General features: G+C 48.3%; 55 protein-coding genes and 1 riboswitch (1 of these 56 running past the window's edge). Of the genes, 17 read left to right on the top strand and 38 right to left on the bottom strand.

The features are described 5' to 3' along the window. Positions 1 to 732, top strand: partial view of an alkyl hydroperoxide reductase subunit F gene (gene ahpF, locus ASG02_RS14500; RefSeq protein WP_053452001.1) — the 3' portion only. The gene continues 798 nt to the left of window position 1, outside the view; the window shows 732 of its 1530 coding nt (coding positions 799-1530); its start codon lies off the left edge, out of view; the stop codon is at positions 730 to 732. A gap of 50 nt (positions 733 to 782) precedes the next feature. Here ahpF and ASG02_RS14495 read toward each other — a convergent pair whose 3' ends face one another. Continuing rightward, positions 783 to 1352, bottom strand: a complete 570-nt coding sequence (locus tag ASG02_RS14495) for a hypothetical protein (RefSeq protein WP_056064689.1) — start codon at positions 1350 to 1352, stop codon at positions 783 to 785. Positions 1353 to 1602: 250 nt separating this feature from the next. Between ASG02_RS14495 and ASG02_RS14490 the strand changes: the two genes are divergently transcribed. Beyond that, positions 1603 to 2145 (top strand): ECF transporter S component, encoded by a 543-nt coding sequence (locus ASG02_RS14490; protein WP_035411781.1) that lies wholly within the window; start codon positions 1603 to 1605, stop codon positions 2143 to 2145. 43 nt (positions 2146 to 2188) lie between these two features. Here the strand turns inward: ASG02_RS14490 and ASG02_RS14485 are convergent, their stop codons facing one another. Further along, positions 2189 to 3682, bottom strand: a complete 1494-nt coding sequence (locus tag ASG02_RS14485) for a malate:quinone oxidoreductase (RefSeq protein WP_056064686.1) — start codon at positions 3680 to 3682, stop codon at positions 2189 to 2191. 245 nt (positions 3683 to 3927) lie between these two features. Here ASG02_RS14485 and ASG02_RS14480 point away from each other — a divergent pair, with 245 nt between their 5' ends. Next, positions 3928 to 5457 carry a cryptochrome/photolyase family protein gene (locus tag ASG02_RS14480; protein ID WP_056064684.1) on the top strand — a complete coding sequence of 510 codons (1530 nt, stop codon included), beginning with the start codon at positions 3928 to 3930 and terminating at the stop codon, positions 5455 to 5457. Positions 5458 to 5497: 40 nt separating this feature from the next. On the opposite strand, the gene ASG02_RS14475 is transcribed toward ASG02_RS14480, so the two are convergent. The 4 genes from ASG02_RS14475 to ASG02_RS14460 all read right to left on the bottom strand — a co-directional run bounded on the left by ASG02_RS14475 (position 5498) and on the right by ASG02_RS14460 (position 9929). Further along, positions 5498 to 6865, bottom strand: coding sequence for an amino acid permease (locus ASG02_RS14475; protein WP_056064681.1), 1368 nt, complete (start codon positions 6863 to 6865; stop codon positions 5498 to 5500). Between the two features lie 160 nt (positions 6866 to 7025). Further along, positions 7026 to 7103: riboswitch (glycine riboswitch) on the bottom strand. Between the two features lie 181 nt (positions 7104 to 7284). Beyond that, positions 7285 to 8601, bottom strand: a complete 1317-nt coding sequence (locus tag ASG02_RS14470; RefSeq protein WP_056064678.1) for a calcium-binding protein — start codon at positions 8599 to 8601, stop codon at positions 7285 to 7287. A 293-nt stretch (positions 8602 to 8894) separates the two neighbouring features. Next, positions 8895 to 9416 (bottom strand): NUDIX domain-containing protein, encoded by a 522-nt coding sequence (locus ASG02_RS14465; RefSeq protein WP_056064675.1) that lies wholly within the window; start codon positions 9414 to 9416, stop codon positions 8895 to 8897. A gap of 18 nt (positions 9417 to 9434) precedes the next feature. Continuing rightward, on the bottom strand, positions 9435 to 9929 hold the full coding sequence (locus tag ASG02_RS14460; RefSeq protein WP_056064672.1) for an LURP-one-related/scramblase family protein: 495 nt from the start codon (positions 9927 to 9929) through the stop codon (positions 9435 to 9437). Positions 9930 to 10082: 153 nt separating this feature from the next. Between ASG02_RS14460 and ASG02_RS14455 the strand changes: the two genes are divergently transcribed. Together ASG02_RS14455 and ASG02_RS14450 are read left to right on the top strand one after the other, a co-directional pair. After that, a complete protein-coding gene (locus ASG02_RS14455; RefSeq protein ID WP_056064669.1) occupies positions 10083 to 11690 on the top strand; it encodes an FMN-binding glutamate synthase family protein in 1608 nt (535 codons plus the stop codon). A 107-nt stretch (positions 11691 to 11797) separates the two neighbouring features. Beyond that, the gene (locus ASG02_RS14450; RefSeq protein WP_056064667.1) at positions 11798 to 12793 is read left to right on the top strand and encodes a tRNA-dihydrouridine synthase; all 996 of its coding nucleotides are present in this window, start codon (positions 11798 to 11800) and stop codon (positions 12791 to 12793) included. Positions 12794 to 12838: 45 nt separating this feature from the next. Here ASG02_RS14450 and ASG02_RS14445 read toward each other — a convergent pair whose 3' ends face one another. From ASG02_RS14445 to ASG02_RS14425, 5 genes are all read right to left on the bottom strand, one after another. Beyond that, entirely contained in the window at positions 12839 to 13351 is a 513-nt protein-coding gene (locus tag ASG02_RS14445) for a hypothetical protein (RefSeq protein ID WP_056064664.1), read from the bottom strand. Between the two features lie 31 nt (positions 13352 to 13382). Then, positions 13383 to 16142: a glycoside hydrolase family 3 C-terminal domain-containing protein gene (locus tag ASG02_RS14440; protein ID WP_056064661.1), complete on the bottom strand. Its 2760-nt coding sequence runs from the start codon at positions 16140 to 16142 to the stop codon at positions 13383 to 13385. Positions 16143 to 16157: 15 nt separating this feature from the next. Further along, positions 16158 to 17237: an alpha/beta hydrolase gene (locus ASG02_RS14435; protein WP_235514050.1), complete on the bottom strand. Its 1080-nt coding sequence runs from the start codon at positions 17235 to 17237 to the stop codon at positions 16158 to 16160. 175 nt (positions 17238 to 17412) lie between these two features. Beyond that, on the bottom strand, positions 17413 to 18600 hold the full coding sequence (locus ASG02_RS14430) for a DUF4317 domain-containing protein (protein WP_056064655.1): 1188 nt from the start codon (positions 18598 to 18600) through the stop codon (positions 17413 to 17415). Between the two features lie 96 nt (positions 18601 to 18696). After that, entirely contained in the window at positions 18697 to 18894 is a 198-nt protein-coding gene (locus ASG02_RS14425) for a hypothetical protein (protein ID WP_056064652.1), read from the bottom strand. Positions 18895 to 19087: 193 nt separating this feature from the next. Between ASG02_RS14425 and ASG02_RS14420 the strand changes: the two genes are divergently transcribed. From ASG02_RS14420 to ASG02_RS14410, 4 genes are all read left to right on the top strand, one after another. Continuing rightward, a complete protein-coding gene (locus ASG02_RS14420; RefSeq protein ID WP_369814227.1) occupies positions 19088 to 19708 on the top strand; it encodes an HNH endonuclease family protein in 621 nt (206 codons plus the stop codon). A gap of 15 nt (positions 19709 to 19723) precedes the next feature. Continuing rightward, positions 19724 to 19963 (top strand): hypothetical protein, encoded by a 240-nt coding sequence (locus tag ASG02_RS14415; protein WP_056064645.1) that lies wholly within the window; start codon positions 19724 to 19726, stop codon positions 19961 to 19963. A 156-nt stretch (positions 19964 to 20119) separates the two neighbouring features. Then, positions 20120 to 20272 carry a hypothetical protein gene (locus ASG02_RS15630; RefSeq protein ID WP_156359010.1) on the top strand — a complete coding sequence of 51 codons (153 nt, stop codon included), beginning with the start codon at positions 20120 to 20122 and terminating at the stop codon, positions 20270 to 20272. Positions 20273 to 20299: 27 nt separating this feature from the next. After that, positions 20300 to 20674: a hypothetical protein gene (locus tag ASG02_RS14410; RefSeq protein ID WP_056064643.1), complete on the top strand. Its 375-nt coding sequence runs from the start codon at positions 20300 to 20302 to the stop codon at positions 20672 to 20674. 1 nt (position 20675) lies between these two features. Here the strand turns inward: ASG02_RS14410 and ASG02_RS14405 are convergent, their stop codons facing one another. The 19 genes from ASG02_RS14405 to ASG02_RS14320 form a co-directional block, all read right to left on the bottom strand. Further along, positions 20676 to 21074 (bottom strand): GNAT family N-acetyltransferase, encoded by a 399-nt coding sequence (locus tag ASG02_RS14405; protein ID WP_369814225.1) that lies wholly within the window; start codon positions 21072 to 21074, stop codon positions 20676 to 20678. A 198-nt stretch (positions 21075 to 21272) separates the two neighbouring features. Beyond that, positions 21273 to 21752, bottom strand: a complete 480-nt coding sequence (rlmH, locus tag ASG02_RS14400; RefSeq protein WP_023469837.1) for a 23S rRNA (pseudouridine(1915)-N(3))-methyltransferase RlmH — start codon at positions 21750 to 21752, stop codon at positions 21273 to 21275. Between the two features lie 72 nt (positions 21753 to 21824). Next, positions 21825 to 21986 (bottom strand): CxxH/CxxC protein, encoded by a 162-nt coding sequence (locus ASG02_RS15455; RefSeq protein ID WP_069201504.1) that lies wholly within the window; start codon positions 21984 to 21986, stop codon positions 21825 to 21827. 143 nt (positions 21987 to 22129) lie between these two features. Beyond that, positions 22130 to 23419 carry a S1C family serine protease gene (locus tag ASG02_RS14395; protein ID WP_056064637.1) on the bottom strand — a complete coding sequence of 430 codons (1290 nt, stop codon included), beginning with the start codon at positions 23417 to 23419 and terminating at the stop codon, positions 22130 to 22132. A 106-nt stretch (positions 23420 to 23525) separates the two neighbouring features. After that, positions 23526 to 24317, bottom strand: coding sequence for an MBL fold metallo-hydrolase (locus tag ASG02_RS14390; protein ID WP_056064634.1), 792 nt, complete (start codon positions 24315 to 24317; stop codon positions 23526 to 23528). A 10-nt stretch (positions 24318 to 24327) separates the two neighbouring features. Continuing rightward, positions 24328 to 25164, bottom strand: coding sequence for a two-component system regulatory protein YycI (locus ASG02_RS14385; protein WP_056064631.1), 837 nt, complete (start codon positions 25162 to 25164; stop codon positions 24328 to 24330). A gap of 6 nt (positions 25165 to 25170) precedes the next feature. After that, positions 25171 to 26487 (bottom strand): two-component system activity regulator YycH, encoded by a 1317-nt coding sequence (gene yycH / locus ASG02_RS14380; RefSeq protein WP_035411747.1) that lies wholly within the window; start codon positions 26485 to 26487, stop codon positions 25171 to 25173. Then, positions 26484 to 28334 (bottom strand): cell wall metabolism sensor histidine kinase WalK, encoded by a 1851-nt coding sequence (gene walK, locus ASG02_RS14375; RefSeq protein ID WP_035411745.1) that lies wholly within the window; start codon positions 28332 to 28334, stop codon positions 26484 to 26486. Before walK ends, yycH begins: the two co-directional genes overlap by 4 nt. A gap of 2 nt (positions 28335 to 28336) precedes the next feature. Next, positions 28337 to 29044 (bottom strand): response regulator YycF, encoded by a 708-nt coding sequence (gene yycF / locus ASG02_RS14370; RefSeq protein WP_023469844.1) that lies wholly within the window; start codon positions 29042 to 29044, stop codon positions 28337 to 28339. Between the two features lie 225 nt (positions 29045 to 29269). Beyond that, on the bottom strand, positions 29270 to 30562 hold the full coding sequence (locus tag ASG02_RS14365; RefSeq protein WP_056064628.1) for an adenylosuccinate synthase: 1293 nt from the start codon (positions 30560 to 30562) through the stop codon (positions 29270 to 29272). A 211-nt stretch (positions 30563 to 30773) separates the two neighbouring features. After that, on the bottom strand, positions 30774 to 32126 hold the full coding sequence (dnaB, locus tag ASG02_RS14360; protein ID WP_023469846.1) for a replicative DNA helicase: 1353 nt from the start codon (positions 32124 to 32126) through the stop codon (positions 30774 to 30776). A gap of 19 nt (positions 32127 to 32145) precedes the next feature. Then, positions 32146 to 32589 (bottom strand): 50S ribosomal protein L9, encoded by a 444-nt coding sequence (gene rplI / locus ASG02_RS14355; protein WP_023469847.1) that lies wholly within the window; start codon positions 32587 to 32589, stop codon positions 32146 to 32148. Then, a complete protein-coding gene (locus ASG02_RS14350; RefSeq protein WP_056064625.1) occupies positions 32586 to 34571 on the bottom strand; it encodes a DHH family phosphoesterase in 1986 nt (661 codons plus the stop codon). The genes rplI and ASG02_RS14350 overlap by 4 nt, the downstream gene beginning before the upstream one ends. Positions 34572 to 34705: 134 nt before the next feature. Next, positions 34706 to 34936: a 30S ribosomal protein S18 gene (gene rpsR, locus ASG02_RS14345; RefSeq protein ID WP_023469849.1), complete on the bottom strand. Its 231-nt coding sequence runs from the start codon at positions 34934 to 34936 to the stop codon at positions 34706 to 34708. 44 nt (positions 34937 to 34980) lie between these two features. Further along, positions 34981 to 35499, bottom strand: coding sequence for a single-stranded DNA-binding protein (ssb, locus tag ASG02_RS14340; protein ID WP_023469850.1), 519 nt, complete (start codon positions 35497 to 35499; stop codon positions 34981 to 34983). Positions 35500 to 35522: 23 nt separating this feature from the next. After that, positions 35523 to 35810, bottom strand: a complete 288-nt coding sequence (gene rpsF, locus ASG02_RS14335; RefSeq protein ID WP_035411738.1) for a 30S ribosomal protein S6 — start codon at positions 35808 to 35810, stop codon at positions 35523 to 35525. A gap of 120 nt (positions 35811 to 35930) precedes the next feature. Then, positions 35931 to 37031, bottom strand: a complete 1101-nt coding sequence (gene ychF / locus ASG02_RS14330; protein WP_035411737.1) for a redox-regulated ATPase YchF — start codon at positions 37029 to 37031, stop codon at positions 35931 to 35933. 229 nt (positions 37032 to 37260) lie between these two features. Then, positions 37261 to 37449, bottom strand: a complete 189-nt coding sequence (locus ASG02_RS14325) for a DUF951 domain-containing protein (RefSeq protein ID WP_023469853.1) — start codon at positions 37447 to 37449, stop codon at positions 37261 to 37263. Further along, entirely contained in the window at positions 37421 to 38350 is a 930-nt protein-coding gene (locus tag ASG02_RS14320) for a mechanosensitive ion channel family protein (RefSeq protein WP_056064622.1), read from the bottom strand. Before ASG02_RS14320 ends, ASG02_RS14325 begins: the two co-directional genes overlap by 29 nt. A 182-nt stretch (positions 38351 to 38532) precedes the next feature. Between ASG02_RS14320 and yyaC the strand changes: the two genes are divergently transcribed. Beyond that, positions 38533 to 39150, top strand: coding sequence for a spore protease YyaC (gene yyaC, locus ASG02_RS14315; protein WP_035412220.1), 618 nt, complete (start codon positions 38533 to 38535; stop codon positions 39148 to 39150). 37 nt (positions 39151 to 39187) lie between these two features. Here yyaC and ASG02_RS14310 read toward each other — a convergent pair whose 3' ends face one another. The 8 genes from ASG02_RS14310 to rpmH form a co-directional block, all read right to left on the bottom strand. Continuing rightward, positions 39188 to 39952: a ParB/RepB/Spo0J family partition protein gene (locus ASG02_RS14310; protein WP_035411733.1), complete on the bottom strand. Its 765-nt coding sequence runs from the start codon at positions 39950 to 39952 to the stop codon at positions 39188 to 39190. 38 nt (positions 39953 to 39990) lie between these two features. Next, positions 39991 to 40824 carry a nucleoid occlusion protein gene (gene noc, locus ASG02_RS14305; protein ID WP_035411731.1) on the bottom strand — a complete coding sequence of 278 codons (834 nt, stop codon included), beginning with the start codon at positions 40822 to 40824 and terminating at the stop codon, positions 39991 to 39993. Positions 40825 to 40872: 48 nt separating this feature from the next. Next, the gene (gene rsmG, locus ASG02_RS14300; protein WP_056064620.1) at positions 40873 to 41589 is read right to left on the bottom strand and encodes a 16S rRNA (guanine(527)-N(7))-methyltransferase RsmG; all 717 of its coding nucleotides are present in this window, start codon (positions 41587 to 41589) and stop codon (positions 40873 to 40875) included. 5 nt (positions 41590 to 41594) lie between these two features. Continuing rightward, positions 41595 to 43484: a tRNA uridine-5-carboxymethylaminomethyl(34) synthesis enzyme MnmG gene (gene mnmG / locus ASG02_RS14295; RefSeq protein WP_056064617.1), complete on the bottom strand. Its 1890-nt coding sequence runs from the start codon at positions 43482 to 43484 to the stop codon at positions 41595 to 41597. 43 nt (positions 43485 to 43527) lie between these two features. After that, complete coding sequence (mnmE, locus tag ASG02_RS14290) at positions 43528 to 44910, bottom strand: tRNA uridine-5-carboxymethylaminomethyl(34) synthesis GTPase MnmE (protein WP_056064613.1); 1383 nt, start codon at positions 44908 to 44910, stop codon at positions 43528 to 43530. A gap of 147 nt (positions 44911 to 45057) precedes the next feature. Further along, the gene (gene yidC / locus ASG02_RS14285; protein ID WP_035411724.1) at positions 45058 to 45912 is read right to left on the bottom strand and encodes a membrane protein insertase YidC; all 855 of its coding nucleotides are present in this window, start codon (positions 45910 to 45912) and stop codon (positions 45058 to 45060) included. Positions 45913 to 46016: 104 nt separating this feature from the next. Next, positions 46017 to 46367, bottom strand: a complete 351-nt coding sequence (gene rnpA / locus ASG02_RS14280) for a ribonuclease P protein component (protein WP_023469862.1) — start codon at positions 46365 to 46367, stop codon at positions 46017 to 46019. A 166-nt stretch (positions 46368 to 46533) separates the two neighbouring features. Continuing rightward, complete coding sequence (gene rpmH / locus ASG02_RS14275) at positions 46534 to 46668, bottom strand: 50S ribosomal protein L34 (RefSeq protein WP_012371910.1); 135 nt, start codon at positions 46666 to 46668, stop codon at positions 46534 to 46536. A 735-nt stretch (positions 46669 to 47403) separates the two neighbouring features. Here rpmH and dnaA point away from each other — a divergent pair. The 7 genes from dnaA to ASG02_RS14235 all read left to right on the top strand — a co-directional run bounded on the left by dnaA (position 47404) and on the right by ASG02_RS14235 (position 57356). Beyond that, positions 47404 to 48795, top strand: a complete 1392-nt coding sequence (gene dnaA / locus ASG02_RS14265; protein ID WP_056064610.1) for a chromosomal replication initiator protein DnaA — start codon at positions 47404 to 47406, stop codon at positions 48793 to 48795. Between the two features lie 191 nt (positions 48796 to 48986). Next, a complete protein-coding gene (gene dnaN, locus ASG02_RS14260) occupies positions 48987 to 50120 on the top strand; it encodes a DNA polymerase III subunit beta (RefSeq protein ID WP_023469864.1) in 1134 nt (377 codons plus the stop codon). Between the two features lie 162 nt (positions 50121 to 50282). After that, on the top strand, positions 50283 to 50504 hold the full coding sequence (gene yaaA, locus ASG02_RS14255) for a S4 domain-containing protein YaaA (RefSeq protein WP_023469865.1): 222 nt from the start codon (positions 50283 to 50285) through the stop codon (positions 50502 to 50504). A gap of 1 nt (position 50505) precedes the next feature. Beyond that, on the top strand, positions 50506 to 51660 hold the full coding sequence (gene recF, locus ASG02_RS14250) for a DNA replication/repair protein RecF (RefSeq protein ID WP_056064608.1): 1155 nt from the start codon (positions 50506 to 50508) through the stop codon (positions 51658 to 51660). A 10-nt stretch (positions 51661 to 51670) separates the two neighbouring features. Further along, positions 51671 to 53584, top strand: a complete 1914-nt coding sequence (gyrB, locus tag ASG02_RS14245; RefSeq protein ID WP_200864062.1) for a DNA topoisomerase (ATP-hydrolyzing) subunit B — start codon at positions 51671 to 51673, stop codon at positions 53582 to 53584. Positions 53585 to 53611: 27 nt separating this feature from the next. Beyond that, complete coding sequence (gene gyrA / locus ASG02_RS14240) at positions 53612 to 56224, top strand: DNA gyrase subunit A (RefSeq protein WP_056064605.1); 2613 nt, start codon at positions 53612 to 53614, stop codon at positions 56222 to 56224. 88 nt (positions 56225 to 56312) lie between these two features. Further along, a complete protein-coding gene (locus ASG02_RS14235) occupies positions 56313 to 57356 on the top strand; it encodes an HD-GYP domain-containing protein (RefSeq protein WP_056064602.1) in 1044 nt (347 codons plus the stop codon). The last annotated feature ends 315 nt before the right edge of the window (positions 57357 to 57671 follow it).

The following is a 57671-nucleotide window of genomic DNA, read 5'->3' as shown; positions in this document are numbered from 1 at the left end:
GCAAGTCTTGAGGAGCACGTTAAGGAATATGGCATCGACGTCATGAACCTGCAACGAGCAACTCGTCTTGAGAAGAAGGACCTCCTTGAGCTTGAGCTCGAGAACGGTGCCGTCTTGAAGACGAAAAGTTTAATCCTTTCAACAGGTGCACGCTGGCGTAACGTTGGTGTCCCAGGCGAACTCGAATTCAAGAACAAAGGCGTCGCCTACTGCCCACACTGTGATGGTCCATTGTTCGAAGGAAAACGTGTCGCGGTCATCGGTGGCGGAAACTCAGGGATCGAAGCAGCCATCGATCTCGCGGGAATCGTCAAGCATGTCACGGTTCTTGAATTCGCACCGGAACTAAAAGCGGATGCTGTTCTTCAAGAACGCCTCGCTTCGCTTCCGAACGTCACGGTCGTCGTCAACGCACAGACGAAGGAAATCACAGGAACGGATAAAGTAAACGGGATCACATACATCGAACGCGAAACGAACGTCGAACGTCACGTCGAGCTCGAAGGTGTCTTCGTCCAAATCGGTCTCGTACCGAACACGGACTGGCTCGGTGAAACGGTGAGCCGTAACAAGTTCGGTGAAGTCCAAGTCGATCGCCACGGCGCAACGAACGTACCAGGCGTTTTCGCTGCAGGCGACTGCACGGATAGCGCGTATAAACAGATCATCATCTCGATGGGATCTGGTGCAACCGCTGCACTGGGTGCTTTCGATCACTTGATTCGGAATTAATACGAAAAGAGCGAAACTCGTCCGAGTTTCGCTCTTTTTCTATCTCAATCTCAATAATAGATTTCACCAACCGATGAACAATGAAATTCTTTCGTGATGTGATGTTTTGTTAAGATTCCTTGTTTCGCGTATGTACCGCTGACCGTTACGACCATCGTTTGTCCTGCATCGATTGGAGTACCAGAGAATCCGGTTTGCGTCCACTTTCCATCATCGACGGCAAGAGATGTCATCGAGAAGACATCGGATAATCGTTGTCGTTTACTCTGTTCCAAGAGTTCTGTCTCGAAATTTCCCATGATCCGGACTTCGTTTTCCCGTTGCGTACGTTCGAGCGTCCGTTCACTATCCCACTCTAGACTCGTTTGAACACGTAACGGCTTTAACCGTTTGACTGCCCGTTCCTGAAAACGTTTCGGCAAAACCCAGTCCTCGTCTGCGAATTGATCTGCTGCAAGCAACGTCATGTCCGCATTTTCATTCGTCCGATTTATTTTCTGTAAGATTTTCTCGTATGCTACGTAATAACGCTGATGTTGTGTCGTCTGCTCCTTTGCCTCCGTTGTGACTGGTAACAATGAATTAAGTATGACAATGGCTGTTGCGATCTGATATTTCATTGACTTCCCCTTCCCTTCTCTATTCATTGTATGAAAAAAATGACGGGTACATTGGAAAAGAGCGACTGTTTTATAGATTTTTTCATTCTGAACTGTATCAATAGATCGTATTCTTCTGGAATTAAAAACAGATGAGGATTTGTATTCAAATCTGACCCCTATAAATAGTTCAAAGTTGACACTTTTGACTAGTCCAGTCATCTGATAGATTGAAGATATCTTAAAATCTATCATAAAGAAGGTTAGCCACATGCAAAAAGCAGCACCGTATTCTAGCACTCGTACCCGTCAGCTCGTTATCACTGCGATGTCGATCGCACTTGTCCTTGTTGCGACACTGTTTATCAACATCAAATTGCCAATCGCTTCAAGTGGTGGTCTCGTTCATATGGGAACAGCGATGCTCTTTCTCATTGCGATTTTATTCGGTCCACGGACAGCACTGATTGCCGGAGCAATCGGCATGGGCTTGTTTGACCTTATCAGTGGATGGACACTCTGGGCTCCATTTACAATCGTAGCTCGAGGACTCCAAGGATATATTGTCGGACGTATCGCCTGGTCTTCGCGATACAAAGGAGACAATCCAGGCTTAAATATTTTTGCAATGATTGTTTCTGCTCCCGTTATGCTTGCTGTTTACTATGTTTGTGAAGGTATTCTCTACAGCAACTGGGTCGCACCAGCCGCTTCAATTCCAGGAAACATCACACAAAATGTCGTCGGAATCCTCGTTGCGATTCCAGTCGGGATTGCTCTAAAGAAAACACGTTTCTTCCGTAGCTTCCGCTAAACGAAAAACCGTCCGGCTCTCGTAGAGTCGGACGGTTTTTCGTTTAGCGAATCGGTTGACCTTGTTCAAGTTCAAGCGTTTTTGCTGTTTCTGCATGAATCTGCTCGAATAGTTCTGGATGTTCGACGAGCGAAATTCCGTAAGACGGAATCATCTCCTTGATTTTTGCTTCCCACGCCGGTAGTTCGGACGGAAAACATTTTCCGAGCACTTCGAGCATGACCGGAACCGCTGTTGAGGCACCTGGCGACGCCCCAAGTAAGGCCGCAACAGATCCGTCGGCTGCACTGACGACCTCTGTTCCGAATTGGAGTGTCCCTTTTCCTTGCGGTGTATCCTTGATGACTTGGACACGTTGACCAGCGACGACGACATCCCAGTCTTCCGTCTTCGCATTCGGGATGAACTCTCGTAATTCGTTCATCCGTTGCTCCGTCGACAAGAGGACTTGTTCGATCAGATACTTCGTCAATCCCATCTCTTTCGCTCCCGCAGCAAGCATCGTCAAGACGTTGTTCGGTTTGACAGACGCGATCAAATCAAGATTCGATCCTGTCTTAAGGAACTTTGGTGAGAAGCCAGCGAACGGTCCGAAAAGGAGTGATTTCTTCCCATCGATGTACCGTGTATCCAAGTGCGGTACTGACATCGGTGGTGCTCCGACTTTCGCTTTTCCGTAGACTTTCGCATGGTGCTGTTCGATGATTTCAGGATTTTTACAGACGAGGAATAAACCACTGACCGGGAAACCACCGATTTGCTTCGATTCCTCGATGCCTGTTTTTTGGAGCAACGGTAGACTACCGCCGCCACCCCCGATGAAGACGAACTGCGCCGTATGATGCTCAATCCGGTGATCCCGTTCATTCTTTACTTTGACTTCCCAACCCCCGTCAACACGCTTCAAGTCTTCGACACCGTGCTGGTAGTTGATCTCTACATCGTGCTGTGCGAGATATTCAAACAGGATTCGTGTCAACGCACCGAAGTTGACGTCCGTTCCTGAATCGATTTTTGTCGCGGCGATCGGCTCTGGTGACGTCCGCCCGTTCATGATGAGTGGAATCCACTCGGCTAATTTCGCTGGATCCTCTGAATATTCCATCCCTGCGAACAACGGATTCGCTGATAGCGCTTCCAATCGTTTTTTCAGGAATTCGACGTTTTCCGTTCCTTCGACCATGCTCATATGTGGAATCGGCATGATGAATTCTTTCGGATTCGGCAAGACACCTTCCTTGACGAGATGCGACCAGAATTGACGCGACAGTTGGAACTGTTCGTTTACTTTGATCGCTTTACTGATGTCGATCGAACCATCAGCATTTTCCGTCGTATAGTTCAGTTCGCATAGTGCGGCGTGACCTGTTCCTGCATTGTTCCACTCATTCGAGCTCTCTTCCCCGGCACTCGCGAGTTTCTCGAATACCTTGATGTTCATCTCAGGCGCGAGTTCTTTTAACAAGACCCCTAACGTCGCGCTCATGACTCCGGCACCAATTAAAATAACGTCTGTTTTTTTAGGCATACTGCTCATGATATCCTTCCTATCCCCGTTGATATTATGGACTACCTGTCATGAAAAACTTCCCCCTCATGACGACAACTTACCTTTCCATTATAACCCTATCATAGCTTGCACAGAAAGGAACTTCTTTTACATTCAGAAATGTGCAAAAGCGATGATTCAGAATAAGAAGATGTTCGTTAGCCGGCACACAATCAGGCATGACTTTGACGAAAAACGGTAATCATATAACGAAAGTAAAAGGAGGAACACTTATGGCGACACGCTGGATATTCGGCAATCAATTGAATCACGATCTCCCTTTATTACAGGAAGCAAACAAACAAGACGACGTCATCCTGATGGTCGAAGCGACCTCGCGCTCCAAGTGGAAGACGTACCATAAACAAAAGCTCGTCCTCGTCTTCTCAGCGATGCGACATTTTGCGGAAGAACTGCGCGAGAAGGGCTTCACTGTCGATTACCGGGAAGCCGATTCGTTCGATCAGGCATTCCAGGCGCACCGGAAAGATCATGATCCGGATCATGTATTTTATACAGCGATCACGGACGAACCGATGCGCAAGGCGATGCATAAGTGGCAAGACGCTTTACCGAAGAAAATCACGGTCGAGGTTTGTTCCGATGTGCCGTTGTTTTTACTGACACAGGAAGAAGCGGTCGAAGCAATTGGCGACAAGCCATACAAGATGGATCGGTTTTATCGCAAACTGCGCAAGGAACGAAACGTTCTCATGAACGGCTCTAAACCGATCGGTGGAAAGTGGTCGTTTGACGCCGATAACCGGAAACCGGCGAAGTCCGGGACGACGTTTCCGGATCCCGTTCAGTTTCGTCCTGACCACATCACAAGGGATGTCATCGATAAGGTCGAGCGTGATTTTTCCGATCATCCAGGAGCACTTGATTCCTTTCATTGGCCGGTTACGCGAAAGGAAGCGATGCAGGCTCTCCATCGTTTCATCGAAGAGCGGCTTGAGACGTTCGGGACGTATCAAGACGCCATGCTGACCGGGGAAGATACGTTATCGCATTCGCTCTTGTCAGCAGTAATCAATCTCGGCTTACTGACACCGGAAGAGGTCATTCGTCAAGTCGAGGCAGCACTTGAAGAACAGGATGCTCCGCTCAATGCGGTCGAAGGTTTCATACGCCAAATCCTCGGCTGGCGCGAATACATGCGTGCCGTCTATCTAGCCGAGATGCCAGACTACGCTTCCGTCAATGTGCTACGGCATGAAGCGGATCTACCGGACTTTTTCTGGACCGGGAAGACGAACATGAACTGTGTCGCTGAATCGTTACGTCCTGTCGTCGAGCATGCCCATAATCACCATATCCAGCGCTTGATGGTGCTCGGGAACTTCGCTAATCTGTTTGCGATCTCGCCGCAACAGACGGCAGATTGGTTCAACGAGATGTACATCGATGCCTATGACTGGGTCGTCTTACCGAACGTCCTCGGGATGGCGCTTCATGCCGACGGAGGAACATTATCGACTAAACCGTACATCGCTTCGGCGAATTACATCCATAAGATGAGTGATTATTGCAAGGGATGTCCGTTTCATCAAAAGGACATGCTCGGAGAGGATGCCTGTCCGTTTAACGCCTTGTACTGGGACTTCATCGACCGGCATGAAAAACGCTTCGCTGATAATCAGCGGATGTCGATGATGTATCGGCAATGGGGAAAGCGCGATGCGGACAGCAAACGCGATATTCGAAAGAAAGCTAAAGCACTTCGGAAACAACTACAGGATGGTGCTTTCGATACACCATGAAACAAGCCGGTCGGATTAGGTCCGACCGGCTTGTTTTGGCTTACGCACTTTTTTGATTAGCTGCTTGTTGTTTCTTTTTCCGGAGGTGATACAGTCCGAATAGTCCGAGGAACCAGACCGGTGTCAGCAACAAGGCTGGACGTGTGTCGTCAGCAAACAGCATGACGACGAGAATGACTGCAAACAATCCGAGCACGAGGTAATTGACGAATGGTGTCAATGGTGCTTTGAATGTCGATGCTGCATGTAATTCCGGATTTTGTTTCTTGTACCGGAGATGACAGACGAGGATGACACCCCAGACCCAGATGAAGCAGATTGCACTGATCGTCGTGACGATACTGAACGCTTGTCCCGGTAACAGCTTACTGAGCAAAGCACCGACTGAGACGACGATCGTCGAGACGAACAAGGCGTTTGCTGGAACATGATTTTTGTTCAACTTCGAGAACTTGTTCGACGCTTGCTGTTGATTTCCCAGGTTATACAGAATCCGGCTAGTCGAGAACATTCCGCTGTTACATGCAGAAGCAGCGGATGTCAGTACGACGAAGTTGATGATTCCTGCTGCGAGCGGAATCCCGATCAAACTGAACGTCTTCACGAACGGACTTTCTGTTGCACTTAATCCTGTCCATGGGTTGATCATCAAGAGAATCAGCAAGGCACCGACATAGAAGAACAGAATCCGGAGCGGAATCTTATTGATCGCGGACGGGATGTTCTTCTTCGGATCCGCTGTCTCCGCTGCGGATACCCCAACGAGCTCGACGCCGACATAGGCAAAGACGACCATTTGGAACGATAGCAGGAATCCAGAAATCCCGTTTGGCATCCATCCGCCATGCGACCAGAGATTCGAGACCGTCACGGGACCGGCGTCCGTTTTAAAACCGATTGCGAGCAAGACGATTCCGACACCAATCAAGGCAAGAATCGTCACGACTTTGATCAAGGCGAACCAAAACTCAAGTTCACCGAACAATTTAACGGTCAATAAGTTAAAGCCAAGTAAAATCAAGAGCGCGAGTACGGCTGGAATCCATTGCGGGATATCAAACCAATACTTGACGTACACACCGACAGCGATGATGTCCGCCATCGCTGTCATAATCCAACAGAACCAGTACGTCCAACCGGTCACGAATGCGGCACGTGGTCCGAGATAATCTTCTGCGATATCCGTAAGTGACTGATAACCTGCTTTTGACAATAACAATTCCCCAAGTGCCCGCATGACGAAGAAGATCGCGATCCCGACGAGTAAGTAGGCAAAAATGATCGATGGTCCGGCGAGTTGGATCGCTTTACCTGATCCTAAAAACAAACCCGTTCCGATCGTTCCACCAATGGCAATCAACTGTACATGACGATTCGATAAATCCCGTTTTAATCCTTGCTGTTCCAAACCTGAACTCCTCCTTGTGATGGTTTCTCTAAGCTTCAGACCGTTCTGTCGGTCCTGAAAAAGAAAAAAAGAGACTGGACGAATGTCCAATCTCAACAAAATCAAAGGAATAACCCATACACGCCACTACGACATTCCACGAATGCCCGTCGCTGCATCTGATTACTCTTCTGTCCGTTTGCCTGAGATTGTGAACCCTTCGGCGCCGTGTCGACACGGTCTCTCCAGAAGCTGCTCCTGCCATAGTGTGACCCATGACAATCATAGCTTTCTCTTTATTTGATTATCCGATGCGTCGCTGCATCGATGAATTGTTTCTAATTCTAGTAATCTCGACAGCATTTGTCAAATTAATTTTGATATTAATTTTAAGGGATTAATTTCAAAAAACATTGTATCCGCTTACTTATTTTAAATAATTATTGGATGACTAGATTAACTTTTTTAGACCATTTACCTTCAAATTCTCTAGAGATTTTCATTCCATAAATTTTCCCGCTTAATCGAATATCGTAGTCGTTACCTTCTAATACTTTTACTTTTTGGTCTTGGTTTGCCTGTGTTGTGAACGGTGGAATTGATAAATTATAATAACTATCCTTATCCCATGAAGAAGGAATCTGACGTTGACCACCGCTAACATAACTCGAATTCAATCCTGCTACTCTTTTTCCAGCAGCATTTTTCACACTAATTGTAGATTCAATGACGTCAGGTAATGTGATTGAAAAATCAGGCATATTTTTTATGATTTCAAGACTGAACATATTTCCACCTAAAGTGACATTTGACATACAATCCGGATTTTTTCCAGGATAGTCTGTATATCCACTCTCAAATAGTTTCCCAACCTGCCAGTTATAGTATTTTCCAGTAAAAGCATCAAATTCAAAATGACCGTTTTTATCGATTAAACCGGATGCAGCAGGCTCTTCCCCAATGAGACTGTTCATGAAAAAGTAGCAGCCTTTCAAGTCACTGTTATGAATAGTTCCTTTTACATGGACCACTAAATCACCTAGGTCTTTTAACAATTGGCAACTCGAGCTCTCACTATCTTCTTGATCTAGATAGCATGTATTACTACCTTGTCCTCCATCAATATGATCGTCGCCTTGATTGCCTTTCAAGATATCACTACCTTCTTTTCCGACGATTTCATCATTCCCTTTATTACCTTCGATTTTATCATTTCCAGCGAGTCCAACGAGCGTATTTTTATGATCGTTCCCTTGGATTTTATCGTTTCCTGTTCCGCCAGTTAAGTTTTCAACATCACTACTAATTAAATCCCTTTCGTTTTTTTCTCCATCATCTTTTTTATTGTTTAAGCTGACATTCAAATCTTTTTTCTTCTCGCTGTATGAAACGGTATCGATTCCTTCGTTCCCTTTAAAATAATCTGATCCACTTTCCCCTTTGAGTGTATCGTTTCCTGTTCCTCCATATAGCTTATCGTCTCCTGACCCCGCAACAATTGAATCATTACCACTTCCACCATCAATTGTATCGTTTCCTCCAAGACCCTGAATTTTATCATTTCCGCCTAAACCGCAAATTACATCAACTTTGTTAGTACCTTTTAAGGTATCGTTTCCTTTTGTACCGATAATCGTACATTTTTTCCCATCGCTTGCTTTTAAATTTTTTGTACTTGCTGTTACTAAATTTTCATTTACAACGAGTACTAAAATTGCAAGTAATAATCCAGTTATAAATGTTTTAGCTAATCCCATCTTTAATTCCCCTATCTAAAAAAAATTATTTGTGCATACCTTTATCGGTAAATTATTCAAAAATATTAACTAATTATGTAATTTATTAGTTTTTATAGATGCTCTTTTATTGTATTTTCTTATACTCACTATAAAAATTATGTATTTTACTTCCCTTCGAAACGGCTTTGTATCAAAAGTATTAATAATGAAGTTAAAAAGTTAAGTAGTTTTAGATTCATGTATGAAGCGGAACTTCGAAAATCTGCTTAATCAATCAACAAGCCCTTCCGGATCATCGGAAGGGCTTGTTTTTATACTTCATTATGTGCGCCATAGCTATGACGAAGGGCAAATAACAGTCGAATCAATGATTCATGATAACCGATGAACCAGCCTTCTTCGATCCCATTGACGATCGCTTCTTCTGTCATCCAAGCGACACGCTGAACTTCTTCTTCCTGCAGTGTCAAAGTCGTCAGATCCACTTCTTGTTCGACGAGATAATAATCATCAAAACCGATTTCAAACGGAATCGTCAGATGGGGACGGACACCCGTGAAATCAATATCGAGTCCAAGCTCTTCCGACAGTTCCCGTTGCGCTGCCATCTGACTCGTATCCCCGCTGATCGCACTGCCCCCGACCGTCAGATCCCACATGTTCGGCCAACCGGATTTGAACGGTTGCCGTTGTTGGACGAGCATCTCTCCCTTGGCGTTAAAGACACAGACGTGAATCGTCATATGATAATCGCCGGCTGTATGTGGCGTTCCCCGTGTCCAGAGCCGTCCTGTTTTCTTGCGATCTGCTGTGTATACATCCCACTGTTCCATCTTGCATCATTCCCCTTTTTAATTGATGAAAGACGAGTTATTCGAGCTTTCCTCCGCTTTGACGCAATCAATCGCGACGACGAGGGCGATCAATAATTCTTCCATCGCTTCATCTTCGACTTCGATCATGTACTGATCGGTCCAAGAAATCCACTTTTTCTGCACGCGACCAATCCGTTGTCCCTGTTGCAGGACTTCAAAATCGACATCCCACCAGTCGCCTGTGACTTCGAACTGATCCGAGTTGATTGTATAACGGTCCTTGAAGAACGTGAACTCTTTGATGATTTCAAACGATTGTCCTGCTGCTTCGACATAAAAGACTGGACGGAAACTAAACGTTTTTTTCTCGATTTCAGCGACGACTTCTCCATTTCGGTTCGTTACGGTGAAGGTCTTCGGTAATTTCATAAAACTACCCTCAATGTGATACGCATCGTGTCCTTCTTCGTCCTGAATCGCAAATCGCCCACGCAAACTGAAAGCTTTTTGTTTCATATAAAGTGTATGCATACCGGTCTCCTCCTTTAATGTATAGTCTTATTTACGACATTACTGACAGAAAAGATTCAAAATCTGGAAATAGCCAGTTGGTGCAGTTTGTAACAGAAGCTTCAGTGGTATCAACTTACATAACACGAAATCTACGGGAAAGAAGGAATTTTGATGTCTATCGATACGATTGTGCTCTTCATTTTACTCGCCATCGCCCTGTTGATCATCCTTGTCCCACCCCTCCTCCTTTGGCACGTCTGGCGCGCCGATCGTCGCCAGCAAGAACATGCGGTCCTGCGCAACTTCCCCGTCCTCGGAAAGATGCGCTATATCCTCGAAAACATGGGACCGGAACTCCGCCAATACTTATTTCTCAACAATAACGAAGGCAAACCCTTCTCCCGCAATGAATACAAGACAGCCGTCCTTTCTGGCAAATACCAAAGTCGGATTCTTGGTTTTGGCTCGGAACGTAATTTTGAAGAAGCTGGTTTTTATGTACAAAACGCCCTCTTTCCAACGAATCGACAGGAATTACGGATCGATCAATCAGAACGTGTCGATACGCACATTTATCAAATTGATCGCGATGAACTGTTTACGCGGAAAGAACATCTTGTTGCGAAGCAAATCTCACCGTATCTCTTGAAAGTGGAGGATGCACCAGTCATCGGGGCGACGACGTGTCGGCACCCTTATCAAATCCAAGGGCTGATCGGTCAATCAGCGATGAGTTTTGGTGCACTCGGTGACCGGGCCATCACCGCTCTATCGATTGGACTCGGTCGCGCTAAAGGAAGCTGGATGAATACTGGTGAAGGCGGGCTATCCGACTTTCATCTCAAAGGTGACGTCGACATCATCTGTCAGATTGGTCCCGGTCTGTTCGGTGTCCGGACGGAGGACGGCGACTTTTCGTTCGACGAGTTTCAGAAAAAAAGTGAGTTAACGCAAGTCAAAGCCTTCGAACTCAAACTTGCCCAAGGGGCTAAAACGCGTGGTGGACATTTAGAAGGCGCAAAGGTCACGGAAGAGATTGCCGCTGTCCGGAAGGTCAAAGTCGGTGTCGGCATCGATAGTCCGAACCGGTTTAACGAATTCACGACACCAGAGACGATGCTCAACTGGGTCGAACGTCTACGTGAGATTGGCGGAAAACCAGTCGGGATCAAAGTCGTCGTCGGTAATCTTGAAGACATGCGTCAGTTGATTGCTTATATGAAAGAATCCGGTCGTCATCCAGACTTCATGACGGTCGACGGTGGCGAAGGAGGGACAGGCGCGACGTTCCAAGAACTTGCGGATGCTGCCGGCCTACCACTCTTTTCCGCATTACCGTTCGCCCATCAACTTTTGACAGAAGCCGGTTTACGCGACAAGGTCAAAGTGTTCGCATCTGGTAAGCTGATCAGTGCTGATAAGATTGCGATCGCTCTCGCCCTCGGCGCTGACTTCGTCAACATCGCGCGTGGTTTAATGTTTAATGTCGGCTGTATTCAAGCCCAAGTCTGTCATACGAATCACTGTCCAGTCGGCGTCGCGACGACTGATCCGAAACTGCAGAAGGCGCTGATCGTCGACGAAAAAAGTTTCCGCGTGACGAACTACATCATCTCGTTACGAGAAGGACTCTACAATCTGACGGCGGCAGCAGGACTCGTCTCACCGACGGAACTTCGCCCAGAACACGTCATCTATAAGGACGAAGCCGGACACCTGATTCCGGGTCCGGACTGGATGAAGCAGCATATGGTACACCAATCTCTTTCCTCACGGTAACGAATAGCACTCACTTGCACTTTTTAACGAGAGCGCTTAAAGTGTATAGTTGATGAAATTCTTTAACCACACATGTGCATTACCTTAAGGAAAGGGTTTAATATACTATGAAAAAGAACTTTTGGCAGGACTTACCACGACCATTTTTCGTCTTAGCACCGATGGAAGACGTCACTGATGTTGTCTTCCGCCACGTCGTCGCAAAAGCGGCGCGTCCGGACGTCTTCTTCACGGAATTCACGAATACAGAAAGCTATTGTCATCCGAAAGGCAAGCAGAGCGTCCGCGGACGTCTCGAGTTCACGGAAGATGAACAACCCATGGTCGCTCACATTTGGGGCGACAAACCGGAATATTTCCGCGAAATGAGTATCGGTATGGCAGAGATGGGCTTTAGCGGGATCGACATCAATATGGGCTGTCCCGTCCATAACGTTGCTGTTAACGGAAAAGGCTCTGGCTTGATCAATCGTCCGGAAGTGGCGGCTGAACTGATCCAAGCTGCAAAAGCAGGCGGTCTCCCGGTCAGCGTCAAAACACGTCTCGGCTACACGAAGGTCGAAGAATGGCACGATTGGTTGCGTCACATCCTCGAACAAGATATCGCGAACCTCTCGATTCACCTCCGGACACGTAAAGAGATGAGTGCCGTTCCAGCGCACTTCGAATTGATTCCGGAAATCAAGAAGTTACGTGATGAGATCGCACCACAGACGTTACTGACGATCAATGGGGATATCAACGATCGCCAACACGGTCTTGAACTCGTCGAGAAATATGGTGTCGACGGCGTCATGATCGGTCGCGGGATCTTCCACAACCCGTTCGCGTTCGAAGTCGAGAAAAGAGACCATTCGAGCCAAGAACTCCTTGACTTGTTACGTCTACAACTCGATCTACACGATCATTACTCGGCTCAATTCGAGCCACGTCTCTTCAAGCCATTACGTCGGTTCTTCAAGATTTACGTCCGCGGATTCCGCGGCGCGAGTGAACTTCGGGTCAAATTGATGGAGACGAACTCAACGGACGAAGTCCGTGCTTTACTCGACGCCTTCGTTGAAGAAGAAGGCATTCACGAGGTCAACTCGTTTTCAATCTAACAGCAAAGCACGCCTCCTCGGCTTGAGGAAGCGTGCTTTTTCGTGTCACCAGCGTTCGACGGTTTGCCGCGTATCTGCACACCATTGTTCAAAATCAGACTGATGCGTCAGCGATAGGAAACGTCGTTTGCCGAGTCGCCGATCGAGCCGTGCGATACCACGGATGAAAGGATGTGGATGAACGAGTGCTTGTTCAAACGCAAGATTCGGATACTCTAACAAATCTTGTTGCATCTCATAGTTCTCTAGATACCCGTCTTGTTTGACTTGTCGTTCGATCTCAGCCGATAACGCATGCGACTGTTCCAACCAGTCGGACTGCCATAACGCTCCGTCAGGTTTTTCCGGTAACTGTGCAGCCCGTAACGCGTAACGCCGATCGACTTCCCGTTCGAAGCGAAAATCGTCTGCTCCAAGAATCTCTTCTCCGTCAAACGTCACCCAGACACGACTAGGACTGTCTTGAATCCGGTAGACAGCTGCATGAAAAGCAATCCGTCCCTGTAACGACGGGGAAAGCAGTTGCTCGACCCGTTTTTTGATGATAGAAAACTGCACACAATCCGTCCTTTCCGTCCGGCTAATCTAATCAGCCGTTCTTCATATGAAACGATTCCGCAAGCGTGAACGTCAACTCTTTTAACTCGAGACCACCGAGTGCAAAGTAGAGTTTTAAATAGTTGTGTGGGTTGAAGACGAAGACGTCCTTCGTCTGGCTGACCCACTCGCCGTTCGTTCCATTGAAGGTAAAGGTCGCGACCGGCTTGTTGTTCGCAAACAATATAACCGGCATCTGGGCCAGTTCTCCGGCGTTCGAACGTGCCATCAACGTGACCTGATACATCCCTGTCTCTTCTGCTGTGACGGCGAAGATGTGACTACTGCCTGTCGTCGTCGAAACATCTGTTAACGGGAACGCATCTCCACTGACGAGGCGTTGGTGCGAGACCGCTTGCTCTTCGAGTGTCTCTTCTTCGACCGGTGCCCCAAGGACATCAATCGATGTTGCTGTTCCCATCACACGGTCCATGACTGGTGAACGCAACAGGAACTGACAGATGTTCGCGGCACTCCGCAGTAATTCGGAACGTCGAAGTGTTCCATCGGCAAGAGCCGTCAACGTATCATCCTCGAATGGATTCGTTCCTGGTTCGCCGACGACCATGTAGAGATCGTTTTGCGAACGGACCATCGTCGCCGTTTGTTGACGGTTTGCTTCCAAACCTTCGGCGTTGATTTTCGCCCACCAGTCCGTCATGACGATTCCGTCAAAGCCCCACTCATCACGTAGGATCCGCGTGTTCTGATCATATAAGCCAGCAGTCCAGATACCATTGACGGCACCATAAGTCGTCATGATCGAGTACGCTTGCCCGTCCTTGACTGCCATCTCGAACCCTTTCAGGTACAACTCACGTAACGCGCGTTCAGACACGATTGAATCCAAATCATGCCGGTGGAACTCTTGGTTGTTGGCACTGAAGTGTTTCAACGTTCCCGTCACACCCACACGATGCATCCCGTCGAGCTGTGCCACGGCCATTTTTCCATTCAGATACGAATCTTCCGAGAAATACTCGAAGTTCCGTCCGTTGAGTGGATGACGATGGAGATTCATCCCAGGTCCAAGCAACGTATCAATCTCGTTCTTTCGTAACTCAAGACCTGTCATCTCAAATAGATCGGCAATCAACGTCGTGTTGAACGTCGAAGCCAGCAACGTTCCGTTCGGTAACGAGAAGGCCTTCGTTCCGATGTCCATCCGGATCCCGGACGGACCATCTGCGCAACAGCCTGCCGGAATACCGAGTGCTTCGAGTTCTGCCGTCACGCCACCGAAGGCACCCGCCGTTCCCGGTGTGACACGCGGTGAGTTCATCCCTTCCCCCCGAACGATTGCTGCAAGATCCGCATCCGTCAATTGATCGAGGAACGTCTCAAGTGTGACCCGTTCTTCTTTAACGTCGCGTAACTTCCAACCAGCGTCTTCCGTCTGCGTCCGGTCAACGGGACGCTCTTGTTGACGGCGCTGTTCCGGATCGATTGTCCGTAGTGGTGTCGCTTCATACGTCACCGTATATCCCGTTTCGGCCGCTTGTGGTTTGATACGTTCAAACGCCGTCACCGGTGCCATGTTTTCCGTTAAGACATCCGTGACGTCAAGCGTCTCAACGGAATGGCTTGCGACTAGAACCGCCGACCGGACGTCCGTCCCGAGATAGAGCTGATACGCGCCAGGTTCAATGACATAAGACGACTTATGCCCGGTAACGCCACTATCGTCATAACTCGCGAACGAGGCGAACGGTACGACGAGTGTGAGAGATTCTTGCTCGCCCGGTGCGAGTTCTTTTGTCTTGCCGAACGTCACGAGTTGACGCGTTGGGTTACCGAGTTGTCCTTGTGATTTCTCAAGGTATCCTTGTATGACTTCCTTCCCGCTCATCTGCCCGGTATTCGTCACTGTCGCTGTAATCGTCCAGGCATCAGCTGACGTCGTCACATCTGTCGCAAGGTTGAACGACGTATACGATAATCCGTAGCCGAACGGATACAAGACCGCTTCCGGTGCGAACGTCTCGAAATAACGGTATCCGACATAGATGTCTTCCTGATACAACGCGCGATCGGCATGACCGAAGTATGGTGTCGACGGATAATCATCGAGTGAACGGACGATCGTATCCGGTAGTTTCCCGGACGGTGAGACACGTCCGAGCAAAAGATCACTCAGCCCGGTTCCACCTTCCATCCCCCCTTGCCAGGCATAGAGGACAGCACTTGGCGCCGTCTCTTCGACCCAGCGCATATCGATGATGTTCCCGACATTCAACACGACGATAGTCTGCTTGAAGTGTGTAGTTACGAGACGAAGCATCTCCTGTTCCGTCTCCGTCAGGAAGTAACTCCCTGGATCCGCTGTGTTGTCGCGATCTTCCCCAGCCGTTCGACCGATCATGATCAAGGCAACATCGGAATCAAGCGCTGCTTGCTGAACGAGCGTCGCGTCAAGCGGCATCTCTTCTTGCGACCATGGCTCGGCTGCCCAGCCTTCACCTTGGTCAAACGGATGGTCTTCAAGCCATGTTTCGTACGCCTTGAGGACGTCCGTATTCAGTGTCACGTCTTCGCGCAACATGTCGAGTGGACTAACGAGGTTCGTGACGTTGACCATCCCGCCTGATCCTGTGCCACTTTTATAGTAGTTGAACTGGTTACGTCCAAAGACTGCGACCGTTGTTTCGGGTTGCAACGGGAGTACACCATCGTTTTGTAAGAGCACCGCTCCTTCAGCAACGGTCTGTCGTGCGAGCTGTGTATAGGCTTGCCAATCGAGCGTGTATGTCATCAGTCATCCACCTTTTTAATTAGTTTGAGAAAAGAGTCGTTTTAAATCCTTCGCGATTTCATCTAAGCTGTCTTCGGCTTGCGGATAAAGACCGAGTTTATCGAGAAAAGCATGTTCCATTCCGCGGTACTGGAGATAGCGTGTTTTGACGCCGGCACGCGCGAGTTTTTTCGCATATGCTTCTCCTTCAAGACGTAAGTAATCAAACTCCCCTGTAATGACGAGTGCCTCTGGTAAATCGGTGAGCGTCGCGAACAACGGCGAGATCCGTGGATCCTTCGAATCACTTGCTTGGACATACCATTGCTCGAGAACACCTTCTTCATCTTGTAGCGAAAAAATGATCCGTTCGAGTAGCTCAGGTTCCGTTTGTCGGTCATATGCTTCAAGTGTCCAGTCATATTCCGAATTCGGATGTTCACCGACATTAACGACCGGATAATATAAGACTTGATAGCGAATATACGGCGTCGGACGCTCGCGGTCGAGTAGACAACAGACCGTCGCTAAGTTCCCACCGGCACTATCGCCGGCAACCGCGATTGCGCCTGGATCAATCCCGAGTCGATCGGCATGTTCAACTGCCCAATCAATCGATGCATGACAATCTTCAAGCCCTGTCGGAAACGGATGCTCTGGCGCCAATCGGTAGCCGACCGACAAGACAGCGACGTTCCCTTTATCTGCTAATGCCTTACATGGATTCTCGACCGTCTCGAGCGTGCCACCGAAAAATCCACCGCCGTGGAAATAGACGACGAGCGGGAGCGGACGCGCTGCTTCTGGACGATACAGCCGTGCTTCGATCGTGGTATCGGGTCTTGGAATCGAGAGGACGTCCGTTGAAATCTGCCGTGTCGTCATATCTTCATTGTCCCAGCCCATTCCGGCACGCGCCAGTTCGACTGGCGACGCACCTTCCGGAATCGAGACCGATGGACGTTGCGTGAGGATGACCTCACGGACACGCGGATCGAGTGTTCCTGGAGTCGAGACGTCGGGAATCGGCTTATCGACGATTTCAAGACCGTCTTGATGAATCGATGAACGATTTCGTAACGTTTGCAGTAAATCTTGCATTGATGTGGTAGACAATTGAATTGCTCCTTTCCTAGTCAAACAATTATCGAAAGCGCTTTCGATAACGGTTAAAAAAATTTCGAACGCCTCTTTTAAAAAAAGATACCGCTTACATCACAATATACCTGTCTTTGACAGGAGAAGCAAATGTTTCACCCAAAAAAATCAGCGCAGTTGCCTGCGCTGATCTTCATCGTAATTGTTCTTGCGAAACGATCGTAAAGCCATCGATGACCGTGTCTTCCTCGACCTCAATCAACAGGCATCGTTTACCTTGATAGTTGACTTGTTTGACGTACTTCAAGTCTTGCGGACTGATCGCGATGTTTGCGACCTTCGTATTGATTTTAATCGATTTCGCTTCATAGTTCGGAACGATGTTACTCGCCTTCATCTCATACGTTGGATCGTCGACAACCGTCTTGAACGCTCGTTCGACCTGCTCCGTGCTGACGTCTTCGACACCACTCGCCTTGAGGACACGCTCAACTTCCTGAACGTCGAGCATCGGTACGTCTTCCTCATCTTGATCCTCTTCGACGACGATCAACTGGTTGATGTTTTCATAGACACCGGCTAACGTCTTCGTATCCATCGATTCACCGACGACCGATTTAACGATTTCCTCGAAAATCGCTTTATCTTCATCTGCCGTGACGATCGGTTGACCGTTCAAGACGTGTTCAAGGAAGCCGAAATCCGGTTTATTCGGTTTGCCCGCTGCATACAAAACATGATTGACGTCTGCTGCGTTGTCGGTAAAGGTCGGGAAGAGAAATCCACCGATCGGCGACGCCAGTTTGATGACCGGATTGATGAATAAGTTCGACTTGAATTCCCGTTCGACAAAATCAAAGACGAGCGATTGTTTCGGTAACTCCGTTAAGTTAAGGCTACCGAGGATGAACGGTGTCGTATAGACGTCGTCATTCGGATCGATCTCTGTCTCATCCGCTTGGCGCTTCGTCGTTTTATAGTATTGTCCGCGAATGAACGTGACGACGAGGTCATTCTCGTACTGGACGTCTTGAACCATCTTCAACGCCATCGTCTGCATCTGTTCGACCCAGTCCTCTGGCTCTTCCGCATACAGTCCTTCGTAAAGCAGTTGTTGCGTATGACCCGTCTCTCCTTCTTCCGGATGGGTGAACTTGACCTCGAACAGCTTGACGTCGAGTTTTCCACCTAGTACCTTCTTGAAGTTTGCAAGGAACAGCTCCTGTTGTTCCGGATCAAGCAACGGAAACGGTCGGGCTTCCTCATGATAGATTTCGCTCGTCTCTTTTCGGATATAGACGTTGTAGATTTCATGGATTTTTAGTAAATCGGCATCCATCTTGAAGTGACGACGGATGTCGGCGATGTCTTTTTTATTCATGCATACCAGCTCCTCGAATCATTATCCTCGAATCATTAAAATCCTGCTTCCTGAAAAGCGTACCATATGCGAGATGACCCGACATCTTTTAGAAAATCAATACGCACGGAACGAATAAGCGCGTGTGACGGGATTAACGATCTCATATTCATATTCTTGGTGGGCAGCGCGAGCTTGCGCGATGCAATTCTCTAGTTCTTTTGTATTGAAATAACGTTGTGCTTCCGTCAACGTGCCACTTACGACTAAAAAGACACCGCACACGATCAACCAACCTTTGATTCGTTCATTCATTAACATCGTCCCCTTTCTTCTCCACCTAAATCCTAACATCAGACCCTTTCATATAATGACAAAAATTTAATTTTAGTAACATTTACACGATATTTATTTTCTCCTAAATGAGTGATGCCATACTAAAAATTGTGAAGGGTGTCTTCACATCATCTCGTCTCATACATAGGAGGAATGACACGTGTTCAAAGCCATCAAGTCCATCGTCATCACTACGCTCGTCTGCCTGATCGCTTTCCAATTCGATACGACATCCGTTTCCGCGTTACCATCGGGCATCTCGTCGAAAGCCACGGCCCAGTCTCAACTCGATGCCTTGACTGTTAAAACAGAAGGCAGCATGACCGGTTATTCGCGCGATTTGTTCCCGCACTGGAGTAGTCAAGGAGGCGGCTGTGATACACGACAAGTCGTCTTAAAACGTGACGCCGATTCATATGTCGGATCGTGCCCCGTTACATCCGGTTCTTGGTATAGTTACTATGACGGACTGACATTCACGAACCCGTCTGACCTCGACATTGATCACGTCGTACCGCTCGCTGAAGCATGGCGCTCAGGAGCAAGTAGCTGGACGACGACGACTCGTCAAGCGTTCGCAAACGATTTAACAGGTCCGCAATTGATCGCTGTCTCTGCAAGCTCGAACCGTTCAAAAGGGGACCAGGATCCGTCGACATGGAAGCCGACACGGGCAGGTGCGAGCTGTGCTTACTCAAAGATGTGGATCAATACGAAGAGCCGCTGGAACCTCAGCTTACAGTCGAGTGAAAAAACAGCCTTACAAACGATGTTGAACACATGTACATACTAAAAAGGAGTTGATTCGATGGAAACGAAAACCTCTATCTTTACCGCCACACATGGTGTCATGACGCAAGAAGTCGGGGTCATCAGCGGTGAACTCGAACTCCGGACGACCTGCCAGGAGGACGGAACGTTAGAACTAAAGATTGCTTACGTCGGGGCGATAGACGTCTATACGTTACCCGGTAGTTATCGTGTCCATGACGTGCGGGATCATGACGTCATCCATCAGATGCTCGTCAATGTACTAGAGCGAACATAATGAAAAACAGACGCTGTCCAAGTTAATGGGCGGCGTCTATTTTCGTTCTGTATATTCAAAATCAGATTGTCATTATTTACTAAATCATGCACTTTATCTGACGTTCTATCCGGTATAGTGAGAACAACGTCATCATCCATTTAGGGGGTATAGCTCATGCGAAACGTTTTGATCCCAACCGGTGTCATCTTAAGTGGTGCAGGTCTCTACATGGCACTAGAAAGTCACGTGCCTGCGTTACTCGTTACCGGTATCATCATGCTGTTTGGTTACGGTATTGGTATCATCACGAAAGAAAAGTTGGAGTAATCCATAAATCTAGTTAGGAGGATAACTATGATTCAACAGTTCATCAAGGAACAGCAGTCGCACGCTACTATTGGCGGTTTTATCGCTAAGTCTGCCGACCCGATCCTAGCCCACGTCAATCCATCGCGTTTACAAGACAACGATCTTGTACTGTTGATTCAAGCGGACCAATCGATTATTGTCTCTTTCGCTAATTCACAAGATCAATCAGGTTGGACGCCACTATCACGAGAGCAGATTCATCGATCGAAAAGTCTACTTGCACCTAAGACATGCTACTTTAAAATTACGCACGGTGTACATGCCGGAACCTATTTGATTTCACCGGATTTGATTGTGAATGATCAATTCAAGAGTGAGAAAGATTATTTAGAAGTTCTAACATCAACAACGAATAAGTAACTCATAAATGTTTTATCAAGACGATTTCGTCTTTAATCGGAACTCCCTTTTCATTGTATAACGGGATTTCCGGTTTTATTTTGCGTGCAAGTTCTACGGCATTCGGAATCACCTGCGATATTGTATATCCCCGATGTTGATAGAAACGTATCGCACGTTCATTGTCGTTTGTCGTAACGAGCGTCAGCAAGTTGCATTGTTGCTGTGTTGCCTTTTCTTCTACCATTTGCATCAATTGTGAACCGATTCCTTTATTTTCTTCAAGACTATCCAGTGAAATGATTTCGCACGTCTGTGAAGTAATATGATAGGTGATTAGTCCAATGATTTCATGATCATCATTCGTAACATAAAATCCATCCAACAGACTGCAATCATGAACACCTGTTGACGTTACCATTTGTGAACTGCCCCAGTGCACAGTAAAAAAGTCTTTAATCTGACTACGTGTTTTCTGTTCTATAATCTGAATAACCATTATGTATACCTTTCATTTATATTTATTATGTTAATTGTGATATAAGGGTTAATCTTATTATTTAAAAAAGACCACCTCGAGTATCAGTTACTACACTTAAGGCGGTCATCTAAATACTGTTTATTTATGATAAGGCTCATTCCGATTAATCCGGTACGCCCGATAAATCTGTTCACAAAGGATCATCTTCATCAATTGATGCGGAAATGTCATCTTTGAGAAGGAGATTGTATCGTTCGCACGCTGCATCACTTCTGGTGCAAGACCGAGTGATCCACCAATGACGAAAGCAATTTTGCTCTTGCCGTATGTCGCGAGTTGATCGAGTTCTTTTGCGAACTGTTCACTCGTCCGTTGTTTTCCTTCAATAGCAAGTGCGAGGACGTGAACATCCGGTCCGATCTTCGCTAAAATCCGTTCGCCCTCTTTTTTCTTCACTTGTGCCATCTCCGCTTCACTCAACTGCTCTGGTGCCTTTTCGTCCGCGACCTCGATTTCTTGGATCGAACAGTACGCGCCGAGACGCTTCGTATATTCGGCGATGCCTTGCTTCAAATACTTCTCTTTTAGCTTTCCGACCGTAATGATGGTAATTTGCATCTTTTTTCTCGCTTTCTGACAGAAAATTCAGGAGTTATCCACAGAGTTATCCACAAATCCACATGTTGATATTTATTTTTTGCTTGACACAAGATATGTTGCCGGTGCCTCGCAGTATTCACAGGTGATGTTTTTTTCTGGATTTAGCTGATCGAGAATCGGGTATTGTTCTGTTTCATCTACGATTTCGTCGAGTGCGAGCTCGACATGTTCTAAACAAACGTACTTATCCACAGGTGGTCTCCTCCTTTCACTTATCCACATTTATCCGCTTCCAGTATAACAAATATCGACCTTCCTGACCGGAAAAGCCGCAGGTTCCTTACTTAAAAAAACCATCCACAGGTCGGACCTGTGGATGGTTTTCAGGTGATGCCTTACTGAACGGTTGGCGACTGAGCCGACAACTTTACATCTGCTGTCTGTTTTTCACCGCCCCGGTAGAACGTGACTTTGACCGTTTCACCGACTTTTGCATCCCGGTAGAGAACGCTTTTTAGATCAGCGAAGGACGCGATTTCTTTACCATTGATCTCAACGATGACATCGTTTGCCTTCATCCCCGCTTTTTCGGCTCCACTGTTACGTGTTAGACCAACGACGACGATTCCTTTCGTGACATCATCCGGTAATTTCAGACGATCTTCGCGGTATCCGCTTGGGAATTCCTGCACGTCGCGAATCTGAATCCCGAGCTGTGGACGAACGACTTCGCCGTTTTGCTCAAGATCACGCATGATTGGTAACGCTTCGTTGATCGGAATCGCAAATCCGACTCCTTCAACACTTGCTTCTGCAATCTTCATCGAGTTAATCCCGATCAATTGACCAGCTGTGTTGATGAGCGCTCCACCGGAGTTCCCCGGGTTGATTGCTGCATCGGTTTGAATGACTTCTGTATTAAAGTCTTGCTGTCCATCCTTGTTCGTATCAACTGGAACCGTCCGTTCCTGCGCACTGATGACACCGCGCGTGACGGAGTTCGCGAAAATCCCGAGTGGGTTTCCGATCGCAAGCACCGTTTCACCGGCACGTAACGTATCCGAATCCCCCAGTTTTGCGACTTGTGTCACTTTCGATGAATCAATCGAGAGGACGGCTAAATCGTACGTCGGATCTTCTCCGAGGACTTTTGCCTCGAGTGCTGTTCCGTCAGATAACGTGACAGACAGGCGGCTCGCGCCTTCGACGACATGGTAGTTCGTGACGACGTAGGCTTTATTGCCGTCTTTTTTATAAATGACGCCGGACCCTGCACCCGTTTCCTGATCAGTTCCTTGAAACGAGCTCTGAAGGTTCGTCACGCTCACGACGGCTTCCTTCGTCTTACCGACCGCACCGACGATGTCGGCTTCATCCTCTGTCGTCTGTGTCGCGGTCTGTTCCGTTGCCGTTGACGAAACCGGTGTCGGACTTGTCATCTCATCACGGACGAACGGCCACGCGACGAGGGCGATCAACAAGGCTCCGACGATTCCACCGATCAGACCGACGAAAAAGGCTTTTCCGGCACCGCGACGACGCGATTGTTCCGGTTGTTCTTCATATGGTTCACGATAAGGGCTGACCGGTTCGCTCGTTGCCGACTGACGGGGCGGGAAGCCGCTCTCATCGGATGACTGTTCGTATCGTTCGGATTCGTTCCGTGGTTCTTCCGGTCGATCCATCGACATACGCCTCCTTTATGACTCTCTTTACACAAGTATACCCCCATCACGTGGCAAGTGAGCCAAATGTGGGGGTCTTTTGAGCATATTCAGTAATTTCCCATAATCAAAGCTTCAGAAGCGGCGTCGGAATGACCGGATCCGTGTCGAGAAGCTGAATCTTACTCAGATCGACGTCACGGCTCGCGAGCGTCTGGGAGACACTCATCCGGGCGAGTTCCTTCATGTTGTTATCCTTGCTCAAATGGGCCATGTGGATCCGTTTCGTCCGGTCGTCAAGGACCTCGCTCATCGCGATCGCAGCGTCCTCGTTCGAGACGTGTCCGTAGTCGCCGAGGATCCGCCGCTTGACGCTCCACGGATAATGTCCCATCTGGAGCATACCGATATCGTGGTTCGCTTCGAAGATATAGGCATCGGCGCCCCGAATGACACCTTTCATCCGGTCCGAGACGTATCCGGTATCGGTGATGTGTGCCAATCGTTTTCCTTCATGCGCGAACTGGAAGAACATCGGATTCGCTGCATCGTGACTGACGTTGAACGATTCGACCTCGATGTCACCGAACTGCTTGACCTCTCCGACTTCCCAGAGGAACTTCAGCGCCGGATCGATCTTACCAATCTTCGCTTCCATCGCCGCCCATGTCTTTTCATTGGCATAGAGCGGGATGTTGTACTTGCGTGCCATGATGCCGACGCCTTTGATATGGTCGGAGTGCTCATGGGTGACGAACAGACCGTCGATACCCTGCGGCGACCGGTCGATCTGGTCGAACAAGGCGAGCATCGCCTTGCCGGTCAGTCCCGCGTCGACGAGCAAACGAGTCTGTTCACTTTCGATATAGAGGGCGTTCCCCGTCGAGCCACTGGCCATGACGCTGTAGTGTAGGCTCATCGTGCATTCCTCATTTCTCTGAGACTGTATCCAATCGTTCGACGGTCTGGACACCGCCGTCAATCGCATTGACGAAGTAGACTTCTTCATTGTCGAGCTCGATTTGCCACGTCGGCGGCAGGATTTGAACGGATTCCGTGCCTTCCGTGACGAGACAGAAATAACCGAGCTTGTGACTCGTCAACCGCTTCGATGCCGGAAACAAACCTTGCTCCGACAACTGGACGATCGCTTCACTTGCCGATAACAACGTCACATCCTGTGCTTGCCGGACGACCTTGTTCAAGTGGCGTTGCTTATAGCTGACGATTTCCTTCGCATCGTTGAGCTGCAAGACGAGCAGGGACGGTCCGATCATCGCATCGTCCTCACGCGACTGCTGTGGTGTCGAATAGAGCGGCTGTCCCTTATACGTCTGAACGAATGTCATCTCCTGATACTTACTATCATACTTCCAAAATGTATATTCGGCACCATACCGAACGGACGCTTGAACGAACGATGAAGCGGAATCCCGCATCGTCTTCGCTTCGAGTCGGTACGGTTTCGTTAAGCGGACCGACCACTCGACATCGTTTTTGACGGAGGCGACCGCGTCACGAATCGGTGAACTCGCAAGTGGTGCTAACGTTCGTGCGTCGACTTCGGCTGTTAAATAGCCAATGTCTCGCGTGACCGGTTGCAGTTTTTTCTCGTCGATGTGACGATCCTTCAAGATCGACTTCCCGGTCGCACTCGTCGCGACGATCCGCGGCTCGACCATCCGGTCCATCAATTGAATGGCAAGGTAGACGTTCAGGATCAAAAAGGTCAGCATCAATAAGGTCTTCGCTTTACTCCAGTCCATTCGTCCTCACCCCTCATTCCCGACAGCTTGATTGATCGATTGCCAGACTCCATCGACCTTGATGAACCACGTCGGCTCAAAGACAGCGTAGCGGCTCGTTGAAATTTTATACGTCATCTCATATCCGACCCGGATCCCACTGATTTCTTTTAAGAGATCGGCGCGTCTTAAACGTTCAAGAACCGTTTCAACAGCCGGCACCGTCTCTTCCCGAAGGATCAACTTCCGCTTCGCTCGAAGCATGCTGCGGCTGAGCGATCGGACTTGATTTTCTTCATACATGATCTTCAGTGTCGCGAGATCGAACTTCGTCTGTTCGAGCAACGGACCGCTCTCCCCGAACACCGGATACCGGTTCAAGTACAACCGGAACGTCGCCGTCTGTTCCTCGCCCTTCTTACTCATCTGATCGAAGTAATAGCGGAAACCACTCCGTTGTGTCTCTTGATCAAGCCAGCCTCCATGAATGTTGACGTAGCTAACGAGCGTGCTGTAATCAACGGTCGAGCTTTGGGTGTTCGGCGATAACGTGTTGAAGCGATAGACATTGTAGTTTCGGTCGTACGTTGAGACGCTGACGCCATCCGTCAAGACGTCGAGATCATCGCGACTCTTGATTTGCTGGACGTTCGAATTTTCGGCAAAGAAGGCACTCCGGATGCGATCGAGTGGTTGCGGCGATTGCCCGACCTCGTCATAGACGAAGACTTGTTCCAGCCGTGTCGTACCACTCGCGACATACGTATAATCGCCCCCTTTGAGTTCGACACGCGTCATCGGTTTTTTCTTATCGTACGCGAACAGTCGTTTCAGAACCGTCTCATCGCCGACGAGTTTAAAGTCCTTTAGGCGCCCCGTCGCCGACTCAAGACGGAGAATCGGACCATCGTAATCGAGGAGATAGAGCCGTTTGATCGGTTCTGAGAACGCGATCTGTTTTTCTCCGAGTAACTCCTCAAGCATCGTTGCGCTGATCGGTGTCGGAAAAATCATCTCGACGCTCCGCTCGCCGACCGGGATGTTCTTTGCTTTATCCGTCAGGACAAGGACCCCGATATTGAACGATGCACCGATCCGGTTGAGGAAGGTCCGCCCGATGATTTGCGTTTGGTACGTCCCTTCCTGATCGGAATAGACAAGTAATTCCGGATTAATCAGCTGGTTGCTTTCAATCGTCTTTGAGGCATCGATCTCGTTGAACGAGACTTGTTCCCGCTCGATCGATTCACTGCTTGGATGATAGGTCCAGAGCATCGCTGTCTGAGCGATCGAACCGGCGACGAGCAGGACGAGTAACAGCGAACTCCAGTGTTGTTTCTTCATCCGGCATCCACCTCTTCGATCACCTCATACGGAAGCGTGAAGTAAATCGTCGTACCGCGTCCCCATTCGCTTTCTGCCCAGATGTCGCCACCGTGAGCCGAAACGACGTCTTTCGCAATCGACAGACCAAGACCAGTTCCGCCGATTTTACGGGCACGGGCTTTATCGACACGATAGAAGCGTTCGAAGATTTTTTGGAGATTCGCTTTCGGGATTCCGACACCTTCATCCTTGATGCTGATGACGATCCGTTTTGCCCGGAGCATCGTCCGGACGGTGATTGTTCCGCCTTCCGGTGAGTATTTGATCGCGTTCGTCAGGATGTTATCTGCGACCTGAATCAATTTATCCTGATCTCCACGGATATAGACTTTCCGCTTCATGATCTTACGACGGAAACGAATCCGTTCCGGCTTCGTCATGTCATGGCGATCGAGAATCTCATTCAAGAACTGAATGTAATCGAAGCGGACCTTGTTCATCTTGTATTCCTTACTGTCCATCTTCGACAGCTGTAAAAGATCGGTGACGAGGCGGATCATCCGCTCCGTCTCATTTTGTGTCGTCTCAAGGAAACGCGGTGCGAGTTCCTCATCCTGATAGGCGCCTTCTGCCAAGGCTTCGAGGTAGCTGCGCATCGTCGTCAGTGGTGTCCGGAGCTCGTGACTGACGTTCGCGACGAATTCACGTCGATCCTGTTCGACCTGCTCCTGTTCCGTGACGTCATGTAGGACAACGATCATCCCGGTAATCGGTCCACTGTGTTTCTTGACGGGCGAGAAGAATGCCCGGACGAGGAACAGTTCGTCCTCACTACTGAAATCAAGCAGACGAGGTGGCATCGTGCCGTCTTCCGGAATCATGAAATCGTCACCGAGTGCCAGTAGATCCTTCAAGTTCGTGCCGACGACACTCGCATCGTCAGCCCCGACGATATCCTTCGCTTGATCGTTCATCAAGATGACGCGCAGCGTCCGGTCCGTCGCAATCACGCCGTCGGTCATGTTCTCAAGGACACTCGTCAACTTCCGCCGTTCGGCTTCCGTCGTCGCGTTCGCTTCGAGCAGCTCATCCGTCAATTCATTGAACGAACGAGCAAGTTGCCCGATCTCATCATCCGAATAGACTTTGACCTTCCGCGAGAAGTTCCCGCGTCGCATCTCGATCGCTTGACGCCGCATATCCGAAATCGGACGCGTGATCGTCCGCGACAGCAAGACTCCGAGAATCGACGTGATGACGAGGGCGATGACTGTTCCGGTCGCCAAAATCCGCGTGACCTGTTGCATCTGCGAATAGATCGACTCCATCGAGGCACGGACATAAATCATCCCGGTTGTCACACCGTCTCGTTCCGAGGTGACGGGTACGGCAAAGATCCGGATCTTATCTTCTGATTCCGGATCGAGTACGGTGTCCGTCCGGGTCGAGCTCGTTGCCTGCGCTTTTTTAATCAGTGAATTCGTCGCCCGTTGACCGACCGCCGACTGGTTCTCATCATCCGATGTCGCTTGGATGATCGAGTCCTGATCGATGATCTGGACTTCGAGGATGTCGTTCCTTGAGGTGGAGCCATTACTAAACTCAGACAGCAGTTGCCCTAGTGATTGGGACAACTGCCGCTTGGAGGCTTCATCATCGCCTGTTTTATCGAATTCCTTCCCGACGTTATAGGCGACAAGACCTGCCCGGTCCTCGACCGACTTCGAGAAGTTCGTAATGTACTGCTTTTCAAGGGAACGAACGAAGTAGACACCAATGACCTGCATCGCCACTAAAATCAATAAGGCATAGATGACGACAAGTTTCCATTGGATGGATTTAAAGAAGTTCGTTCCTTTTAACATCGTTATTCATTCTCCCCGTCTTGGAGATAGTAGCCGACCCCACGACGCGTCATGATATAGACCGGCGTACTTGGGTTATCTTCGACTTTTTCACGAAGACGGCGCACTGTGACGTCGACTGTCCGGACGTCACCAAAGTAGTCATAGCCCCAGACCGTCTGCAACAAATGCTCACGTGTCATGACTTGACCGATGTTTTTCGCGAGGTAATGCAACAATTCGAACTCACGTTGCGTCAGCTCGATCTTTTGATCCTTACGCGTCACTGTATGTGAATTCGTATCGATATACAGTTCTCCGACTTTGAGTGGACCTGGTCCAACCGGTTGTGGTGTAGCTTCCGGACTCGTATTGCGCAAGTGGACTTTAACGCGGGCGAGTAACTCACGTGAGCTGAATGGCTTCGTCACGTAATCATTCGCACCAAGCTCAAGACCAAGTACCGTATCAATTTCAGAATCCTTTGCTGTCAGCATGATGATTGGAATCTTCGACGTCTTCCGGACTTCCCGGCAGACCTCCATCCCGTCCATTAGTGGAAGCATGATATCAAGTAACATCAAATCCGGTTTGAACTCCTCGAATTTTTCTAATGCCTCCACACCGTCGTTTGCGATCGCGACCTGGTAGCCTTCTTTTTCTAATTTAAACTTGAGTATATCTGCAATCGGTAACTCGTCATCGACGACTAGAATTTTACGTTCCGTCACTGGGTGTGCCCCCTTAAAAATTTCTATTCAATCTATTTTACCTGTTTTTTCGGCATATAGAAAGGTGGCGACGGAAACTCCCGGCGCCACTCGCTCTACTGTTCGTCGTCTCACGGGAGAGGTTCCACGTGAAACACTGTATTCAGTATACCTGTTTTTGCTTCCGTTTGTGAACCATTTCGCACAAAAAACAGCCTCTTGCAGGAGGCAAGAGGCTGTTGAGACTTATGCTTCTTCGTAGAGATCACGCAAGACGACGGTCTGTTCACGACCCGGTCCGACCGAGAACGTGACGAGTGAGATGCCTGTCAGATCCGCGATCCGCTTGACGTAGTTCTGTGCGTTCAACGGTAGATCTTCAAAGCGACGGACACCTGTGATGTCCTCTTTCCAGCCTGGAAGCTCTTCGTAAACTGGGACACATGCTTCAAGATCACGGAAGCTTGCTGGGTACTCATCGATCTGTTTACCATTGAATTCGTACGATGTACAGATCTTCAACGTTTCGAGTCCTGTCAGAACGTCGATCGAGTTGAGCGAAAGATCCGTCAACCCACTTGTACGGCGCGAGTGGCGTACGACGACAGAGTCGAACCAACCAACACGACGCGGGCGTCCTGTCGTCGTCCCGTATTCACGACCGACTTCACGGATCTGATGACCGATGTCATCGAACAATTCCGTTGGGAACGGACCGTCACCGACACGTGACGTGTACGCTTTACAAACACCAACGACGTGATCGATCCGAGCTGGACCGACACCGACACCTGATGCGACACCACCGGCAGATGCGTTCGATGATGTAACGAACGGATACGTTCCGTGGTCAAGGTCGAGTAAGACACCTTGTGCGCCTTCGAACAACACTTTTTCACCGTGATCAAGGCTATCGTTGACGACGACGGATGTATCACAGACATATTTCGCGAACTCTTGTCCATATGCATAGTACTCTTCGAAGATATCGTCGAACGCGATTGGTTCAGCGTCATACATCTTCGTGAACATACGGTTCTTTTGGTCGAGAACGATCTTCAACTTCTCAGCGAACGTTTCTTTGTCGAGTAAGTCTGCCATCCGGATTCCGATTCGTGCGGCTTTATCCATGTAGCACGGTCCGATTCCTTTTAGCGTCGTTCCAACTTTTGCGTCGCCTTTCGCTTCTTCTTCTAACTGATCCTGCAACTGATGATACGGCAAGATGACATGCGCCCGATTCGAAATTAACAAGTTATCCGTTGAAACACCACGATCGTGCAGATACTTCAATTCCTTGACGAGTGATTTCGGGTTGACGACAAGACCGTTCCCGATGACACATTTCTTATCCGAGTAAAAAATACCTGATGGGATCAAGTGCAATTTGTACGTCTCGTTATTGAATACGATCGTATGTCCTGCATTGTCTCCACCTTGATAACGTGCTACGACGTCAGCTTGTTTTGAAAGAAAATCGGTGATTTTCCCTTTTCCTTCGTCGCCCCACTGTGTTCCGACTACTACTACTGATGACATCTTATCATCCACCTCCACGTACGATTCAAAACCACGACTAAGTGTAACGCGATAAAAAAAAGAAGTCAACCAAATACCGAACAATTAATTGTTGCAATTCTCTTTCGTTCGTTTAATTATCGTTTTTAGTGAATAAACTGAGAATCTTTAGGTGAAAATAAAAAAAGCTACGTTTTGCCTCCGATTCATCGAGGGCAAGACGTAGCTTGGATTAAGCAGGTGGCGCGTACGAGTTGCTTGGCTCGAGATCCACGAACTTGTTGAATTCTTTTCGGAAGGCGAGCTTGACGGTACCGGTTGGACCATTCCGCTGTTTCGCGATGATGATCTCAATCGTATTCGCATCTTCCGTTTCTTTATTGTAGTAATCATCACGGTACAAGAAGGCGACGATATCGGCATCTTGCTCGATCGCTCCCGATTCCCGGATATCCGACATCATCGGTCGCTTATCTTGACGACTCTCCACCCCACGCGAGAGCTGCGATAAGGCGATGACGGGGACTTCAAGTTCACGCGCGAGTGATTTCAAGGAACGGGAAATTTCCGAAACCTCTTGTTGACGGTTGTCGCTAGAGCGACCATTCCCTTGAATCAACTGCAAGTAATCGATCATGATCATCCCAAGACCGTGCTCCTGCTTCAAACGACGGCACTTCGCCCGGATATCGTTGACACGAATACCCGGTGTATCGTCGATGTAGATGCCGGCTTGAGACAGATTACTCATCGCAAGCGATAACTTGCCCCAGTCCTCTTCTTCAAGTTGACCGGTCCGGAGTCGCTGGGCGTCGACGTTTCCTTCGGCACAGAGCATCCGCATGACGAGCTGTTCGGCACCCATCTCAAGACTAAAGATGGCGACGTTCTCGTCAGCGCGTGTCGCGACGTTTTGCGAGATGTTCAAGGCGAACGCCGTCTTCCCGACCGATGGACGTGCTGCAACGATGATTAGATCGTTACGCTGGAAGCCCGCCGTCATCTTATCGAGATCCTGGAAACCGGTCGGAATCCCCGTCGTCTCACCGCTTTGCTTATGCAATTTATCAATCGTTGCATAGGCACTCGTCAAAACGTCCGAGATCGGAATGAAGCTCGCGCTCCCTTTTCCTTGTGAGACTTCGAGAATCTTCCGTTCTGCCTCGTTCAGCAGGACATCGACCTCATTTTGCCGCTCGTACCCGTCAGTAACGATCTCGCCTGCCGTCCGAATGAGACGCCGGAGCGTCGACTTCTGGTCAACGACGTTGACGTAATAATTGATGTTGGCTGCAGTTGGTACCCCTTCTGCCAGTTCCGCTAGATAGGGTAGACCACCAATCTCATCTAGAATCCCGAGCGTACTGAGCTCGGCTGTCACCGTAACGAGGTCGATCGCTTCGCCTCGGTCGGACAGCACGAGCATCGCTTCAAAGATCCGTTGGTGAGAGGCACGGTAAAAGTCCTGCGGTAACAGACGTTCCGATGCACTGATCAAACGATCCGCATCAATCATGATCGCCCCTAGGACGGCTTGTTCTGCCTCGATGCTTTGGGGAGGCATATTTTGCATGACTTCACTCATCACCGGTCCCCTTTTCTACTCACGCCTCTTTGACCTGAACGTTCAGTGTCGCTGTCACTTCGTTGTGTAACTTCAATGGTACCTTCGTAAAGCCAAGTGCCTTGATCGGGTGCTCGAGCTCGATTTTGCGTTTATCGATCTTGTAACCCATGCTTTTAAGTGCTTCTGCAATCTGTTTACTTGTGACTGATCCGAAGACACGACCGCCTTCACCGGCTTTCGTCGAGACGACGATCGTCTCTTTTTCGATTTTTTCTTTTAACGCTTGCGCGTCAAGCAAGTTTTGTTTTGCTTCTTCTGCTGCTTTACGTTCGTGTGCTTCATGTTGCTTCAAGTTGCCAGTCGTCGCAGGGCGCGCCAACTTTTTCTTGAAGAGTACGTTATTTGCATAAGCATCGGCCACGTCTTTGACGTCTCCTGCTTTCCCTTGTCCTTTTACATCCTGTAAGAAAATAACCTTCATTCTGATTCCTCTCCTTTTGTCTCATCTTCTAAATATTGATCGATTGCTTTACGCAACGCATCCGCCACGGTGACGACTGATTCTGACATCTGTGTCGCCGCGTTCGTCAAGTGACCGCCGCCACCGAGCGTCTCCATGATCAACTGAACGTTGACATCCCCAAGCGAACGGGCGCTAATCGCCGTTCGTCCGTCTTGAAGTTCCGCGATGACGAAAGCGGCGCGAATGCCTCGAAGCGATAACAATTGATCGGCTGCTTGCGCGATCAACACTTGATCGTGAATGACGCCTGGCTCTGCTGTCGCAATCGCCATCCCTTCCGTATAGACTTCGGATCGCTCGAGAATATGTGACTGCTCGACGTACGTCTCAAGATCCTGACTGAGGAACTCTTGTACGAGCACTGTGTCAGCACCTTGTGAGCGTAAATAGGATGCAGCATCGAACGTCCGGGAACCGGTCCGTAGGGCAAAGCCTTTCGTATCGACGATGATCCCAGCGAGTAACGCGGTCGCTTCAAGCATCGCCAGTTTCTGATTCGTCGGTTGATACTCGATCAGCTCGGTGACGAGCTCCGACGTCGAAGAAGCATACGGCTCAAGATATACGAGAACCGCATCTTCGATGAAATCTTCCCCTCGACGGTGATGATCAATCACGACCATATGCTCGAATCGGTCGAGTAATGCCGGTACGACGACAAGTGACGGTTTGTGTGTATCGACGACGACGAGCAACGTCTGATCGTCGATCAATTGATCAGCTTGAAACGCATTGACGAATCGCGTCTCGAGTTGTGGTACTTCGGCAATCTCATCCATCATCCGGCGAATCCCGCGTCCGATTTCTTCCGGTGGTAAGACGATATGTGCTTCCTTATCGTTCATTTCCGCAAGCTTCAAAATGCCAATTGCTGATCCGAGTGCATCCATGTCTGGATTCCTATGACCCATGATCAGGACACGGCTCGATTCCTGCATTAAGTCACGAAGCGAGTTAGCGATGACCCGGGCCCGGACGCGCGTCCGTTTTTCCGTCGGATTCGTCTTGCCGCCGTAAAAGCGGACCTTCCCATCACGTTTGATGACGACTTGGTCGCCTCCTCGTCCCAGCGCAAGATCGAGACTCGACTGAGCCATCTGACCAAGCGCCGGAATCGGGTCACTTCCGCAACCAATTCCGATGGATAACGTCAACTGGACGCCGCGTTGACTCGTCTCTTCCCGAACCGTATCCAGAATCGTAAACTTCGATCGTTCGAGAATCCGTAGATTCTCTTCTGTCGTAACGATGAAATACCGATCGGACGCGGTCCGCTTGATATACGTCCCGTGTTCCGCTGCCCAGTGATTCAACAACTGCGTGACCCGGCTGTTCAGTTCACTGCGTAACTGATCCTCGATGCCTTGTGTCATCTCATCGTAGTTATCGAGATAGATGACACCGATGACCGTCTGATTATCGACGAGTTGTTGTTCAACTTGTGCTTCTTCCGTCATATCGAACAGGTAAAAGGTCCGGTTCTCATGATTCGAAAAGACACGATACACGGCATCGCCGATTTCAAGCGTCGCTTGATCCTCATTCGTCGCGACCATTTCGATGAATAAGGGATCGAGCTCATTGAGCGTCTGTCCCATTGCTACATCATCAAAGATATCCCGCATCGGATCATTGAACCAGGTGACAAGCGTTTCCTCATCGTATAACAAAATCCCGATTGGCATGTTCGTCAACGCATCTTGTCCCGTCTCCTCGACTTGCATCGAGATTCCGGCGACGTACGTCTCCCATGCCCTGCGTGCACGACGTTCTTCGAATAGGTGCAATCCGAAGAGGAGGGCAGTCACGACGGCTCCGATGGCAGAGATGACCGGTTCGCGGACAGCGACGACGAGAAGCAGACCGACGATTAATAGATACGGAATGAAGCGAACGATACGTCGTTCGCGTTCCGGTGATACTTGTTGACCTGACTCCATCGTGTCCTCCTTATATGCTCTATAGGGTTAATTAAAATTTTTAGTAACTTGTTTATTATAACCGAAAAGCAGGAGGGGATGAAAGAGAAGCGAAAAAAAGCACCACCCTCACGCTTGAGGATGGTGCTACGAAATCAGTCAGCCACGTATGGAATTAAAGCCATTTGACGTGCGCGTTTGATTGCGATTGTAAGTGGACGTTGGTATTTCGCTGAAGTACCAGTCACACGACGTGGAAGAATCTTACCGCGTTCCGAAATGAAACGTTTGAGAAGTTCTACGTCTTTATAATCGATATGAGTGATGTGGTTCGACGTGAAGTAACATACTTTACGACGACGTTTTCCACCTGGACGACGTGCCATGTGATTAACCTCCTTTTTAACTTGGATTTTTCAGGACGATTTCCTTAGAACGGGAGATCGTCGTCTGAAAGGTCGATTGAACTACCGCCGCTGAACGGATCAGCGCCGAAGCCCGAATTCGATGAAGCGGGTGCTGGCGAGGAAGAGTTGTTCTGCTGTTGCTGTGAACCCCATCCTGCAGCATTCCCGTTTCCACCAGTTGATGAAGCGTAGCCTTCGCTACCATCCGAAGAACGGCTCGCGTTACGTGACTCAAGGAAGCGGACGCTATCAGCGACGACTTCCGCACGGTAACGGCGTTGCCCTTCTTTATCGTCGTAGCTGCTAATCTGGAGGCGACCCTCTACACCAGCAAGACTACCTTTCTTCAAATACTGAGCAACGTTCTCTGCTTGCTTGCGCCAAACGACGCAATCGATGAAATCAGCTTCTCGCTTCCCATCTTGCCCTGTGAAAGGACGGTCACATGCGAGTGTGAATCGCGTTACCGCAATCCCGCTCTGCGTATAACGCATTTCCGGGTCACGAGTTAACCGACCGACTAAAACGACGCGGTTAATCATCAGAATCACTCTCCTGTTTCAGCTTATTTCTCGTCTTTTGTGATCATTAAGCGAACGATATCGTCACTGATCTTCATGAGACGGTCAAGTTCTTTTGTAGCTGCTGGTTCAGCAGTCACGTTAAGAAGAACGTAGAACCCTTCACGCATATCATTGATTTCGTAAGCGAAACGACGTTTACCCATTTCAGTTGTTTTATCAACTGTACCACCGTTATCAGTGAGGACTTTGTTAAAACGCTCCACTGTTGCTTTGCGTGTTTCCTCATCAAGTTCCGGACGGATGATGTAAAGTACTTCGTATTTACGCATATCTGTCACCTCCTCTTGGACTGGCGGCTCGAATGTTCGAGCAAGGAGCAATAATTCATTACTCACATTCGTTAATACTACCAAAGTATTTTGCTTTATGCAATAACGATTCGTTTTCGATTAGACGTTGAAGCGGAATGTGACGACATCGCCGTCTTGGAAGACATATTCCTTACCTTCTGAACGGTAACGACCTTGTTCCTTGACTGTCGCCATGTTACCTGCAGCTGCTAGATCTTCGTACGAAACGACTTCTGCACGGATGAATCCGCGTTCGAAGTCCGAGTGGATGACACCCGCACATTGTGGAGCTTTCATGCCTTTTTTAAACGTCCAAGCGCGTACTTCTTTTTCACCTGCTGTGAAGTATGTCGCAAGACCAAGCGTGCTGTACGCCGCATGGATCAATTGATCAAGACCCGACTCTTCGATTCCGAGATCGACGAGGAACTCTTGACGCTCTTCCGGCTCAAGCTCTGCAATTTCTTCTTCGATCCGAGCACAGATGACGATGACTTCTGCGCCTTCTTTTGCTGCGAATTCACGGACGAGACGCACGTTCTCATTGCTGTCTGCATCTGCGACTTCATCTTCGCCGACATTCGCGACGTAAAGCATCGGTTTCATCGTCAACAATTGGAAGTGTTTGACGAGTGCTGCTTGATCTTCGTTCAATTCAGCGAGACGTGCTGGTTTCTCATCTTCGAGCAACGCTTGCACGATTTCAAGTGCTTCAAGCTCAGCCGCTGCGTTTTTATCGCGCGACTTGACTTGTTTTTGGACACGCTGAATCCGTTTTTCGACCTGCTCAAGATCTGCGAGGATCAATTCGAGGTTGATCGTCTCGATATCATCGATCGGTGAGACTTTTCCGGCCACGTGTGTGATGTTTTCATCTACGAAACAACGCACGACCTGACAGATCGCATCTACTTCACGAATGTTCGCGAGGAATTTATTTCCGAGCCCTTCCCCTTTAGACGCACCTTTTACGATACCGGCGATATCCGTGAATTCGAATGCTGTCGGGATCGTCTTTTTCGGGTTGACGAGTTCTGTCAATTTCCGAAGACGTGCATCTGGTACTTCAACGACACCGACGTTCGGGTCGATCGTTGCGAACGGATAGTTCGCTGCCTCGACACCTGCTTGTGTGATGGCGTTAAAAAGTGTTGATTTTCCTACGTTTGGTAAGCCAACGATTCCTGCTGTTAATCCCACTTGGAATTCCTCCTTTTCGGTATTTCCTAGGAAATCCGTGCTAGCGGCCGCAGTGGGTAGAATGATTACACCACGTCAGCACATCTTTCACAATTATAGATAGTTCATTTTTTTTAAGCAAGGAGCTCGACCGTCTTTTTTAATCACGCTCTAATCGAACACAATCACTTCGCTTATGAAAGACAACGAAAAAGCGGATGTGATCACGAGAATCACATCCGCTTTTTCGTCACTCTGGTAAGACTTTTTTCAATCGTTTATCAAAATCACGACGTGGCATTAAAATGCTCGCCCCGCAACCTTGGCATTTGATTCGGATATCCATGCCGACCCGAATGATCTGCCATCGGTTCGTTCCACATGGATGCTGCTTCTTCATCTCAACATAATCATGGAGTTGATACGTTTTTGGAATCATCCGTCTGTCCACCATTCTTTTGTTCTGGATTCATCATGACCATCCGTGGATACGGGATCTTGATGTTTTCTTCTTCGAGTCCTTGCTTCAATTCCTTCCGGATCAGACGACCAGCTTGGAAATGTTGCATCGGTGGTACTTCTGCCATCAAACGATAGACGACTTCTGAAGGACCAAGTGTCTGAACACCGAGCATCTGAATCGGCTCGACGAACATATCGACATACTTCTTCGTCGTCCGGTCTGCAATCTCATGCAGAACTTGTTCGACGCGTTCAAGATCCTCATCATAGGAGACTTGGACATCGACGAGTGCGAAACTGTTGTCGACCGAATAGTTCGTGACTTGCAAAATCTGACCGTTCGGGATGATGTGGATTTCCCCGTTGAGTCCTTTGAGTTTTGTCGTCCGGATACCAAGTTCCGTCACGACGCCTTCGATTACACCGACGCGTACATAATCTCCGACTTTAAACTGACGTTCGAAGATGATGAACGCTCCTGTAATGATATCTTGCACCAAGTTCTTCGCACCAAACGAAATCGCGAGACCAGCGATTCCGGCACTGGCGACGAGACCGGTGATGTTGATTCCGAACTGACTAAGCACTGTCAACAACATGATGATTCCAAGTACGTAACGAATCGCATTTTGGAGCAACTTCAACAGCGTCTCGTTCTGTCGTTGTGCCAAGTAGTCATGTTCATTGATTTTCCTGATCGTAAAGAGACGTGAGACTGCCCCAGTCAAAACGCGCGTCAACACATAGAACGCCGCGATGATGATGAGCGCAATCAGTAGTTTCATCCCAAAACGAATCCACATATCCGCATCCATTACTTGATTGATCAATTTATCGACTTGGGCGACGGATTCTTGTACATCTTGATTGGTAGCCATTCTCTCATCCTTTCCTATTCTCTCTATTACGACAGTATACGTGATTTTAATCGAGTTTCAACCAAAGAGCCGATTTTGACGTTAGATTTCTGGAAAAACCGGGAAAGGAAAATCATCTAAGAACCCTTCACTCTTGCCAATCCACCACGACACCGACATCAAGAGAAGAAAGGATGATTTCGATGAACTTCCGCTTTCATTCGCACGAGCCCAAGCCCTATTCTTTCTTTTTAGAATATACGGAACCGTTCGCGAAAGAACGCTTAGCTGAACAATTATTCGAACAAGTCTCTGCCGTCCAAGAAAAACGTCCGATCGTACTCGTCTGCATTGGTTCTGATCGTTCGACAGGTGACTCACTCGGTCCACTCGTTGGGACATTCCTCGAGAAACAAGCGCCTGCTCATCTTCACGTTTACGGTACACTCGCTAAACCCGTCCATGCACTGAATCTCGCAGAAACCATTCACTCGATCCAAACGACCCATTACCGTCCACTCGTCATCGCGATCGATGCGTGTCTCGGTCGCCTTTCAAGTGTCGGACATGTCTTTTTCTCGGAAGGTCCACTCGCACCCGGCGCCGGCGTCCAAAAAGAATTGCCTGCGGTCGGTGACTTCAACATTAAGGCTGTCGTCAACGTCAGTGGATTCATGGAGATGATGATTCTCCAGAACACACGGTTACACCTTGTTTATGAACTAGCGGAACTCGTCGCGAACAGCTTCCACTTACTTGATGCGAAACTCTCCGCTGAATCCACACGGACGACGATTTCTTTCACGCCGCGTTCAATGTAAGCAAAAAGAAGCGAACCGTCGCCCGGATCGCTTCTTTTTAGTGATCCGATTCAGGTAACAACAAGTCGAGCAACCGATTGAGGTCGTCTTCGTCTATAAAATCGATCTCGAGTTTCCCTGCTTGTTTTCCTTGTTTAATCCGAACGGTCGCCCCGTATTTTTCGCGAAGTGATTCCTCGACGAATTGAACAGCGGTCGCTTGTTGCGGACGGGCGGCTTCCTTACGTTCCCGAAGCGCCTGCTCTAACCGACGGACGTTCCAGTTCTCCGCCATGACCCGTTCTGCCATCTGTTCGATCTTCTTTGGATGTTTCAGCGACAGGAGCGCGCGGGCATGTCCCATCGACAACCGTTCGTCCATGACCGCTTGTTGAACGAGCAATGGCAACTGTAACAGTCGAAGGCTGTTCGTAATGTGCGAACGACTTTTCCCGACACGCTGTGCAAGCTCTGCTTGCGTAATGCCGAATTCCTCGATCATCTCCGCATATGCCATCGCTTCTTCAATTGCAGATAAGTCTGCTCGTTGGATGTTTTCGATCAAGGCGAGCTCCATGACGCGTGTCTCGTCTGCTTCAATCACAAGGACCGGTACACGTTCGAATCCTGCGCGACTCGCCGCCTGATAGCGCCGTTCACCGGCGATGATTTCGTAATAGCCATCTCGTGGTCGGACGACGATCGGTTGGATCATCCCGTGACGAACGAGCGATTGGGCTAACTCTTCTAATGCTTTTTCATTGAATCGTTTCCGAGGTTGAGTCGGATTCGGGCGAATCGCCCGAACAGGTAATTCATTCACGTGCTTTCTCTCCTAAACGTAGCGGAAGGCACGACCGCTTATTCCGGACGTGCCTTCACGATGCGAATTCGCACCTCTACATATTCTTCGCAATCGACTTCTTCTTTTTCGATCGTCAATCCAGTCTGCTCGATCATATCGACGGAATCCCGCAAGGTGTTTAACGCGATTCGTGTATCTCGTGCAAAGCTTTTATGACGTTTTTTCTTCGGTGGCTGTGGTGTCATCAATCGTTCCACCCGGCGCTCCGTCTCCTTGACGTTCCATTCCCGTTCCAGAATTTCAGCGAGTACCGTTACTTGTAACGCTTCATCCTTAAGTGGCAATAACGCTCGGGCGTGACGTTCCGTGATTGTCCGTTGCTTCAATGCTTCCCGGACATCCATTGGCAATCGGAGCAAACGTAATTTGTTGGCAATCGTCGACTGACTACGTCCGAGCTTACGGGCTAACACTTCTTGCGTGATGTCTTGTAATGCAAGCAAACGCTCATAAGCTTCCGCTTCTTCGATTGGTGTCAAGTCTTCGCGTTGCAGATTTTCAATCAATGCCAGGGAAGCAGTCGTCTCGTCCGTCATCTCTTTGACGATGGCAGGAATCGTTTCCCAGCCAAGCGAGCGCACTGCTCGGTACCGTCGTTCTCCGGCAATGATTTCGTACCCTGTTCCTTGTTTTCGAACGACGATCGGCTGGAGTAACCCGTGCTCTTCGATCGTAACCGCTAGTTCTTCAATTCGGTCCCCGTCAAACACAGTCCGTGGTTGGAACTGATTCGCGACAAGTTCTGTCAATGGTAATTCCTGAACCGTCTCTTGGGGGTCAAGCTCGATCGTAGCAGGTTTACCGAGCAGTTTGGCAATTGCATTTCTCACGTTGGCGCACCTCACCTTTATCAGTCATCGTTTCACGTGAAACGGTGTTTAGCTTAATGGATCTTTCGCAGGCGTTCCCGCTTTACGCGGATATTTCCCGGGTGTTGTTCGTTTTTTATCTACAATAACGATATTACGCTCACTTTCCTCGCCTGGCAATTGGAACTGGAAACTTTCCCGTAAATTCCCACCGAGTACTTTTAAGGCAATCGCACCATCCTCAAGCTCTTCACTGACTTTCGCCGCCTTCAAGGCAACGAATTGTCCTCCGACTTTCGCAAGTGGTAGGCAATATTCCGCGAGAACGGACATCCGGGCAACCGCACGTGCGGTCACGACGTCAAATCGTTCGCGGAATTGTTTATTTTTACCGAACTCTTCTGCGCGTCCATGATGGAACGCGACACCTTCGAGTCCAAGTTCCGTCGCTAAATGATTCAGGAAGCCGATTCGTTTGTTCAGTGAATCGACGATCGTCACTTGAAGGTGCGGGAACATGATTTTGATCGGCAGACTCGGGAACCCAGCACCTGCTCCGACATCACAAACCGTCGTGACTGCCGTGAAATCAAAATAGAACGCTGCTGTGATCGAGTCATAGAAGTGCTTTAAATAGACATCTTCTTCATCGGTAATCGCCGTCAGGTTCATCTTTTCATTCCACTCGACGAGCAGTTCATAATACCGCTTGAATTGATGCAACTGATGTTCTGAGACCTCAAGTCCCTGTGCTGCCAATGCTGTTACGAATTGCTGTTGGTTCATCTCGTTCACTCCGCAGTCAATGCGTATTGGCCTTGTTCGATATAGACAAGCAAGATCGAGATATCAGACGGATTAACCCCTGAAATCCGGGATGCTTGTCCGATCGAGAGCGGACGCACTTGGTTTAGTTTTTGTTTCGCTTCAATCGCTAATCCACTGATCGCATCGTAATCGAGACGATCCGGAATCCGTTTTTGCTCCATCCGCATCATTTTTTCGACTTGATCGAGTTGTTTATCGATGTAGCCGGCATATTTGACTTGGATTTCGACTTGTTCTGCTGCTTCTGCAGACAATGGTGTTTCCGGTGGTGTCATCTGCGCAATCATCGCATATGTGATTTCCGGGCGTTTCAGCAACGTGATCGCATGCAAGGCTTCCTTAAGTGGCGATGCACCAATCGCTTCTAGCTGTGCATTCACGGCCGGTGTCGCTTTGATGACGACCTTCTCAAGACGTTTCATCTCAAGACGGATTTGCTCTTGTTTGTCGAGCAACTTCGCTTGGCGTTCTTCCGAGATCAAACCGAGTTCATGTCCGATTTCCGACAGACGAAGATCCGCATTATCATGACGGAGCAACAAGCGGTACTCGGCACGTGACGTCAAGAGGCGGTACGGTTCGTTCGTACCTTTCGTGACGAGATCATCGATCATGACACCGATATAGCCTTGTGAACGTGACAAGATGAGTGGTTCTTTGCCTTGGACTTGTAGTCCAGCATTGATTCCTGCCATGATCCCTTGTCCCGCTGCTTCCTCATAACCACTTGTTCCGTTGATTTGACCCGCTGTGAATAAACCAGGAACACGTTTTGTTTCGAGCGTTGGCCAGAGTTGTGTCGGAACGACAGCATCGTATTCAATCGCATAACCAGGACGCATCATTTCTGAATTCTCAAGCCCAGGAATCGAGCGGAGAATATCGTGTTGAACGTCTTCCGGTAAACTTGTCGATAACCCTTGCACGTAGACTTCTTCCGTATCGCGACCTTCTGGCTCAAGGAAGATTTGGTGACGCGGTTTATCGTTGAACCGGACGACCTTATCTTCGATCGATGGGCAATAACGGGGACCTGTCCCTTTAATCATCCCAGAGAACATCGGTGAACGGTGTAGATTCGCATCGATCAACTGATGCGTATACTCCGTCGTATACGTCAACCAGCATGGAATTTGTTCCGTGATCATCTGTGTCGTTTCATGACTAAACGGAAGCGCTACTTCGTCACCTGGTTGGATCTCCGTCTTCGAGTAATCGATCGTTTTCCCGTCGATTCGCGGTGGTGTACCTGTCTTGAAACGTGCGAGCTCAAATCCAAGTTCTTCAAGATGTTTCGATAGATTGATCGATGGCATCTGATTGTTCGGACCACTCTCGTACGACAATTCACCGATGATGATTTTCCCACGCATGAACGTTCCTGTCGTGATGATGACCGCTTTCGCTCGGTATTCCGCTCCAGTATTCGTGACGACACCAACGCAACGTCCTTCATCGTCAATCAATAACCGTTCGACGAGCGCTTGACGTAAGAGCAAATTCGGCTCATCCTCAAGCGCTTTTTTCATCCGGTTTTGGTATTCGAATTTATCCGCCTGCGCCCGTAATGCTCGCACGGCAGGTCCTTTTGACGTGTTTAACATTTTCATTTGAATATACGTTGCATCGATTGCGCGTGCCATTTCACCACCGAGCGCATCGATTTCCCGGACGACGATCCCTTTTGCAGGACCACCGATCGACGGGTTGCAATACATGAATCCGACCATATCGGGATTCATTGTCAACATGACCGTTTTCGAGCCCATTCGTGCCGCAGCAAGAGAGGCTTCGATGCCGGCATGTCCGGCTCCGACGACGATGACGTCGAATTCACCTGCTTGATAAGCCATAGTACTGGTTCCTCCTTCTTATTCCACACGCAGTCGTCTCGAATTATTTCCCGAGACAGAACTGCGAAAACAACTGATCCAATAAACTATCCTGTGCTGTATCTCCATTGATTTCGCCGAGCGTGTCCCATGCCCGTCGTAAATCGATCTGTACCATGTCAATCGGCATCGCTGCTTCTGCTGCACCGAGGGCATCTTCAATCATTTGACTCGCGCGTTTGATCAGTTGGATATGTCGTGCATTCGAGACGTACGTCATATCTTGACTCTCGACACCCTGTTCAAAGAACAGACTCGCAATCGCCGCTTCAAGATCGTTGACCCCTGCTTCTTCGAGCAAGGACGTCGTAACGATTGGTCGACCATCGGCAAGTTCCGTGACACGTACCAAATCAATCTGTTGCGCCAAGTCACTCTTGTTGACGATGATGATCGCGTTCATCCCTTTAATCGCTTCAAACAGCAAAACGTCCTCATCCGTTAGGACATCGTTCCCGTTTAGGACGAGTAAGATCAAATCGGCCGTCTTTAAAGCCTGACGCGACTTTTCGACACCCATCCGTTCGACGATATCTTCCGTCTCTCGAATCCCTGCCGTATCAATCAACTTTAGTGGTACACCACGAACATTGACGTACTCCTCGATCGTATCGCGTGTCGTTCCCGCGATATCCGTGACGATGGCCTTCGCTTCTTGCACCAATGTGTTGAGCAAAGACGATTTACCGACGTTCGGACGACCGATGATCGCTGTGGATAACCCTTCACGAAGGATTTTTCCTTGGCGTGCCGTTGTTAATAACTCTGCCAGAATCGCGCGGACAGCTCCAGCGTCACGTTCGACGATCTGTTGTGTCATCTCTTCTGCGTCATATTCCGGGTAATCGATGTTGACTTCGATCGCAGCAATCGTCTGCAACAGTTGTTGACGTAAGTCTTGGACGAGTTTTGAGAGACGCCCTTCAATTTGACTGACGGCGACATGCATCGCTCGATCCGTCTTCGCGCGGATGAGATCCATGACAGCTTCCGCCTGCGACAAATCGATTCGTCCGTTCAAGAACGCGCGTTTCGTGAATTCACCCGGTTCCGCTAATCGGACTTCCGGTTGTGCGAGGATGAGTTCGAGGACACGATTGACCGCGACGACTCCTCCATGACAATTCAATTCGATGACATCTTCACGTGTGAACGTCTTTGGTGCGCGCATGACACTCACCATCACTTCATCAACAACACGATCCGCCTCGTGATCGACCAATTTCCCGTAATGAATCGTATGGGTTGGTACTTCCGTCAAGCGGTTGGTTCCTTTATAGACGCGGTCGGCTACAGCGACTGCATCAGGACCCGATAAGCGCACGATCGCAATCGCCCCTTCTCCCATCGGCGTCGAAATCGCGGCAATCGTATCAAATTCCATCATCCGTTCTTCCACCTCGTTTTTCTTCTGTCTTTTTATACGTGTTCAATCCTTAATCGTTGCAATGGGTATAACGAAACAACTATACACGAAATGACGCAAAAGAAAAAGAGCGACACTCTGTCAAAACAAAGCGTCGCTCTTCACGTATTAGCGTTTCTTTTTCGATTTTTTAGGAGCCGGAGCTGCTTGCGCCGCTTCCTTATCGCGTTTTGCTGCAAGTGTTGCCTCTGTCTGCACTTTGATCTTTTCACGCATTGGCTTCATGATGACGACCGTGACGATGATCGAGAAGATGTAACCGACGACCCAATAAAGAGAAAGGGCAGATGGGAGTGTGACCCCCATGATGAAGATCATGATCGGGAAGACGTAGAGCATGATTTTCATTTGTGGATTGTCTTCTTGACCTGCCATCGAGATTTTTTGCTGTAGATACGTTAGTACCGCAGACATGATCGGCAAGATGAAGAATGGATCCGGTTTTCCGAGGTTAAACCAAAGGAATGTGTGTTGGAAAATAGCCGGCGTATAAATAATGGCGTTATAGAACGCAATCAAGATCGGCATTTGGATCAAGATCGGTAAACAGCCAGCAAGCGGATTGACGTTATGCTCTTGGTAAAGCTTCATCATTTCCTGTTGCAATTTCTGTTGCGTCTCTTGGTCTTTTGAGCTGTATTTCTCACGAAGTTTCACCATTTCAGGCTGAATGACTTGCATTCCACCCATACTCTTCGTTTGTTTGATCATCAACGGAAGGATGACAAGACGAACGAGAAGTGTCGTGATGATGATTCCGATTCCGAAATCATTTCCGACAAGATGCGAAATTTCGCGAATCAACCACGCCATCGGCCAAACAAAATAATGTTTCCAAAAACCATCAGTATTTGCTGTGATCTCTTCGTGTGCGCCATAGTTCGTCGGTGCACAACCTGATAACACGATCGCGAGCACAGACATGAGCCCGAGAGTTAACCAAATCTTAGTTCTCTTGTTCATAATTCCTCCTAGAAATTGTTTACGCTTTGTCGAACGCCATCTTCTTCTATAGTAAGGCAAGGAAAGGGAGCGCCGTACAAATCAACAGGATGCATTGCTACGATTCATTTTTTTGATCGCATCCAGACACCGGAACGTTTGAGGACGTGACGGAGACTGTCAGCCACTTCTTGCGCGGTCATCTTAGCGGCCGGATTGCGCGCGATGATCACCAAATCATAATTCGGGGCAATCGAGGCTTCATGCTGCTGGCATGCTTCCCGAAGATACCGTTTCACCTGATTCCGGACGACGGCATTCCCGATTTTCTTGCTGACGGATAAACCAACCCGAAAGTGAGTCTGTTGCTCCTTTTTCAAGGCATACACGACAAATTGCCGATTTGCGACAGAGGCTCCTTTAGTAAACACCGCTTGGAACTCCTTGTCTTTCTTGACGCGGTATTCCTTCTTCACCTTATTCACACTCCATCCTGACACTACGAAAATTCGTCGTCTCTCATCATATCATAGAATAAACATGCGACGCGATAGGTCGCATGTGACAAAAGCACGAACACACTAAAAAACATAAAAAAAAATCACCTCGGATCATGCCCGAAGTGATGGATGCATCAATGCATTAGACAGTCAAGGCTTTGCGGCCCTTAAGACGGCGAGCAGCCAAGATACGGCGGCCACTCTTCGTAGCCATACGCGCACGGAATCCGTGAACTTTTTTACGCTTACGGTTGTTTGGGTTGAAAGTTGGTTTCATTCGTCTGCACCTCCTTTAAAAGATCTTTATAACCAATTGTTATTTTCTACTTTAAGGCAGTCTTGTACATTATATAAACTGATTGTGGCATTGTCAATGAAAGTTCGGAAGATTTCTCGCCTTGCGTAAAGGTTTGTTTCTTAAAAACAGGCGATAGGATTCCAGCATGCAAACTCTATTACACAATAGAATGCGACTGGATCACAAAGAACAGATTGATAGACTTATCCACCTATCCACAGACTTATCCACATTATCCACACTTTCCGTGGATAACTCTTCACTTTGTCTACGATAGTATTTTTTAAAATCGACGTCAATCCTCGATTTTGGATTTCCTTTTTCCACTTCTTTTGTATTTTGTGAATAACTCTTTTTTAACGCTTCCTCTTTCAAAAAGTTATCCACCTCTTATCCACAATTTATCCACACTATCCACAGCTTGTGGGTAACTACCTGTGGACGATTGAATTTACTTGTGGATAAATCATTCCAACCATTGCCAGAGCTTATTTCTTTTGATACACTAATTGTGCATAACATGATCCTGATCGCTTAGGACAAAACAAGTTATACACACCCTGTGGATAACTTTATACACAGATTCAACTGCCTGTGGATAACGTTATCCACAGTTTTTACGTTATGGGGATAAGTCGAGTTTCTTCATTAACTTTGTCTGTGTATAAGCCTGTGTACAAATTTTTTCTATCTTGATAAAAAAGGGGGGTATTTATGAAAAACGCTGCCGAACTTTGGCATAATGTCTTATCTGTGATTGAGGAAGAGGAACGAACACCGAAAGCCAGTTATGATATGTGGTTGAAGTCCACAGAAGGCGTTACGCTAAATGGAACGACTTTACTCGTTTCAGCACCGGCTGCATTTACGGTGACGTGGCTTGAGCGCCAGTACTTATCTTTACTCGAAGACACAGTTGAGGAAGTAACCGGAAGCCGACTCGATATTCAGTTCATTGAAGAGGGACAAGCGAAGAAAATGCTCGATCGACAAGAAGAGGAACGGATCGAAGCAACACCGGCTCCAAAATCACGTCCATTGAACACGCGCAAACCGACAGATGAACTGACGATGAGTGAACTTGGACAATTAAATGAGAAGTACACGTTCGATACATTTGTCATCGGATCGGGGAACCGTTTTGCACACGCCGCTTCACTGGCTGTTGCTGAAGCACCTGCTAAAGCATATAATCCGCTTTTCATCTACGGTGGCGTTGGTCTTGGCAAAACCCATCTGATGCATGCCATCGGACAGTACGTTCAAGATCAAAATCTTGGGACACGGATTGCCTATGTCTCTTCTGAACGCTTTACAAATGACTTTATTAACTCCATCCGTGATAATAAGACGGTTGAGTTTCGAAATAAATACCGTAACATCGATGTCCTCTTAATTGATGACATCCAGTTCCTTGCGGGCAAAGAACAGACGCAAGAAGAGTTTTTCCACACATTTAATGCACTGCATAACGACCAAAAACAAATCATCATTTCGAGTGACCGACCGCCAAAAGAGATTCCAACGCTTGAAGATCGGCTCCGTTCTCGTTTTGAATGGGGATTGATTACCGACATCACGCCACCGGATCTCGAGACACGGATTGCAATCTTACGGAAAAAGGCGAATGCTGAACAGCTTGATGTCTCAAACGAAGTCATGCTCTACATCGCGAGTCAGATTGATACGAATATCCGTGAGCTCGAAGGAGCGTTGACGCGTGTCATCGCTTATGCGAATCTCGTCGGACGACCGATTGATCCAAATGTCGCTGCAGAAGCCTTGCATAACATCATGCCAGTCGCCGAACCGCGTAAAGTCACAATTCGTGACATCCAGGAGTCGGTCAGTAAGCATTTCAACTTGCCGTTTGATGATCTTAAGGCGAAGAAACGGACGAAATCGATTGCCTTTCCACGTCAAATCGCGATGTATCTTTCGCGTGAGATGACGGAAAGCTCATTACCGAAGATTGGGGAGGAATTTGGAGGACGCGACCATACCACCGTCATCCATGCCCATGAAAAGATCAGTATGTTAATCAAATCAGACGGTGAAACAGGAAAAGTCATCGAACAAATCAAGCATGAGTTGAAGCATTCGTAAAACTGTGGATAAACATGTGGATAAAGTAGGGTGGTTATCCACAACTTATCCACACCGTTTTTGGCTCTATATCAAGTTATCCACCGACTTATCCACACTATCCACAGCCCCTAAGACTATTATTAAAAAAATATATTATTATGTTATGATGGGCGCATGCCCATTATTTTCGAGAGGAGTCTAACGACGATATGCATATCACCATTCAACGCGAAGCTTTAATTCAAGCAGTACAAGATGTAGCCAAAGCGGTCTCATCCCGCACGACGATTCCGATTCTGACAGGGATCAAACTCGAAGCTCATGGAGATGGCATGACGCTGACAGGAAGCGATACAGAAATCTCGATTGAACGGACAATCTATGCAGAAGAGAACGGAACGTCTTATGTCACGGTCCACCGTGCTGGTAGTGTCGTCTTGAATGCCCGCTTCTTCGGCGATATCGTCAAAAAGATGCCAAAAGACGAAGTGACACTTGAAGTCTCACCGAACTTTATGACACGGATTCAGTCAGGAACAGCGGAATTCCATTTAAACGGTCTTGATCCAGATGAGTTCCCACGTCTTCCACAAGTCGATGGGGGACAACGTTTCCGTTTACCGGCTGATCTCTTACGGTCGATGATTCGTCAAACAAGCTTTGCTGTCGCTGTTCAAGAAACACGTCCTGTTCTCACAGGTGTGAACTTCTCAGCCGACAAAGGCATCTTGACGTGTGTCTCAACGGATAGTCACCGTTTAGCCCTGCGTCGTGCTCAGTTTGAGACAGATACGGACATCTCGTTCCAGAACGTCATCGTTCCTGGTAAGAGCTTAAATGAATTATCGAAGTTACTTGGGGACGGTCATGTGGATATTACGATCACGAACCAACAAATCTTGTTCAAGATGAAACACGTCCTCTTCTTCTCACGTCTACTTGACGGAAACTATCCGGATACATCACGTTTGATTCCAGAAGAGTATCGGACAGCTGTCCGCATGAACGCGAAAGAATTGCTCCAAGCGATTGATCGCGCGTCACTGCTCGCACGTGAGGACCGTAACAACGTCATCAAGTTTGCAGCTGAAGGAACGACAGCGGTCGAGATTTCTTCGCATTCACCAGAAGTCGGGAAAGTCTCGGAGCAAGTCAGCATCCTTTCGCTTGAAGGGGAAGAACTGAAAATCTCGTTCAACTCGAAGTACATGATGGATGCCTTAAAGGCGCTTGACGCGACAGATATCGAAATCCAGTTCACGGGTTCGATTCGTCCATTCATCTTGCATCCAGTTGATCAAGATAACGTCTTGCAACTGATTCTTCCAGTCCGGACGGCGTAAGCATCAACATAAAACACGTGACAAGACGGGTTCGATCGTTTCGACATCGGACCCGTCTTTTTCGTATAGCGTATATACGTTCGGGAATTTTGCTAAATCGTTCAATATTTAGTACAATAAAGAGTACGTCATTTATAATATGTAGGTAGGAGGAGTCAATCCATGCAAGAAATCAGAATTACAACGGAATATGTCACATTAGGGCAGTTCCTGAAACTGTCGGATATCATCTCAAGCGGAGGGCAAGCCAAACCGTTTTTAGCAGAGGTGCCAATTCTAGTCAACGGCGAAGTCGATCAGCGACGTGGTCGTAAATTACGGGATGGAGACATCATTGATGTAGAAGACTACGGTCAGTTCATCATCAAGAACGAGGGTAACTAACGTGCGGCTGGATTCAGTCCGACTCAGTCATTATCGCAACTATGACGCACTCGAACTGTCATTCTCCGAAAAGACGAATGTTCTGATTGGTGAAAATGCACAAGGGAAGACGAACTTATTGGAAGCGATCTATGTTCTCGCTCTCGCGAAGTCTCACCGGACGACGCATGATAAGGAACTGATTGGTTGGGACCAGGAGACAGCGCGCGTCGAAGGACGTGTCGTCAAACGAACAGGTTCTCATGTCCAGGAGATTGTCATCTCGGGTCGCGGGAAAAAAGCAAAACTAAATCATCTAGAGCAACGACGCTTGAGTGATTATGTCGGGGCACTGAACATCGTTTTATTCGCCCCGGAAGATTTGCATATCGTCAAAGGCAGTCCACAAGTCCGCCGACGGTTTCTCGATATGGAGATCGGTCAAGTTAGCCCGGTCTATTTGCATGAATTGAGTCAGTATCTGAAAGTGTTTCAGCAGCGCAACGCGTTGCTGAAACAACTGTCCATGAAGGGAGGAGACGAGACCTTCCTTGATATCTTGACGGAGCAAATGATTACGCTAGCCGTTAAAATCGTTCAGCGCCGCCATCATTTCATGGCCCAACTCGAAAAGTGGGCACGACCGATTCATGACGGAATTAGTCGTGGACAGGAAGAACTCGCGCTCATCTATCGTTCGGACACATTTGGCAGTGAATTACTCGATGTCGAAGGAATGACTGCGTCCTACACGCAGAAGTTTGGTAAAATAAAAGAAAATGAAATCCGAAGAGGAGTTACGTTGTTTGGACCACATCGTGATGACTTTGAGATGGAAGTCAACGGACGAAACGTCCAAACGTATGGTTCACAAGGACAACAACGAACAGCAGCCCTCTCGTTAAAGCTTGCAGAGATCGAATTGATTCACGAGGAAGTCGGAGAGTATCCACTTCTTCTACTCGACGATGTCTTATCCGAGCTTGATGATCATCGTCAAACACATTTGCTCGATACGATGCAACAAAAGGTCCAGACGATCCTGACGACGACAAGCGTCGATGGGATTGCGCATGAAACGATCAACCAAGCGAAGTTGTTCCACGTGAAACAAGGGACGGTCGATTTGGAAGAGACATCATATAAAGAAACAGTAGGTGAGAAAACCGATGAGTAATCATGAAGATATGGAATTGGAACAAGGATACGGTGCCGATCAGATTCAAGTTCTTGAAGGATTAGAAGCAGTACGTAAACGTCCAGGGATGTATATCGGCTCGACGGCATCAAAAGGTCTCCATCACCTCGTATGGGAGATTGTCGATAACTCGATCGATGAGGCGCTCGCAGGATACTGTGACACGATCAAAGTCACGATCGAACCAGGGAACTCGATCTTAGTCGAGGATAACGGACGCGGTATTCCAGTCGACATTCAAGAGAAGATGGGTCGTCCTGCCGTTGAGGTCATCCTGACAGTCCTCCACGCCGGTGGTAAATTCGGCGGTGGCGGATATAAAGTATCGGGTGGATTACACGGTGTTGGGGCCTCGGTCGTTAACGCCCTGTCGACGAAACTTGAAGTATTCGTCAAACGGAATGAAAAGTTGTATTACCAAGCGTATCATCGCGGTGTACCAGCACAAGATCTTGAAGTGATTGGAACATCAGAAGAGACCGGAACGACGATTCGTTTCTTCCCAGACGGTGAGATTTTCCAAGAAACGCTCGAGTATGACTACGATTTGCTAGCGACACGCCTGCGGGAACTTGCTTTCTTAAACAAAGGCTTGAAGATCATCATCACGGACGATCGTGCGGATGAGCCGATGACGCGTAGTTTCCACTACGAAGGTGGGATTAAATCTTACGTCGAACACTTAAACCGTTCAAAAGAAGTCGTTCACGCAGAACCTGTCTACGTACACGGCACAAAAGACGGCATCGAAGTCGAAGTCGCACTTCAGTACAACGATGGATTTGCGTCAAACATCTACTCGTTCACGAACAACATCCCGACGCATGAGGGTGGTACGCACGAGACCGGCTTCAAGACAGCTTTGACACGCGTCATCAATGATTACGCGAAAAAGTTCGGTCTGATGAAGGATGCAGACGGTACACTGTCCGGTGAAGACGTACGGGAAGGGATGACAGCGATCGTTTCCGTCAAGCACCCGAACCCGCAGTTCGAAGGACAGACGAAGACGAAACTCGGGAACTCCGACGCACGTACGGTCACGGATTCGCTCTTCTCTGGTGCATTTGAGCAGTTCATGCTTGAAAATCCGACGAACGCACGCGCAATCGTCGAAAAAGGGATGATGGCGTCGCGCGCCCGGATGGCAGCGAAACGCGCACGTGAATTGACACGCCGTAAAGGTGTTCTTGAAGTCAGCTCGCTTCCAGGTAAACTGGCCGACTGTTCGTCACGTGATGCGTCGATTTCCGAATTGTATATCGTTGAGGGTGACTCAGCGGGTGGTTCTGCGAAATCCGGACGTGATCGTCATTTCCAAGCAATCTTACCGATTCGCGGTAAAATCTTGAACGTTGAGAAAGCACGTCTTGATAAGATTCTTGGAAGCAATGAGATCCGGACGATCATCACGGCTCTCGGGACAAGTATTGGTTCTGAGTTCAATATCGAGAAGGCACGCTACCACAAAGTCATCATCATGACCGATGCCGATGTCGATGGTGCCCACATCCGGACACTCTTGTTGACGTTCTTCTACCGTTACATGCGTCCGCTTGTCGAGCATGGATACGTCTATATCGCTCAGCCACCGCTATACGGAATCAAACAAGGGAAGAACATCACGTACGTGCATAACGAACGTGAATTGACAGAGGCGCTTGCAGCGCTTCCTGAAAACGCACGGTACGATATTCAGCGCTACAAAGGTCTTGGAGAGATGGATCCAGAGCAGCTTTGGGAAACGACGATGGATCCAAGTGGTCGTCAAATGTTGCGTGTCGAGCTTCAAGATGCGATCGAAGCGGATGAAGTCTTCGATATCTTGATGGGAGATCAGGTCGAACCACGACGCGACTTCATTCAATCCCACGCACATTACGTCAAGAACCTGGATATTTAACGCTGAACAGAGAGGGTGGCCAGAAGCATGTCCGAACAAAATCACGGAATCATCAAGGATATTAATATCAGTCAAGAGATGCGTACGTCCTTCATGGACTACGCGATGAGCGTCATCGTCGCACGTGCTCTTCCGGACGTACGGGACGGCTTAAAACCCGGACACCGCCGGATTCTCTATGCGATGAACGACCTCGGTATTCGTGCCGATAAACCACATAAAAAGTCTGCCCGTATCGTCGGGGAAGTCATCGGTAAGTATCACCCGCACGGAGATTCTGCCGTCTATGACACGATGGTCCGCATGGCGCAAGACTTCAGCTACCGCTACGAACTCGTCGATGGACACGGAAACTTCGGTTCGGTCGATGGAGACTCGGCGGCTGCGATGCGATATACGGAAGCTCGTATGTCAAAAATCGCGATGGAGATCGTTCGCGATATCAACAAAAACACAGTTGACTTCAAAGATAACTACGATGGTTCGGAACGCGAACCGGAAGTCTTACCGTCGCGCTTCCCGAACTTGCTCGTCAACGGTTCGAGCGGGATCGCGGTCGGGATGGCAACAAACATTCCGCCGCACCAGTTAGGTGAGGTCATCGATGGTGTCTTAGCACTGTCTCACGACCCAGAAATCACGATCCAAGAATTGATGCAGCACATTCCGGGACCTGATTTCCCAACGGCTGGTGAAATTCTTGGTCGTAGCGGGATTCGTCGCGCTTATGAGACAGGACGTGGCTCGATCATCGTCCGTGCGAAAGCAGGAATCGAACAGACGAAAAAAGACCGGGAACGGATCATCGTGACGGAGTTGCCTTATCAGGTCAACAAAGCCCGCCTCGTTGAAAAGATTGCCGATCTCGTCCGCGAGAAAAAAATCGAAGGTATCACCGATTTACGGGATGAGTCAGATCGCCGCGGTATGCGGATCGTCATGGAAGTCCGTCGTGATGCGAATGCAAGTGTCATCTTAAACAACTTGTATAAACAGACGTCAATGCAAACGACGTTTGGTGTCAACATGCTTGCGATCGTCGGAGGGCGTCCAAAAACATTGACGCTCAAGGAAATGCTCTATCATTACCTCGAGCATCAAAAAGAAATCGTTCGTCGTCGGACACAGTTCGATCTCGAAAAAGCAGAAGCACGTGAACACTTGCTCGCTGGTCTACGGATTGCGCTTGATCATTTGGATGAAGTCATTCAAATCATTCGCGGGAACCGGACAGCAGACGCAGCACGTGAACAGTTGATGGAGCGTTTTGCGTTATCCGAGAAACAATCACAAGCGATTCTCGATATGCGCTTGCAACGCCTGACAGGTCTTGAGCGGGAAAAAATTGAAGCAGAGTATGACGAAATCATGCAATTGATCGCGGAACTGAACCGCATCCTTGCGAGTGAAGAAGTCTTGCTTGATTTGATCCGGACAGAACTCGAGGAGTTGAAGGAACGTTTCAACGACGAGCGTCGGACGGAAATCCGGATGGATCATATCGAATTCGAAGATGAAGACTTGATTCCGGAACAGGATATCATCATCACGTTGACAAGCAGTGGTTATATCAAACGGATGACGACGGATTCGTACCGGACACAGCGCCGCGGTGGACGTGGCGTTCAAGGAATCGGAACGAACGACGAGGATTACGTTACGCGTCTCTTGTCTTGTTCGACGCATGATACGATTCTATTCTTTACGAACCGCGGGAAAGTCTACCGGATTCGTGGATACGAAGTACCGGAGATGAGCCGGACATCAAAAGGTGTGCCGATCATCAACCTCATCCAAATTGAACGCGATGAAAAGGTCGAGACGATGATTCCAGTCAACTTCAAACGTTATCTTGAGGAGCAACAAGCAACTGAAGCACCTGTCGAGGTGGTTGAAGGAGAGATTGAAGAGACGGAAGAAGCGCTCGAAACGGAAGAAGTCGTTCAAGATGAGCAAAAATCATTGATCTTCATGACACGCAAAGGACGCGTCAAACGTTCACCGTTGTCCGCATATGCCCGGATCAACAAAAATGGTTTGATTGCGATTCGGTTGTTTGAAGACGATGAATTGACATCCGTTCGTCTTGCATCGACGGATGATGAAGTCTTTGCTGTTTCAACAAGCGGGAAAGCGATTCGTTTCCCAATCACGAATGTCCGCTCGATGGGACGTGGTGCTCGTGGTGTCAAAGCGATGACGTTACGCCCAGACGATTTCGTCGTCGGGATGGAACTTGCACGTGATGCACAAGATGTTCTTGTTATTACGGAAAAAGGATTCGGTAAAAGAACACCGATGACCGAGTTCCGTAGTCAATCGCGTGGTGGTAAAGGATTGATCGCGAGTAAGGTAACAGATCGCGTCGGTCAAATCGTTGCCATGCGAATCGTTGATGTCGATGATGACATCATGATCATGACAGAGAGCGGTATCGTTATTCGGACAGACTCGCAATACATTTCACGTGTCGGCCGCAACACCCAAGGGGTGAAGGTCATTCGAATTGAAGAAGGTGACCGTGTTGCAACGGTTGCGAAACTGAAACGAGAAGAAACCGATGAAACGGAAGAAGATACGGATCTTGTATCAGAAGAGAATGTAGTCGAATCGGATGCTTCAGAAGAAGTGGAAGAGTAAGCAAGACGTTAGTAAGGAAGCAGCAGAGTGATACCACTCTGCTGCTTTTATCTACATATATAGAAAGAAGAGAAAGGAACGAAGCGATATGCGAGTGGCAAGTGACCAATTACGCATCGGAGATCGTTTAACCGAATCGATCTACTTACATACAGATCATCCGATCGTAGAAGCAGGGAAAAAAATTGGAACCGACGAGTTACGACGAATCCAACGGTTTTTGATTAAAGAAGTCACCATCGAGGATCGTCCTGATCTTGTCGAAGGTGAAAAGATACAGATTGAAACAGTGGCTGCGCAGATAGAACATCCTTTTGAAGAGTTCATTCGCTCCTATAATAAAGTCTTCATGTCATGGGAACAGGGGATGAAGCCAAATGTGTATGAAGCTTTGAGTTGGGTCAAACAGTCCGTCCCGGAACAAATTACGAGACAAGATGTTCTGCCATTCTTCCTTGAACGGGGAACGGAAGCTTACACTGTGCGACATGCCATTTATCGAGGAGCAGTTGCCCAGATGCTTGCTGAAGCAGTCAGAAAAGAACGGAAAATGATCCATGAGCTGTGGACGGCATCTTATTTTGCGGATTACGGACTAGCGCGGATCATGGAATGGCGTCACACGAAACGTTATGAAGCGATGCAACAAGAAATTTTTCAACGTCACCCGGCAATGGCATATCAAGTCTTGCAAAAGGAGACGATTATCTCCGACACGGTAAATCGTTTGATTGTTCAACATCATGAACGTTTAGATGGATCTGGTTATCCTCTAAAGGTAAAAGGTGATAAGATTGCAGATCATGCTCGATTGTTCATTGTAGCGGATGTTTTTGCTGCAATGACAAGTTGGCGCCCATACCGGGAAGCGTATACGCCGTTTGACGCATATCGTCATTTAAAAGCGCGACCGATGCAATATTGTTCAAAATATGTATTGTTGCTTGGACAGTTACTTCTACCGATTGAAGTCGGTGATCGCGTATTGATGAGTAATGGGAAGATTGCAACAATCGCTCAAAAGAATCCAGTCTTTGATCGCCCCGTTATTTCTTATGAAGACCAGGGAAGAATGATCATTGTTGATTTAATGGAAGAACGACAGCATAGCATCATTCAATTGATGGATTGATAAGGAATAAGTAGCCTCTTGAGCCGAATTCGTAAGGTTCAAGAGGTTTTGTTCATGATTTTAAAAATAATTTTAAAATAAGTGTTGCGCAATAATAAAACGCATGATATATTATTACATGTCCTTAACAAAGACAAGCGCTTGAAACAAACAAAAAAACAATTTCAAAAAAGTTGTTGACTTCTTGTTTCAGACTTAGTATTCTAATTGAGTCGCCAAAACAGGCGCGGACGAACTTTGAAAACTGAACGATGAGGCAAAAATCGTATTCTACGGAATACAAAAACGAATGAAGCGCAAGCTTCGTCAATCGTG

Origin of the sequence: Exiguobacterium sp. Leaf196, from assembly GCF_001423965.1 — a bacterium.
In the GTDB taxonomy this organism is placed as follows: domain Bacteria; phylum Bacillota; class Bacilli; order Exiguobacteriales; family Exiguobacteriaceae; genus Exiguobacterium_A.
Note: the sequence above shows the minus strand (reverse complement) of the source record. Positions and strands in the feature narration are given on the sequence as shown.

Excerpts from the sequence above, each read along its gene's own strand:
- ASG02_RS14495 (WP_056064689.1), bottom strand. The coding sequence starts at position 1,352 with ATGAAATATCAGATCGCAACAGCCATTGTCATACTTAATTCATTGTTA.
- ASG02_RS14490 (WP_035411781.1), top strand. The coding sequence starts at position 1,603 with ATGCAAAAAGCAGCACCGTATTCTAGCACTCGTACCCGTCAGCTCGTT.
- ASG02_RS14485 (WP_056064686.1), bottom strand. The coding sequence starts at position 3,682 with ATGAGCAGTATGCCTAAAAAAACAGACGTTATTTTAATTGGTGCCGGA.
- ASG02_RS14480 (WP_056064684.1), top strand. The coding sequence starts at position 3,928 with ATGGCGACACGCTGGATATTCGGCAATCAATTGAATCACGATCTCCCT.
- ASG02_RS14470 (WP_056064678.1), bottom strand. The coding sequence starts at position 8,601 with ATGGGATTAGCTAAAACATTTATAACTGGATTATTACTTGCAATTTTA.
- ASG02_RS14465 (WP_056064675.1), bottom strand. The coding sequence starts at position 9,416 with ATGGAACAGTGGGATGTATACACAGCAGATCGCAAGAAAACAGGACGG.
- ASG02_RS14460 (WP_056064672.1), bottom strand. The coding sequence starts at position 9,929 with ATGCATACACTTTATATGAAACAAAAAGCTTTCAGTTTGCGTGGGCGA.
- ASG02_RS14455 (WP_056064669.1), top strand. The coding sequence starts at position 10,083 with ATGTCTATCGATACGATTGTGCTCTTCATTTTACTCGCCATCGCCCTG.
- ASG02_RS14450 (WP_056064667.1), top strand. The coding sequence starts at position 11,798 with ATGAAAAAGAACTTTTGGCAGGACTTACCACGACCATTTTTCGTCTTA.
- ASG02_RS14440 (WP_056064661.1), bottom strand. The coding sequence starts at position 16,142 with ATGACATACACGCTCGATTGGCAAGCCTATACACAGCTCGCACGACAG.
- ASG02_RS14430 (WP_056064655.1), bottom strand. The coding sequence starts at position 18,600 with ATGAATAAAAAAGACATCGCCGACATCCGTCGTCACTTCAAGATGGAT.
- ASG02_RS14425 (WP_056064652.1), bottom strand. The coding sequence starts at position 18,894 with ATGAATGAACGAATCAAAGGTTGGTTGATCGTGTGCGGTGTCTTTTTA.
- ASG02_RS14415 (WP_056064645.1), top strand. The coding sequence starts at position 19,724 with ATGGAAACGAAAACCTCTATCTTTACCGCCACACATGGTGTCATGACG.
- ASG02_RS15630 (WP_156359010.1), top strand. The coding sequence starts at position 20,120 with ATGCGAAACGTTTTGATCCCAACCGGTGTCATCTTAAGTGGTGCAGGT.
- ASG02_RS14410 (WP_056064643.1), top strand. The coding sequence starts at position 20,300 with ATGATTCAACAGTTCATCAAGGAACAGCAGTCGCACGCTACTATTGGC.
- ASG02_RS14405 (WP_369814225.1), bottom strand. The coding sequence starts at position 21,074 with ATGGTAACGTCAACAGGTGTTCATGATTGCAGTCTGTTGGATGGATTT.
- rlmH (WP_023469837.1), bottom strand. The coding sequence starts at position 21,752 with ATGCAAATTACCATCATTACGGTCGGAAAGCTAAAAGAGAAGTATTTG.
- ASG02_RS14395 (WP_056064637.1), bottom strand. The coding sequence starts at position 23,419 with ATGGATCGACCGGAAGAACCACGGAACGAATCCGAACGATACGAACAG.
- ASG02_RS14390 (WP_056064634.1), bottom strand. The coding sequence starts at position 24,317 with ATGAGCCTACACTACAGCGTCATGGCCAGTGGCTCGACGGGGAACGCC.
- ASG02_RS14385 (WP_056064631.1), bottom strand. The coding sequence starts at position 25,164 with ATGGACTGGAGTAAAGCGAAGACCTTATTGATGCTGACCTTTTTGATC.
- yycH (WP_035411747.1), bottom strand. The coding sequence starts at position 26,487 with ATGAAGAAACAACACTGGAGTTCGCTGTTACTCGTCCTGCTCGTCGCC.
- walK (WP_035411745.1), bottom strand. The coding sequence starts at position 28,334 with ATGTTAAAAGGAACGAACTTCTTTAAATCCATCCAATGGAAACTTGTC.
- ASG02_RS14365 (WP_056064628.1), bottom strand. The coding sequence starts at position 30,562 with ATGTCATCAGTAGTAGTAGTCGGAACACAGTGGGGCGACGAAGGAAAA.
- dnaB (WP_023469846.1), bottom strand. The coding sequence starts at position 32,126 with ATGAGTGAAGTCATGCAAAATATGCCTCCCCAAAGCATCGAGGCAGAA.
- rplI (WP_023469847.1), bottom strand. The coding sequence starts at position 32,589 with ATGAAGGTTATTTTCTTACAGGATGTAAAAGGACAAGGGAAAGCAGGA.
- ASG02_RS14350 (WP_056064625.1), bottom strand. The coding sequence starts at position 34,571 with ATGGAGTCAGGTCAACAAGTATCACCGGAACGCGAACGACGTATCGTT.
- rpsR (WP_023469849.1), bottom strand. The coding sequence starts at position 34,936 with ATGGCACGTCGTCCAGGTGGAAAACGTCGTCGTAAAGTATGTTACTTC.
- ssb (WP_023469850.1), bottom strand. The coding sequence starts at position 35,499 with ATGATTAACCGCGTCGTTTTAGTCGGTCGGTTAACTCGTGACCCGGAA.
- rpsF (WP_035411738.1), bottom strand. The coding sequence starts at position 35,810 with ATGCGTAAATACGAAGTACTTTACATCATCCGTCCGGAACTTGATGAG.
- ASG02_RS14325 (WP_023469853.1), bottom strand. The coding sequence starts at position 37,449 with ATGATTCCAAAAACGTATCAACTCCATGATTATGTTGAGATGAAGAAG.
- ASG02_RS14320 (WP_056064622.1), bottom strand. The coding sequence starts at position 38,350 with ATGGCTACCAATCAAGATGTACAAGAATCCGTCGCCCAAGTCGATAAA.
- yyaC (WP_035412220.1), top strand. The coding sequence starts at position 38,533 with ATGAACTTCCGCTTTCATTCGCACGAGCCCAAGCCCTATTCTTTCTTT.
- rsmG (WP_056064620.1), bottom strand. The coding sequence starts at position 41,589 with ATGAACCAACAGCAATTCGTAACAGCATTGGCAGCACAGGGACTTGAG.
- mnmG (WP_056064617.1), bottom strand. The coding sequence starts at position 43,484 with ATGGCTTATCAAGCAGGTGAATTCGACGTCATCGTCGTCGGAGCCGGA.
- mnmE (WP_056064613.1), bottom strand. The coding sequence starts at position 44,910 with ATGATGGAATTTGATACGATTGCCGCGATTTCGACGCCGATGGGAGAA.
- yidC (WP_035411724.1), bottom strand. The coding sequence starts at position 45,912 with ATGAACAAGAGAACTAAGATTTGGTTAACTCTCGGGCTCATGTCTGTG.
- rpmH (WP_012371910.1), bottom strand. The coding sequence starts at position 46,668 with ATGAAACCAACTTTCAACCCAAACAACCGTAAGCGTAAAAAAGTTCAC.
- dnaA (WP_056064610.1), top strand. The coding sequence starts at position 47,404 with ATGAAAAACGCTGCCGAACTTTGGCATAATGTCTTATCTGTGATTGAG.
- dnaN (WP_023469864.1), top strand. The coding sequence starts at position 48,987 with ATGCATATCACCATTCAACGCGAAGCTTTAATTCAAGCAGTACAAGAT.
- yaaA (WP_023469865.1), top strand. The coding sequence starts at position 50,283 with ATGCAAGAAATCAGAATTACAACGGAATATGTCACATTAGGGCAGTTC.
- gyrB (WP_200864062.1), top strand. The coding sequence starts at position 51,671 with ATGGAATTGGAACAAGGATACGGTGCCGATCAGATTCAAGTTCTTGAA.
- gyrA (WP_056064605.1), top strand. The coding sequence starts at position 53,612 with ATGTCCGAACAAAATCACGGAATCATCAAGGATATTAATATCAGTCAA.
- ASG02_RS14235 (WP_056064602.1), top strand. The coding sequence starts at position 56,313 with ATGCGAGTGGCAAGTGACCAATTACGCATCGGAGATCGTTTAACCGAA.